Origin of the sequence: Pseudomonas sp. 5Ae-yellow, assembly GCF_014077575.1 — a bacterium.
Taxonomy (GTDB): domain Bacteria; phylum Pseudomonadota; class Gammaproteobacteria; order Pseudomonadales; family Pseudomonadaceae; genus Halopseudomonas; species Halopseudomonas neustonica.
Genome location: NZ_JACGWE010000011.1, coordinates 1 through 57,671, shown reverse-complemented (window position 1 = coordinate 57,671; position 57,671 = coordinate 1). Strand labels below are relative to the sequence as shown.

Annotated in this window: 47 protein-coding genes, 3 tRNA genes and 2 riboswitches (1 of these 52 running past the window's edge); of the genes, 23 read left to right on the top strand and 27 right to left on the bottom strand. The window is 55.3% G+C overall.

Going from position 1 to position 57,671, the window contains the following annotated elements:
• Positions 1-188, top strand: the final stretch of a protein-coding gene (locus H4J77_RS09145) for a translocation/assembly module TamB domain-containing protein (RefSeq protein ID WP_182248025.1). The gene continues 3,517 nt to the left of window position 1, outside the view; only the last 188 of its 3,705 coding nucleotides appear in the window; its start codon lies off the left edge, out of view; it ends in the stop codon at positions 186-188.
• A gap of 99 nt (positions 189-287) precedes the next feature.
• Complete coding sequence (gene tpx, locus H4J77_RS09140) at positions 288-785, top strand: thiol peroxidase (protein ID WP_123889270.1); 498 nt, start codon at positions 288-290, stop codon at positions 783-785.
• Positions 786-824: 39 nt separating this feature from the next.
• Here the strand turns inward: tpx and H4J77_RS09135 are convergent, their stop codons facing one another.
• Both H4J77_RS09135 and H4J77_RS09130 read right to left on the bottom strand, forming a co-directional pair.
• On the bottom strand, positions 825-3,404 hold the full coding sequence (locus H4J77_RS09135; RefSeq protein ID WP_182248023.1) for a CHASE domain-containing protein: 2,580 nt from the start codon (positions 3,402-3,404) through the stop codon (positions 825-827).
• 169 nt (positions 3,405-3,573) lie between these two features.
• The gene (locus H4J77_RS09130; RefSeq protein ID WP_259364791.1) at positions 3,574-4,821 is read right to left on the bottom strand and encodes an amidohydrolase; all 1,248 of its coding nucleotides are present in this window, start codon (positions 4,819-4,821) and stop codon (positions 3,574-3,576) included.
• Between the two features lie 517 nt (positions 4,822-5,338).
• On the opposite strand from H4J77_RS09130, the gene H4J77_RS09125 reads away from it, so the two are divergent.
• Positions 5,339-7,141 (top strand): bifunctional diguanylate cyclase/phosphodiesterase, encoded by a 1,803-nt coding sequence (locus H4J77_RS09125; RefSeq protein ID WP_182248019.1) that lies wholly within the window; start codon positions 5,339-5,341, stop codon positions 7,139-7,141.
• A 166-nt stretch (positions 7,142-7,307) separates the two neighbouring features.
• Here H4J77_RS09125 and H4J77_RS09120 read toward each other — a convergent pair whose 3' ends face one another.
• Both H4J77_RS09120 and zigA read right to left on the bottom strand, forming a co-directional pair.
• Positions 7,308-8,552, bottom strand: a complete 1,245-nt coding sequence (locus tag H4J77_RS09120) for an MgtC/SapB family protein (RefSeq protein WP_182248017.1) — start codon at positions 8,550-8,552, stop codon at positions 7,308-7,310.
• Positions 8,553-8,695: 143 nt separating this feature from the next.
• Positions 8,696-9,907 carry a zinc metallochaperone GTPase ZigA gene (gene zigA, locus H4J77_RS09115; RefSeq protein ID WP_182248015.1) on the bottom strand — a complete coding sequence of 404 codons (1,212 nt, stop codon included), beginning with the start codon at positions 9,905-9,907 and terminating at the stop codon, positions 8,696-8,698.
• A 200-nt stretch (positions 9,908-10,107) separates the two neighbouring features.
• On the opposite strand from zigA, the gene H4J77_RS09110 reads away from it, so the two are divergent.
• The gene (locus H4J77_RS09110; RefSeq protein ID WP_182248013.1) at positions 10,108-11,076 is read left to right on the top strand and encodes an alpha/beta fold hydrolase; all 969 of its coding nucleotides are present in this window, start codon (positions 10,108-10,110) and stop codon (positions 11,074-11,076) included.
• Positions 11,077-11,139: 63 nt separating this feature from the next.
• Here the strand turns inward: H4J77_RS09110 and cyoE are convergent, their stop codons facing one another.
• The 6 genes from cyoE to H4J77_RS09080 form a co-directional block, all read right to left on the bottom strand.
• On the bottom strand, positions 11,140-12,030 hold the full coding sequence (gene cyoE, locus H4J77_RS09105) for a heme o synthase (RefSeq protein ID WP_123889254.1): 891 nt from the start codon (positions 12,028-12,030) through the stop codon (positions 11,140-11,142).
• On the bottom strand, positions 12,027-12,365 hold the full coding sequence (gene cyoD, locus H4J77_RS09100) for a cytochrome o ubiquinol oxidase subunit IV (protein WP_182248011.1): 339 nt from the start codon (positions 12,363-12,365) through the stop codon (positions 12,027-12,029). Before cyoD ends, cyoE begins: the two co-directional genes overlap by 4 nt.
• Positions 12,362-12,994 carry a cytochrome o ubiquinol oxidase subunit III gene (locus tag H4J77_RS09095; protein WP_182248009.1) on the bottom strand — a complete coding sequence of 211 codons (633 nt, stop codon included), beginning with the start codon at positions 12,992-12,994 and terminating at the stop codon, positions 12,362-12,364. The genes cyoD and H4J77_RS09095 overlap by 4 nt, the downstream gene beginning before the upstream one ends.
• Positions 12,995-12,997: 3 nt before the next feature.
• Complete coding sequence (gene cyoB / locus H4J77_RS09090) at positions 12,998-15,010, bottom strand: cytochrome o ubiquinol oxidase subunit I (RefSeq protein ID WP_182248007.1); 2,013 nt, start codon at positions 15,008-15,010, stop codon at positions 12,998-13,000.
• A gap of 1 nt (position 15,011) precedes the next feature.
• Positions 15,012-15,941 (bottom strand): ubiquinol oxidase subunit II, encoded by a 930-nt coding sequence (gene cyoA / locus H4J77_RS09085; protein ID WP_182248005.1) that lies wholly within the window; start codon positions 15,939-15,941, stop codon positions 15,012-15,014.
• A 462-nt stretch (positions 15,942-16,403) separates the two neighbouring features.
• A complete protein-coding gene (locus H4J77_RS09080) occupies positions 16,404-16,544 on the bottom strand; it encodes a hypothetical protein (protein ID WP_158611253.1) in 141 nt (46 codons plus the stop codon).
• 121 nt (positions 16,545-16,665) lie between these two features.
• Between H4J77_RS09080 and H4J77_RS09075 the strand changes: the two genes are divergently transcribed.
• The 6 genes from H4J77_RS09075 to H4J77_RS09050 all read left to right on the top strand — a co-directional run bounded on the left by H4J77_RS09075 (position 16,666) and on the right by H4J77_RS09050 (position 24,935).
• On the top strand, positions 16,666-17,055 hold the full coding sequence (locus H4J77_RS09075; RefSeq protein ID WP_182248003.1) for a hypothetical protein: 390 nt from the start codon (positions 16,666-16,668) through the stop codon (positions 17,053-17,055).
• Between the two features lie 64 nt (positions 17,056-17,119).
• Positions 17,120-19,645, top strand: coding sequence for a protein translocase subunit SecD (gene secD / locus H4J77_RS09070; protein ID WP_182248001.1), 2,526 nt, complete (start codon positions 17,120-17,122; stop codon positions 19,643-19,645).
• A gap of 10 nt (positions 19,646-19,655) precedes the next feature.
• A complete protein-coding gene (locus tag H4J77_RS09065) occupies positions 19,656-20,720 on the top strand; it encodes a calcium/sodium antiporter (RefSeq protein WP_123889247.1) in 1,065 nt (354 codons plus the stop codon).
• A gap of 113 nt (positions 20,721-20,833) precedes the next feature.
• The gene (locus H4J77_RS09060) at positions 20,834-21,268 is read left to right on the top strand and encodes a group II truncated hemoglobin (protein ID WP_123889246.1); all 435 of its coding nucleotides are present in this window, start codon (positions 20,834-20,836) and stop codon (positions 21,266-21,268) included.
• 355 nt (positions 21,269-21,623) lie between these two features.
• The gene (locus tag H4J77_RS09055; RefSeq protein WP_123889245.1) at positions 21,624-22,850 is read left to right on the top strand and encodes an acetyl-CoA carboxylase biotin carboxylase subunit family protein; all 1,227 of its coding nucleotides are present in this window, start codon (positions 21,624-21,626) and stop codon (positions 22,848-22,850) included.
• A 75-nt stretch (positions 22,851-22,925) separates the two neighbouring features.
• Positions 22,926-24,935 (top strand): hypothetical protein, encoded by a 2,010-nt coding sequence (locus H4J77_RS09050; protein ID WP_182248070.1) that lies wholly within the window; start codon positions 22,926-22,928, stop codon positions 24,933-24,935.
• Positions 24,936-24,968: 33 nt separating this feature from the next.
• Here H4J77_RS09050 and H4J77_RS09045 read toward each other — a convergent pair whose 3' ends face one another.
• The 3 genes from H4J77_RS09045 to H4J77_RS09035 are packed head-to-tail and all read right to left on the bottom strand — an operon-like array spanning position 24,969 to position 29,184.
• Positions 24,969-27,308, bottom strand: a complete 2,340-nt coding sequence (locus H4J77_RS09045; protein WP_182247998.1) for an ammonia-forming cytochrome c nitrite reductase subunit c552 — start codon at positions 27,306-27,308, stop codon at positions 24,969-24,971.
• 53 nt (positions 27,309-27,361) lie between these two features.
• On the bottom strand, positions 27,362-28,213 hold the full coding sequence (locus H4J77_RS09040) for a D-hexose-6-phosphate mutarotase (protein WP_182247996.1): 852 nt from the start codon (positions 28,211-28,213) through the stop codon (positions 27,362-27,364).
• Between the two features lie 32 nt (positions 28,214-28,245).
• Positions 28,246-29,184, bottom strand: coding sequence for a GGDEF domain-containing protein (locus tag H4J77_RS09035; RefSeq protein WP_182247994.1), 939 nt, complete (start codon positions 29,182-29,184; stop codon positions 28,246-28,248).
• A gap of 188 nt (positions 29,185-29,372) precedes the next feature.
• A riboswitch (TPP riboswitch) is annotated at positions 29,373-29,502 on the top strand.
• On the opposite strand from H4J77_RS09035, the gene H4J77_RS09030 reads away from it, so the two are divergent.
• Positions 29,492-30,880, top strand: coding sequence for a sodium:solute symporter family transporter (locus H4J77_RS09030; RefSeq protein ID WP_182247992.1), 1,389 nt, complete (start codon positions 29,492-29,494; stop codon positions 30,878-30,880). It overlaps the preceding riboswitch by 11 nt.
• Positions 30,881-30,968: 88 nt before the next feature.
• A complete protein-coding gene (locus H4J77_RS09025) occupies positions 30,969-32,465 on the top strand; it encodes an NAD(P)/FAD-dependent oxidoreductase (protein WP_182247990.1) in 1,497 nt (498 codons plus the stop codon).
• 19 nt (positions 32,466-32,484) lie between these two features.
• On the opposite strand, the gene H4J77_RS09020 is transcribed toward H4J77_RS09025, so the two are convergent.
• The gene (locus tag H4J77_RS09020) at positions 32,485-33,711 is read right to left on the bottom strand and encodes an MFS transporter (RefSeq protein WP_182247988.1); all 1,227 of its coding nucleotides are present in this window, start codon (positions 33,709-33,711) and stop codon (positions 32,485-32,487) included.
• A 389-nt stretch (positions 33,712-34,100) separates the two neighbouring features.
• Entirely contained in the window at positions 34,101-34,547 is a 447-nt protein-coding gene (locus H4J77_RS09015; RefSeq protein WP_182247986.1) for a hypothetical protein, read from the bottom strand.
• Positions 34,548-34,665: 118 nt separating this feature from the next.
• A riboswitch (FMN riboswitch) is annotated at positions 34,666-34,817 on the top strand.
• A gap of 82 nt (positions 34,818-34,899) precedes the next feature.
• Here H4J77_RS09015 and H4J77_RS09010 point away from each other — a divergent pair.
• Complete coding sequence (locus H4J77_RS09010; RefSeq protein WP_123889237.1) at positions 34,900-35,388, top strand: 6,7-dimethyl-8-ribityllumazine synthase; 489 nt, start codon at positions 34,900-34,902, stop codon at positions 35,386-35,388.
• A gap of 15 nt (positions 35,389-35,403) precedes the next feature.
• On the opposite strand, the gene H4J77_RS09005 is transcribed toward H4J77_RS09010, so the two are convergent.
• Entirely contained in the window at positions 35,404-35,616 is a 213-nt protein-coding gene (locus H4J77_RS09005) for a dodecin (protein WP_123889236.1), read from the bottom strand.
• Between the two features lie 182 nt (positions 35,617-35,798).
• Between H4J77_RS09005 and H4J77_RS09000 the strand changes: the two genes are divergently transcribed.
• The 4 genes from H4J77_RS09000 (at position 35,799) to H4J77_RS08985 (ending at position 40,853) form a co-directional block, all read left to right on the top strand.
• Positions 35,799-37,163 carry an imelysin family protein gene (locus tag H4J77_RS09000; protein ID WP_182247984.1) on the top strand — a complete coding sequence of 455 codons (1,365 nt, stop codon included), beginning with the start codon at positions 35,799-35,801 and terminating at the stop codon, positions 37,161-37,163.
• Between the two features lie 115 nt (positions 37,164-37,278).
• Complete coding sequence (locus H4J77_RS08995) at positions 37,279-38,694, top strand: di-heme oxidoredictase family protein (protein WP_123889234.1); 1,416 nt, start codon at positions 37,279-37,281, stop codon at positions 38,692-38,694.
• Between the two features lie 14 nt (positions 38,695-38,708).
• Complete coding sequence (locus tag H4J77_RS08990) at positions 38,709-39,734, top strand: imelysin family protein (protein ID WP_182247982.1); 1,026 nt, start codon at positions 38,709-38,711, stop codon at positions 39,732-39,734.
• A gap of 3 nt (positions 39,735-39,737) precedes the next feature.
• Entirely contained in the window at positions 39,738-40,853 is a 1,116-nt protein-coding gene (locus H4J77_RS08985; protein ID WP_182247980.1) for a DUF1513 domain-containing protein, read from the top strand.
• Positions 40,854-40,942: 89 nt separating this feature from the next.
• On the opposite strand, the gene H4J77_RS08980 is transcribed toward H4J77_RS08985, so the two are convergent.
• On the bottom strand, positions 40,943-41,323 hold the full coding sequence (locus H4J77_RS08980) for a PilZ domain-containing protein (protein ID WP_256671274.1): 381 nt from the start codon (positions 41,321-41,323) through the stop codon (positions 40,943-40,945).
• A 185-nt stretch (positions 41,324-41,508) separates the two neighbouring features.
• Between H4J77_RS08980 and H4J77_RS08975 the strand changes: the two genes are divergently transcribed.
• Positions 41,509-41,988, top strand: a complete 480-nt coding sequence (locus tag H4J77_RS08975; RefSeq protein ID WP_182247978.1) for a copper chaperone PCu(A)C — start codon at positions 41,509-41,511, stop codon at positions 41,986-41,988.
• On the opposite strand, the gene H4J77_RS08970 is transcribed toward H4J77_RS08975, so the two are convergent.
• The 3 genes from H4J77_RS08970 to H4J77_RS08960 all read right to left on the bottom strand — a co-directional run bounded on the left by H4J77_RS08970 (position 41,982) and on the right by H4J77_RS08960 (position 45,593).
• Entirely contained in the window at positions 41,982-42,620 is a 639-nt protein-coding gene (locus H4J77_RS08970; protein WP_182247976.1) for a trimeric intracellular cation channel family protein, read from the bottom strand. The genes H4J77_RS08975 and H4J77_RS08970 overlap by 7 nt on opposite strands.
• 158 nt (positions 42,621-42,778) lie before the next feature.
• A complete protein-coding gene (gene gorA / locus H4J77_RS08965; protein ID WP_182247974.1) occupies positions 42,779-44,143 on the bottom strand; it encodes a glutathione-disulfide reductase in 1,365 nt (454 codons plus the stop codon).
• A gap of 76 nt (positions 44,144-44,219) precedes the next feature.
• Positions 44,220-45,593 carry a UDP-glucose/GDP-mannose dehydrogenase family protein gene (locus H4J77_RS08960; RefSeq protein WP_123889227.1) on the bottom strand — a complete coding sequence of 458 codons (1,374 nt, stop codon included), beginning with the start codon at positions 45,591-45,593 and terminating at the stop codon, positions 44,220-44,222.
• 150 nt (positions 45,594-45,743) lie between these two features.
• On the opposite strand from H4J77_RS08960, the gene H4J77_RS08955 reads away from it, so the two are divergent.
• Both H4J77_RS08955 and H4J77_RS08950 read left to right on the top strand, forming a co-directional pair.
• On the top strand, positions 45,744-46,658 hold the full coding sequence (locus H4J77_RS08955; RefSeq protein ID WP_182247972.1) for an AraC family transcriptional regulator: 915 nt from the start codon (positions 45,744-45,746) through the stop codon (positions 46,656-46,658).
• Positions 46,659-46,799: 141 nt separating this feature from the next.
• Complete coding sequence (locus H4J77_RS08950) at positions 46,800-48,926, top strand: TonB-dependent siderophore receptor (RefSeq protein WP_220469306.1); 2,127 nt, start codon at positions 46,800-46,802, stop codon at positions 48,924-48,926.
• A 72-nt stretch (positions 48,927-48,998) separates the two neighbouring features.
• On the opposite strand, the gene H4J77_RS08945 is transcribed toward H4J77_RS08950, so the two are convergent.
• The 7 genes from H4J77_RS08945 to uvrY form a co-directional block, all read right to left on the bottom strand.
• Entirely contained in the window at positions 48,999-49,175 is a 177-nt protein-coding gene (locus H4J77_RS08945; RefSeq protein ID WP_177412318.1) for a hypothetical protein, read from the bottom strand.
• Between the two features lie 206 nt (positions 49,176-49,381).
• A tRNA-Leu gene (locus tag H4J77_RS08940) sits at positions 49,382-49,468 on the bottom strand.
• A 21-nt stretch (positions 49,469-49,489) separates the two neighbouring features.
• Positions 49,490-49,563, bottom strand: a tRNA-Cys gene (locus H4J77_RS08935).
• Positions 49,564-49,613: 50 nt separating this feature from the next.
• Positions 49,614-49,689: transfer RNA gene (locus H4J77_RS08930), tRNA-Gly, on the bottom strand.
• Positions 49,690-50,059: 370 nt separating this feature from the next.
• A complete protein-coding gene (gene pgsA, locus H4J77_RS08925; protein ID WP_182247970.1) occupies positions 50,060-50,629 on the bottom strand; it encodes a CDP-diacylglycerol--glycerol-3-phosphate 3-phosphatidyltransferase in 570 nt (189 codons plus the stop codon).
• Positions 50,630-50,657: 28 nt separating this feature from the next.
• Positions 50,658-52,487 carry an excinuclease ABC subunit UvrC gene (gene uvrC / locus H4J77_RS08920; protein WP_182247968.1) on the bottom strand — a complete coding sequence of 610 codons (1,830 nt, stop codon included), beginning with the start codon at positions 52,485-52,487 and terminating at the stop codon, positions 50,658-50,660.
• 2 nt (positions 52,488-52,489) lie between these two features.
• Positions 52,490-53,134 (bottom strand): UvrY/SirA/GacA family response regulator transcription factor, encoded by a 645-nt coding sequence (gene uvrY / locus H4J77_RS08915; RefSeq protein ID WP_182247966.1) that lies wholly within the window; start codon positions 53,132-53,134, stop codon positions 52,490-52,492.
• Positions 53,135-53,468: 334 nt separating this feature from the next.
• On the opposite strand from uvrY, the gene H4J77_RS08910 reads away from it, so the two are divergent.
• The 3 genes from H4J77_RS08910 (at position 53,469) to H4J77_RS08900 (ending at position 57,520) form a co-directional block, all read left to right on the top strand.
• Positions 53,469-55,403 carry a putative nucleotidyltransferase substrate binding domain-containing protein gene (locus H4J77_RS08910; RefSeq protein WP_123889221.1) on the top strand — a complete coding sequence of 645 codons (1,935 nt, stop codon included), beginning with the start codon at positions 53,469-53,471 and terminating at the stop codon, positions 55,401-55,403.
• Positions 55,400-56,116 (top strand): PolC-type DNA polymerase III, encoded by a 717-nt coding sequence (locus H4J77_RS08905; protein ID WP_182247964.1) that lies wholly within the window; start codon positions 55,400-55,402, stop codon positions 56,114-56,116. Before H4J77_RS08910 ends, H4J77_RS08905 begins: the two co-directional genes overlap by 4 nt.
• A gap of 156 nt (positions 56,117-56,272) precedes the next feature.
• The gene (locus H4J77_RS08900; protein WP_123889319.1) at positions 56,273-57,520 is read left to right on the top strand and encodes an OmpP1/FadL family transporter; all 1,248 of its coding nucleotides are present in this window, start codon (positions 56,273-56,275) and stop codon (positions 57,518-57,520) included.
• The last annotated feature ends 151 nt before the right edge of the window (positions 57,521-57,671 follow it).

Genomic DNA, 57,671 nt, shown 5'->3' with positions numbered 1-57,671 from the left:
CAGGTACCAGCACCCAAGTCGTTGCCAGTGGCAGCATCACCGACAAACTCAGTGTGCGTTATGGTGTTGGCGTGTTTGAGCCAGCAAACCAGTTGGCATTGCGTTACGACCTGACCAGACGACTCTATCTGGAAGCCATCAGCGGCTTTGCCAGCTCGCTGGATTTCTTCTATCGTATCGACTTCTGAGACAAGCTATTACCAGTCACCATGGCAGCCCTGACGGGTTGCCATTTCACCTGCGGGCTCAGCATTGTGCAAAGCCTGAGGCATCAATAAGGAGTCACCATGTCTAGCGTAACATTGCGCGGTAATCCCATTTCTGTTGGCGGTCAACTCCCGGCCAAGGGCGATAGCGCACCTGCTTTTAGTCTGGTAGCCAAGGACTTGAGCGACGTCAGCCTTTCCAGCCTCAACGGCAAGCGTAAGATTCTGAATATTTTCCCCAGTGTTGATACACCCACCTGTGCGACTTCAGTGCGTACCTTTAACAGCAAGGCCAGCGCTCTGGAAAACACGGTTGTACTCTGCATCTCCGCCGATTTGCCCTTCGCCCAGGCGCGTTTCTGCGGCGCAGAAGGTTTGGAAAATGTGGTCAACCTTTCGACTATGCGCGGCCGTGAGTTCATCCGCGACTATGGCGTTGATATTGAAAATGGCCCCATGGCAGGACTGACTGCGCGAGCAGTGGTTGTGCTGGATGAGAATGACAAAGTGCTGCACAGCGAACTGGTCAGCGAGATTGGCCACGAACCCAACTATGATGCGGCCCTGGCTGCTCTGTAAGTTTTGATTCATGGCGGAGCGCCACCGGCACTCCGCCATTTAGCTCCTGCTTGATGACATCTGCATACGTTTGATCAGGCCCATCAGGAGCGGTACCACCTTGGACTCGTCGACCGGTTTATCCAGCCAGGCAATACCTTTTACGTTGCTATCCAACAGGCGCTGCCCCTCATCACAGTAGGCCGACACCACCAATACCGGTAGGTGATGCGTTTCCTTGCGCTGGCGAAGCTCTCTGATCAGGCTAAGACCATGCCCATCAGGCAAGCGTAAGTCGGTAACCAATGCACAGGGCGTTGACTCCTCCAGCAACTGTTTCGCCTGGCGCAGGTTATTGGCGATAACCGGCTCATAGCCACCGCGGCGCAAGAGCAGGTCCATGAACTGCGCGGCCGTTTCATCATCTTCCAAGACCAGAACGCTAACGTTCAAATCACTGGCAGCTATGCTGTCATCCGTGCTCGGATCAGCGGCCAATGGCAACTCAAACCAAAATGTAGCCCCTTGGCCAGGGGGCGAGTCAAAACCGACCGCACCGTCCATTTGCAACATGAGTTCACGGCAAATAGCCAACCCGAGTCCAGCACCCGGTTTCTGTCTGTTATCCGCACCGTCTGCCTGGGCAAATTTACCGAAAATACGTGCTTGAAATGCTTCTGGAATACCGCTGCCCTGGTCAGTAACGCTCACACGCAATTGATCCTTTCGGATCTGCATTTGCACCGTTACTTGCCCGGATGGAGGTGAGAACTTAATCGCATTGGATAAGAAGTTACTTATGACCTGCTGTAATCGGTTGCCGTCGACGTTGCCCCAGTAAGGCTCCGCATCACTATGGTTCAGCTCGACTCCATGAACTTCTGCATAGGCCTGATTTGCGGTAATGGCCTCATCTACCAGTGTGTCTATCCGCTGCACGCGCATATCCAGCGACATTTTTCCCGCTGCGAGCTTTTCCATATCGAGCAGGTCGTTAATCAGATGGTTAAGACGCAGACTATTGGCGTGAGCGATCTCCAGCATTTTCTGTATTTTGTCCGGCACCGGACCAAGAGAACCACTATTGACTATGCCGAGCGCCCCGGAAATAGATGTCAGTGGTGTGCGCAGTTCGTGACTAACAGTAGAGACAAACTCGCTTTTCATTGCCTCGACGCGCTTCTGCTCAGTCAGATCCAACATAGTTCCGCTTGCTCTGACTGCCTTACCCTGAGCATCACGTTGGATAGCTCCGCGCAGTAACAGCGGCACGTCTTCACCATTTTTGTGAGTAAAACGGGTTTCCAGAGCAAAGGACACCGCATCAGACTCAATTATTTCCTTCAACTCGGTGAGCAAGGCATGGCGAGCTGTGGGAGCAATAACCGATTGCCATCGATGTAGTGCCTGGAAACCACGCTGCTGCGGATAACCCAGCATTTCCAGCGACCTGGCAGACGCGATGAAACGCCACTCTTCAACATTGACGTCCCACCAACCATCATTGCTGCCCTTAAGCACCAAGCGCTGACGCTCCTCACTTTGTTGCAAGGCTTCGTTACTGGCGCGCAGCTTTTGCGTCATGCGCGAAGCCAATGCTTCAGCCTGATCACGCCTCAGTGTCAGCAAGGACGCCAATAAGAAAACCATCAACGAGATGCAGGTACCCGCTGCCAGCATCAAGGCGTGCCCAGGCAAACTGGAATCAAACTCGGCCGTGCTGTTGAAGTCGATCTGCCATTTACGACCATACAGATCCAACACGAGCTCACGAGTAAATAATGGCTCGCTGGCGTTTTCGTCGTCGTAGGATTGGAACAGTAACTGCGACTCATCAGCCGTGGTTATATCCGTTAGGCGGTAGTCAATCCGAACGCTTTCCTCCCCGAGTATGCCATCGAGCAAATCCCCCATGCGATAGGGGCTGTAAACGAACCCTTTAAGCGCCGAGTTGCGCAAAGAATCCGTTGCCAAGGAGCGCTCTGACGTATAGACAGGTACGTACATAAGAATGCCTGCCTGAACCTCACCATGGGTCTCTTGCAGCAGTTTGACGGCATCTGTTACTCGAGTTTGGCCGCTACTTGCAGCCGCTTGCATTGCTTGGCGTCGGGTTGGCTCCGAGTACATATCAAAGCCGAAAGCGGCAAGGTTTCGCCCAGAAAAGGGCTCAAGAAACAGGATTGAAGTGTAAAGAGCGCGTTCTCCCTCAGGGTGAACGCGGAAACCGGGGAAGCCTTCAGCCTGCACATCGGCTTCAAATGCAGCGAGATTTTCGGGGGCAATTACGGCCGCGTACCCAACACCCATGATGCCGGGATAATGTTCAGTCAAACGCAGGCGCTCTATTTGTCGCTTCCACTCTTGCCTGGTGACTTCCTCACTGGCGTCAATCAGCCCTGTGGCACCAAGCAGAATCTGCTCGTGATCGACCATCCGCTTGCGTATTGATGAGGCAATATCGCTTGTGAGTATCTCAAATTGACGCTGGGCCGATGCCTGTTCCCGCGTGTGTAGATATTGCCAGGCCAGCAACGTAGTCAAAAGGGCAACTGCGAGCACGAACCACGCCAAGGTATTCTTTTTGCTGAATATGGCGTGGCCCAAATTGAACGGCGACTCGCTTGGGCGGTTGAGCATAGTCTGACTACTTATAATGGCAATATGGAATGTCCCCTGTTGCCTATGATAGTTCGCTAATACGGTTGTTGCAGCGCTATATTGCAGATGAGCTAACTTCTGCTGTGGTGTGAGTAATGTGAAGCAATGCAGACTGTGCCTGGCCCGCCTGCATGCCGCACGAATAATCCTACTGGGACTGAGCCACGTGTTCCAAGTAGTCAGTTGTGAGCGTCGTCATCGCCTTGATACCCGTCACCAACGCTTGGTCATCCACCAAAAAACCAGGTGAATGGTTTGGTGCTGCCTTGCCTAGATTATCGGTGGGGGTGACACCGAGGAAAAAGAACATCCCTGGTACTTCCTTGGCGTAGTAGGAGAAATCTTCAGACCCGGTCACCAGGGGCGTTTCGGCAATATTCCAAGCCGCACGCCGCAGGGTAGGCAGCATTTGCGCAGTCAGCTCTGGGTCGTTCACCGTTGTCGCGTAGTTTTGTACGATATTGACCTCAGCAGTCGCGCCTGAGGCGGCAGCAACATGCTCGGCCGTGTTTTTGATGCGCTCATTGACCTGTGACTGCACCGCGTCATTGAACGTGCGCACGGTGCCGCTCATGGTCACCTCATCAGGGATGATATTGTGCCGAGTACCGCCATTGATTGTACCTATGCTGACCACAGCGGGCGCCTGCATGATATCCGTCTGACGGCTTACCACGCCCTGTAGTGCCGTGACTATCTGCGCGCTGGCGAGTACAGGATCAACCCCGTCCCATGGCTGGGCGCCATGGGTTTGTTTGCCCCTGACCCTGATATGCAAGTCGCCGGAGCTGGCCATAGTCGGACCGCTGCGGTACGCGATCATGCCGGTCGGAAGGGCGGCGGTCACATGCAGACCAAAAATGACATCCACAGCGGGATCGTGCAAAACGCCTTCAGCAACCAGCTGCCGCGCGCCAAAGTAACGCTCACCATCGTAAACATAATCGCTGGGGCCTTCTTCAGCTGGCTGGAAGATAAACTTCACGCTCCCAGGCAGACTTTCACGCATCCCTGCTAGCGCTTCTGCAGTAGCCATTAGAATCGCCACATGCGCATCATGCCCGCAGGCATGCATCACATCCTGCTCATTCCCGAGATACATTTGCCGTGTATTCGACGCATAGGGCAGGGCGGTTGCCTCTTTAACTGGCAGCGCATCCATATCTGCACGCAAGGCTACCACCGGTCCGGGCTTGCCGCCCTTTAGCCATGCGACTACTCCAGTTGTACCTACGTTAGTCTCGACTTCCATACCCAGAGAGCTCAAATGCGCGGCAACCAGTGCCGCGGTGCGCGTCTCTTGATTACCCAGCTCTGGATGCTGATGAATGTCATGGCGCCAGGCAATGGCTTTGTCGCTGAGCTGCTCGGCTGCCGCCAAGGCGCGATCATTCAAAGAGATCGCTTCTGCGGAAGCTGAAAAAGCCGGCAATAAGCTTAGTGATATAAATAGCGCCAATCGGGACCGTAATCTGTACATTCTTGATTCTCTTATTCTTGTATTTATTCGACGTTGAACCTGTGTCTTCGCGCGTAACGTAGCCCTAATCTTCCGCAGCTTTGTGCAAATCCGCAACCGGTAAAAGCAAATCTGCTAACCAGCCACTGCTAACGAATGGTTTGCTAGCAAACGGGTTGCTAGTAACTTTATTTTGACGCCCATTATTTGGCGCAAAGCCGCATTCTATATGGGTTTGCTCTGCATAGACCATTTGCCGCCCAAGAAAGGGGCTTGCGCACTTTATATGCTATTGGTTAGCGTTCGCGGTTTGGATGTACTTCGATCCACCAAGCGTCGTCATCAAGGAAGCCTTCGCTGTATGCCTGAGGTGCAATTAGAAAAGGATTTGGAGTCACTGCTAGCCAGCAAGATACAATCGCAAAAAGCTGAGCGATTACGGTTCATTGCAAATATGCAGGCAGTCATTCTGGTCGTCATCGCTTTGCGTACAATCAGCATTGGCCAGTGGTTTGACACGGCTTTAGTGCTAACAGCCATCGCTGTCATCATGCTCGCGCCACGGCTGACGAGATTCGGCTTGGTTGATTTGCCGGTAGCCATGGTGCTGTTGTCCATTACTGCTGTCGTTAGCCTGTCGATGTGGCACAGTCAGGGGCTCTATAGCGGCGCGTTGCTGGCGTTCCCTGTAATACTGGCCGTTGCAGGGTCAGTTGCTTCTCAACGCTTGTTCCTGTTGCTCACCGGCATAATGCTGAGCGTTGTAGCGATTATCACTTACGCATCAATGACAGGGCTTAAAGTCTATGAGCCAGTCGCGATAGGCGTCGGCCGACTTGTGGTGGTCAGCAGCATTCTAATAGGTACTGCTGTTGCAATTGCTTTACTCCTGCGTGATTTACGTTGCACCCGTACCCAGCTGCATCAGGAGATGGTGCGCTACCGCAGTTCACAAGCACGTATCTCGCACATGACTGACCATGATCCGTTGACCGACCTGCCTAACCGGCAGGCAATCGAGATACAGGTACAGCAAGCCATTGATCGCGCCAAGGGGCAGGGTGGTCAGCTTGCTCTGCTGTTTGTCGACATCGACAACTTCAAGACGATCAATGATTCACTTGGCTATGCCGCCGGTAACGAGCTGATCAGAGAGGTGGCCAGCAGGCTCGAGCTTACCGTTCGCGGTATTGACTCAGTTAGCCGCCAGGGCGGTGACGAATTTCTTATAATCCTCTCCGACCTGGATTGCGAAGAAACGGCGATAGCGGTTGCGCGGCGCATACAGCATGCTGCTAGCCAGCCTATTTTCTTGAGCGATATGCAGCTGTGCACGTCGCTGTCCATTGGCATCGCGTTCTATCCAGGCGACGGTGATGACTTTGCTGTCTTACTGCAAAAGGCAGAGCTGGCCACCCAGCAGGCTAAGTTAATGGGCCGAGATACATTCTGCTTGTACGACGAGCGCATGAACACCAATACCCACGAACGTCTCGGCCTTGAGCAGGATCTGCGACAAGCGTTAGCGCGTGGTGAATTCGTTTTACACTTTCAACCGATAGTGCAATTGCAGAACAACGCACTGATTGGCGCAGAAGCATTACTGCGATGGCAGCATCCGCAACGAGGCCTGCTGGGGCCAGATGTTTTTATTACAGTTGCTGAACAGTCAGGGTTGATTGCCGGGATCGGCGAGTGGGTTCTGGATGAGGCGTGCCAGGAAGCAGCCAAGTGGCATAACGGCGGCTGCGATGCCTTGGTGGTGTCGGTCAACCTTTCCGCAGTGCAATTTCAGCGTGGCAGCCTCGAGAGCATTATCCATAAAGCGCTTGAGAGTACCGGTTTAGCGCCATCGATGCTGGAGCTCGAATTAACTGAATCCATGCTTCTGGAGCAGTCCGACAGTTTTCAGCAAAGGCTGAAAAGCCTAAAGCGGTTAGGGGTGAAACTCGCAATTGATGATTTTGGTACCGGGTACTCGAACCTGTCTTATCTGCAGCGCTTTCAGGTCGACAAGTTGAAGATCGACAAATCCTTTGTCCTCAACCTCAACGAGAACGAACAAAACCTCGCTATCGTCAAAGCAGTGATTCAAATGGCGCACAGCTTGAACCTGGAGACTATTGCTGAAGGCATTGAGGACCAACAGACCCTGGACATACTCAGATCGCTGGGCAGCGACTATGGGCAGGGTTACTATTTTGCCAAGCCAATGCCAGCAGCAGATTTCTTGCGTTATGCACAAGTCGCTTCCTGATCTCTGGATAGCAGCCAATCCTGCAAGGAGATTGGCCACTATGGCATCGCCAGACTAAACGCATTACTTCGCATAATATATATTATGTTAAATAGGGTATCAAAGGACGTCAGTCAAGGTAACTCTGTTTATGCTCCATCTCATGGCTGGCCTCTTGCCTCTTGCTTCAAGACCATAATACCCCCAGCCACATCGCCAGCGTGAGCAACACCTGACCTGGGATCACGTACATCGCAAACTGGCGTCCGCCGCTTATCCAGGCAACTACGCATTTGCTTACTGAGTTGCTGCTCACAGCGATAAGCGCTGGCGCTACGATGGCAGTAATCGGTAATTGACCTGACTTGGCGAGCGCTGCAATGGAGGCAGTCGATGAATGAGCATCGGCAAAGCCAGTCAATGTTGCGGTTATCATCACTCCGGCCTGGCCGAACTGGTCGAGCATGACGGCGGAAAGAAACGTAATGCCGGTCATGGTAAGCGTCACGATCAAGGCCAATTTGAGACTGAAGGCGCCTTCAGCCTTGACGGGCTCATCATTAACCTCGCCAGCGCGCGGCGAACGCATCAGACACAGGCCGTAGATCGCGGTAGCTACAGCCCCGCATAGCAGCGGAATCCAGATTGGTCGCAACAGGCTGATATCGACGGCGCCAAGGATCAGGGCGACCTGCGCCATGGTGGCCAGATTGGAAAAAATGCCCGCCGCCGCTAACGTTCTGATGTTGCCTGGCTGGCTGGCTACAAAGTTACCCATCGCCGCTATGGTCGCTGTGCTGGAGGCAAACCCTGAGGCAATTGCGCTGATGACATAACCATAACGGGTGCCCAGAATGCGTACGGCAATATGCCCAACTGCGCCGAGCGTTAATAGCAGAACAGTCAGGGTCCATATTGTGTGGGGATTGATCGAGGTGTATGGATCGATATAGCGGTCAGGAGCCAGGGGCAACAATACAAGCGCAGCGATTAGCAAGATCAGCCCGTCGCGAATCTCTCCTTCGGTCAACTGGCCAAGCGCAATATCGTGCAGCTTTTGTCGATAAGCCAGCAACCCGGCAACTATTACCCCCAGTGCGATGGCTAGCCGCGGCTCGGTACTGCATAGAGCCCCCAGCACTAGCACGGTTATTAGCGCAACTTCACTAGTCAGGCCTGGATCTTTGCTCTGACTACGCCAGTAAGCGACGGCAACCAGCAACGCCAGGCCGCCTGCTGCGATGGCCAAAAGTAAAGCGCCACCAACCTTGATCGCCACATAACCTAGTAATGCGCTTATGGTGAAAGTGCGCAATCCTGCGCTGGCGCGGCTCTCACCCTGCCCTTTGCGCCGCTCCCGTTCGAAGCCTACCAGCATGCCTATGCCAAGCGCCGCTGCAACGCCGGTCATACTATTGAAGCTCTCACTCATGATTTACCTAGTCTGCCTTTGTAAGACATTGGCCGGAATACGCAGATTGCTAGAGTATACGCCCAGACCAGAGAAATCACCGCGCCGTGCGCCCGTCCATAATCAGATCCGGGCGCGTTCGAGCAGTTGTAGCACGAGTAGACTTAGCGCGCGGCAGCTTGCTGCGTCCAATCACCAAAAGGATCAGCATGCGTTAGCCAGTATTCACGGCTACGTTGTTCTTCTTCATCTGTCAGCAAACAGGCATCCAGGTCCGCATTTAACCTGGCAACGTCCAGGCCCTGCCCAATAAACACCAGCTCCTGCCGACAGTCACCGGTCTCCGGGCGCCAGTGCTTCATGATCTCCTGCAGGGTGTCGGCATCTTGCGGCCAGTGCTTGCGATCGACAAAGCGCCACCAGCGACCCGCTAAGCCATAGCGCATGAGGCTTCCAGCCTGAGACCAGCTCCCCGCTTCGTGCCACTTGCTCGCCAGCCAGAAAAAACCTTTGGAGCGCAGCAAGCGCCCGTTCTTCCATTCACTGCTGATAAAGTCGTAAAAGCGTTGCGGGTGGAAGGGTTTGTGCGCGCGGTAAACGGTCGAAGCGATGCCGTACTCCTCGGTTTCCGGTACGTGCTCGCCGCGCAGCTCCTGCAGCCAGCCGGGTGCTTGTGCGGCGCGATCAAAGTCAAAACGGCCGGTGTTGAGTATCTCCTTCAGGGGCACTTGGCCCATGACCATGGGAATGATTTTCGCGTGACGATTGAGCCCGCGCAGGATGGCGGCCAGCTCTTCACGCGCGGCCTGGGAAATCAGGTCTGCTTTGCTGATCAGTAGCACATCGGCAAACTCGACCTGCTCCACCAGCAGGTCAGTAATCGAGCGCTCGTCATCCTCGCCCAGCGTCTCTCCCCTGCTCTGCAGGCTCTCGGATTGTTGGTAATCCTCAAGAAAGCTCAGCCCATCTACCACGGTCACCATGGTATCGAGCCGCGCGATATCCGCCAGCGCGGTGTCGTTTTCGTCGCGGAAGGTAAAGGTCTCGGCAACCGGGAGTGGCTCAGAAATGCCGGTTGATTCAATCAGCAGATAATCAAAGCGTCCCTCTTTTGCCAGGCGCCCTACTTCCTCCAGCAGGTCTTCGCGCAGCGTGCAGCAGATGCACCCGTTACTCATCTCCACCAGCTTTTCTTCAGCGCGATTGAGACTGACGTCGCGCTGTACTTCGCCGCCATCGATGTTGATCTCGCTCATATCATTAACGATAACCGCGACCTTGAGCCCTTCGCGATTCTTCAGTATCTGGTTCAGCAGTGTGCTCTTACCGGCACCTAGAAAGCCGGAGAGCACGGTTACGGGGAGTCGATCAGGCATCAGTGAATAGTCCAGTCAGGTAGTTGAAGTCAAAAAGATGAGCACAATTATAGTTATAACATAACATTTAACAAGCCCTGCTCTGACCTCAGTGATTTCCATAACGCGATATTCAACAGGGATGTAGGTCTTGACCCAGCCGCGAGCGCTGCGGTACTCAGATACCTTCGCCAATAGGCAACTGAAAATAAGGAACCCTGATGTACAGCGTCAATGACATCGCTTTGGAAACCTGGCAGGTCACAGGTCTGCAAACGCGCGTGGCGACACTAGGAGAAGGCCCGGTCGCCCTCTTTATTCATGGTTGGCCGGAATGCTGGTACTGCTGGCGCGAGCAGATGGTTGCCTTGGCGAACGCCGGTTATCGGGCCGTAGCACCGGATATGCCGGGCTTTGGCGAGACCGCGTCTTTGCCCGAGATCAGTGACTACAACGTGGTGCGCATCTGCGCCTTTATGCAGGAGCTGGTAGAGCAAGCCAACGCGGGTGAGCCGGTGTTGCTGATCGGTCACGACTGGGGCGCGATCAACTGCTGGCAGTTCGTCCAGCGTCATCCAGAGCGGGTATCGCGGCTGATCAATATGAGTGTGCCGCTGCGGCCCATGGCCGATATCCCGCCGATTGAGTTTTTGCGTGGGTATTTTGGCGAGAACTTTTTCTACCAGATTTACTTTCAGCAGCCTGGGGTCGCTGAAGCCGAGTTCGATGCCGATCCTGAGGGCATTCTGCGTGCGCTTTACTGCTCACCGGATACACCGCGCGACCCTCCCCTGTTGGGCCGTTCTACCAAGGAAGGAGGCGGCTGGATTGGTCGCCTGGGCAAGCCCACCGAGCAGCCGGACTGGGTGACCGATGAGGCGTTGAATTACTACATTGATGCTTACCGCCACAGCGGCTTCGCCGGCGGCATCAATTACTACCGCAATTTAGATAAAAACTGGCGACTGATGCTGCCTTGGCGCGATAGCCCGATTACCTGCCCGGTATTGTTCATTGTTGGCAGCGCCGATATGACCATTCAGGGCGCAAGTGAAAACAAGCTACGGGAGATGATGAGTGATCGCTTACCCCATGTGCAGATTAAAATGCTGCAGGGCAAGGGACACTGGATTCAAAGCGAGGCGACCGCCGATGTTAATGCGGCCATGCTGGCTTTTCTAGCGGGCTGACTGGAGAGCTAAAAACAACAACCCCCGCACGTGGCGAGGGTTGTTGTAATGCCAGACACAGAATCAGAGCGCAGCGAACAGTGCCTGCGTGGGCAACACCCGAAAGTCGATCGACATCATCAGACTCAGCGCGGTAATGGCGATAATCGAGAAGCCGAACAACTTGCGCGCCCACACCTTATCGTCCACTTCCTGCTTGTAGCCCGACAGCGCGATAACCAGCCACCAAATGCTGACCAGCAGCGCAATCACCAGATAGCCGTAACCGGCAAAGCCGGAGAGCGACAGCATCAGTGCTGCGCCAGCAAACGCCACTATGTACCAGACGATATGCTGTTTGGCGACCTTGATGCCTTCTTTTACCGGCAACACCGGTATCCCCGCGGCGCTGTAATCGTCAAAGCGGAAAATCGCGATCGCGTAGGAATGCGGCATTTGCCACAGGCAAAAGATCAGCAGCAACAAGGCGGCGCCGGTATCAAATTGACCGGTAACGGCGCAGTAGCCTACTACCGGTGGCATCGCGCCGGAGAGACTGCCCACCAGCGTGCCGTAGACCGAGGTGCGCTTTAGCCAAAGGCTGTAGAAGCCCACATAGATAATGTAACCAAAGGCCGCCAGCAAGGTAGCGATGGGGGTAGTGAACCACCACAGCAGGCCAAAGCCGGCCACACCCAGCACTAGGCCATGGGTCATGGCCGCGAGCAAGGAAATCTGCCCGGTGACCAGAACCCGCTCGCGGGTGCGCTGCATATGGCCGTCGATATCGCGGTCGATGCAATTGTTCATCACGCAGCCACTGGCAACCACCAACGACAAACCAACCACGGTGGCCAGCAGCAGGGTCAGATCAATCTGCCCCTGCGCTGCGAGGAAGTATCCCCCGGCCACCGCGATCAGGTTGCCGAAGATGATCCCCGGCTTGGTGATCAACAGATAGCGTTTTAGCTTCACTTGAACATCCAGGGCATCATCAACATGTCGGCGTTGACCATGATCCAGATGGCCAGGCCCACCAGCATGACGATAATCAGTACGGTGAACAGGAAGGCCAACAGATTCCACCGGCCTTCCGAGGAGGTGTTCATGTGCAGGAAGCACACCAGATGCACCACGATCTGTACAACACCCATGACCAGCATGCTGATCAGTGCCGTCTCACGGCTGAAATCACCACTCATGACCATGCCGAACGGGATCACCGTGAGGATCACCGACAGCACAAAACCAATCGCGTAAGACCCGTAGCTGCCGTGCCCTGCGCCGGCCTCAGTAGATGCGTGACTCATGCGGCAACTCCCATCAGATAGACAATGGTAAACACGCAGATCCAGACGATATCCAGGAAGTGCCAGAACAGACTCAGGCACATCAGGCGCGTGTTGTTTTGACTGGTCAGGCCACGGGTCTTGATCTGCGCCATCAGTACCAGCATCCAGACCAGACCTGCGGTGACGTGCAGACCATGCATGCCGACCAGGGTAAAGAACGACGACAGGAAGGCGCTGCGATCAGGGCCAAAACCTTCAACGATCAAATGATGAAACTCGTTGATCTCCATGCCGATGAATCCGGCGCCAAGCAGGAAGGTCGCGCCCAGCCAGGCCAGCGCCTGGCTCTTGGCGCCACGATGGGCTGCCAGCATGGAGAAGCCGTAGGTGCAGCTACTGATCAACAGCAGGAAGGTTTCGCCCAGTACATAGGGCAATTCAAAAATGTCCTTGCCGCTGGGGCCACCGGCGGTGTGGTTGACCAATACCGCGTAGGTAGCAAACACACTGGCAAAGAGCACGCAGTCGGTCATCAGGTACAACCAGAAACCGAATACCGTGTTTTCGCCGCTGTCGTGGTCATGACCGTGATCATGCGCTTGTTCATGACCAGCGGCGTGATGGGAACTCATTACATCCGTCGACATGGGTTAAACCTGCTCTGCAAATGAGGTGGTGTTCAGCGTCTGACCGTGCGCTTCAAAGCGCGCGTGATGCTGGCTTTCGATGCGCTCGATCTCATCGGGCTGGACGTAATAATCAACGTCCTGGTTGTAGCTGCGAGCGATGAAGGTGGCGATCATGCCAATAAAGCTCAAACCGGCCAGCCACCAGATATGCCAGATCATGGCAAAACCAAAGACCGCACCCAGTAGACCAATAACTACGCCTGCGGCGGTGTTTTTCGGCATATGGATCGGGCTATAGCTAGCTGGGCGCTGATAAGCGGTACCCTTCTCTTTCATGTCCTGGAAGGCATCAATCTTGTGCACGGTAGGCAGCTCCGCAAAGTTGTAGAACGGCGGTGGTGAACTGGTTGACCATTCCAATGTGCGGCCGCCCCACGGATCGCCCGTCAGGTCGCGCAATTGCTCGCGATTCTTGATGCTGACGATCAACTGCGCGATCTGGAACAGAATGCCGCACAGAATCAGACCCGCACCGCAGAAGGCGACGATCAGGTAGGGCTGCCACATGGGATTATCGTAGTGGTTCAGACGGCGTGTCATACCCATGAAGCCCAATACGTAGAGCGGCATGAAGGCGACAAAGAAACCGCTGATCCAGCACCAGAATGCTCCCTTACCCAAACCTTCATGGAGCTTGAAACCAAAGGCTTTCGGGAACCAGAAGGTGAAACCAGCCAGGTAACCGAACACCGCACCACCGATGATGGTGTTGTGGAAGTGCGCGATCAAAAACAGGCTGTTGTGCAGTACATAGTCGGCACCCGGTACGGCCAGCAGTACGCCGGTCATGCCGCCGATGGTGAAGGTCACCATGAAGCCGAGCGTCCAGAGTACCGGGGTGGTGAAACGGATCCGGCCGCGGAACATGGTGAACAGCCAACTGAAGAGTTTTACACCGGTGGGCACCGAGATAATCATGGTCGCCACACCGAAGAAAGCGTTGACGTTGGCACCCGAGCCCATGGTAAAGAAGTGGTGCAACCAAACCACAAAGCCCAGCAAGGTAATGGCACCACTCGCCCAGACCATGGAGGTGTAGCCGAACAACTTCTTACCGGAGAAGGTGGAAATCACCTCAGAGAAAATACCGAACGCTGGCAGGATCAGGATGTACACCTCGGGATGACCCCAGGCCCAGAACAGGTTGATGTACATCATGGCGTTGCCGCCAAGCTCGTTGGTGAAAAAATGCATATCCAGATAGCGATCCAACGTCAGCAGACCCAGGGTCGCGGTGAGGATCGGGAAAGAGGCGACAATCAGGATATTGGTAAAGGTACAGGCCCAGGTAAAGATCGGCATCTTCATCAGGGTCATGCCTGGGGTACGCATCTTGAACACGGTGACCAGGAAGTTGACCCCCGTCAGTAGCGTCCCCAGCCCCGATAACTGTAGTGCCCAGATGTAGTAATCGACCCCTACCCCCGGACTGTAACCAAGCTCGGCCAGCGGCGGGTAAGCCACCCAACCGGTGCGGGCGAACTCCCCTACCCCCAGCGAAATATTGACCAGAATCGCACCGGCAACAAACAGCCAGAAGCTCAGCGAGTTGAGGAACGGAAAGGCTACGTCGCGGGCACCAATCTGCAGCGGCACGGCGATGTTCATCAAGCCGACCATGAACGGCATGGCCATGAAGATGATCATGATCACACCGTGGGCGGTGAAGATCTGGTCGTAGTGCTCGGGTGGCAGGAAGCCCTCGGCGCCACCTTGGGCGACAGCCAACTGGGCACGCATCATGATCGCGTCGGCAAAGCCACGCAGCAGCATGATGAGTGCCACCAGGATATACATCACGCCAATTTTCTTGTGGTCGACCGAGGTCAGCCATTCGGACCAGAGGTAGCCCCACTTGCGGTAATAGGTTAGTGCAGCGAATACGCCGAAACCGAGCAGCGCCACCACAGCCAGCGTGACCATGATGATGGGCTCGTGATACGGCACGGCCTCAAGGGTAAGTTTGCCGAACATCTTAGTTAGACTCCTCGATACGGGCGTTCATGTGCATGCCGGCCATGTCGGCATCTGCGTGCTCAGCGCTGTTCATCGCGTGGTGACCACCGTGGGCGTACTGCATAAGAATGTGCTGATAGAGCGTGGGGCTTACGGCGCCGAAGTAGCGCACCGGATCGGCCTTACTGGGCTCGACCAGCGCAGGGTAGCTATTCAGATCGAGGGTTTCCGGGTTGGCCTTGACCTTGGCGACCCAGTCCTTGAAACCGTCTTGCGAAGTAGATATGGCCTGAAATTTCATGTCCGAGAAGCCCTCACCACTGAGGTTCGCAGAGATACCATCAAAGCTACCTTCATGGTTGGCAATCAGGTGCAGCTTGGTCTGCATGCCCGCCATGGAATAGATCTGACTACCCAGCTGCGGGATAAAGAAAGAGTTCATCGCCGATTGGGAGGTGATCTTGAAGTTCACTGGCGTATCTTTCGGAAAGGCAATTTCGTTTACCGTGGCAATCCCCTGCTCCGGATAGATAAACAGCCATTTCCAGTCGAGCGATACCACCTGAATCTCGATCGGTTTAACGTCGGAATCCAGCGGGCGGTAGGGGTCCAGCTCATGGGTACTGGTCCAGGTGATGGTGCCCAGAATGGCAACGATCACACAGGGAACCAGCCACACAACCAGCTCAATGCGGTTGGAGTGTGACCAATTGGGCCGATAGGTGGCTTTCGTGTTACTGGCGCGGTATTTCCAGGCGAATGCCAGGGTCATCACGATCACCGGCACCACCACAATCAGCATCAACAGCGTCGCAGTGATGATCAGCGACTTTTCGTCCATGCCGACCTGACCCTTGGGGTCCAGCAGCGCCATCTTGCAACCGCCCAGCATCAGCAGGGGCAGCCAGACCAGGTGTTTCAAATATCCAGAGAACTGCTCTATTTTCATGTTGCGGCCTTGTTGGATGAACTGGCTCCGCGCCGTGAGCCGGACGACGGTGCCGACATATCTCCCGCATACATCGGATGATGCTTAAATGGATCAAGCCGCAGAACACCCGCGCGAGAACACGCGAATATCGCCATGGCGAAATCGATTTATCTGCTGTTGGAGTATTTTTTAGTCAGCATGGGTAGCGCTAGGCGCCGTCCTGCCGGGCGCTTGCCGGTGATGGTTGCTGGTGCGAAGAGATCGCCAAGCAGCGGACCTATCGGCCTGCAGCCAAGTGTTGATGACTTGGCAAGGTCAGTAATCCATGTGGCTGAAAACCAGCCTCACTGACTCAGGAGGCAAATATTACAAGATATTTCAAAGAAGACTGCAAACCCGCAGGTTGGCTGGGGCAGGGGTTTATACTCGCTCGCAGCGCAAATCTGCGAGCTAAGCTGGTTTTTTTATCAACCTGGTAACTCAGGCGGAATGCCCATTTTTACTGGGGCTGTAGCCTGTTTTTTCCGCCGATGGCGCGACTATCTTTAACCTGCGCAGCGCTGCGACCATGTGTCGCGTCAGCTTTATGGCAAAACCGGACAAATCCTTGATCTGTGTCATGCCTTTTCACCCGTGAAGCTGCTAGTGCTGCGCTGACAGCCGTTTGGCGGCACCCTCTGTGACCTCGTTGACTAATTCACCGGCGCAACGCAGAATCGTGCTTCACAGCCAAGACAGAACCATGCTTACAGCAACCCCCCCTCCCAGCCTGCAACAGCGCGCGTTATCAGCGATGAAGCTCTCATTGCTGGTGCTCATGCTGCTGTTTCTGTCTGCCATGGCCCAACAGAAGTCAGTCGCGCCCTTCTCTGCCGAGCGCGGCTTTGTTGGTCAGCTAGAGCAACTGGTTGTTGCTGCCCACAGCGGATCGTTAAAGCTTCAGAAAGACAGCTCCTCCAGGAGCGGTGCCCCTGAGCCAGGCCCAAGCCTGCACTGGGCCACAACCAGTAACTTCGATCTTGTATTGGCAGGGTTCGATAATGCCTCCACGCGAAACAGCCGCCAGCGCGATAGCTCGCCGCTAACCCCTGCCTATCTTTTACCTCCGCTCCGCGCGCCTCCTGTGGCGTAATTCTCAACGCTATCACCGGTTGTTATCGCAACAACTACTCTCATTTATAGTTTGAGTATTACCCATGAAATCGCTACGTTCACGAGCCCTGACTTACGGCTTGGTGATTGCGCTCGGACTGCTGAGCGCGTTACCCAGCCTGTTACCTAACTCTGTGTCTACCAGACTGCCGGCCTGGTATACCCAGCACACCATTACCCTTGGCCTCGACCTGCAAGGCGGCTCGCATTTATTGCTGGAGGCCGATACCCAGACGCTGTTTACCGATCAGCTTGAAGCCTTTTCCCGTGAGTTGACTGTCGCCATGCGCAAGTCAGCTATCGCCTACCAAAGCCCCTCCTTCAGCGGTGTGCACGCGGCATTGAAAGTTCATAACCCCGCGCAATTGACTCAGGCCCTGAAGCTCGCCAAAGAACTCGCGCATAACCAGGTTGACGGACATCAGCGCTTCGATATTCAGGCCGAGGACGGACAATTACTGATCCGCCTGAACAAGCAATGGCAGCAGGCGTTATCAAAGGATGCGGTAGAGCGCAGCCTGGAAGTCGTGCGGCGTCGTCTGAATGAAACCGGCCTGGTTGAGCCAAGTATTACGCGTCAGGGTGAAGACGGCATTCTGGTGCAAATGCCAGGCGTGGCCGATCCCCACGAGATTCGCACGCTGCTGGGCACAACGGCCAAGATGCTGTTTCACTGGCAGGCTCTGCCTGACGCGGGTAATAACGCAGATACCCAAATAGTTGCCGGTGCCAATGGCGAGCAGAGCTACCGACTCGAACGCCGCGTAGCCATGGCTGGTGAGCGTATCAGTGATGCGCAGATGGCCTTCAGCCCCGACACTGGCCAGCCGGTGGTCACCTTCAAGCTCGATAGCCAGGGAGCCAAGCTGTTTGGTGAGATAACCCGGGACAACATCGGCCGACCCCTGGCCATCGTTCTCGACAATAAGGTGATTACCGCGCCAGTGATTCGCAGCGTCATTGCTGGCGGCAGCGGCGAAATCAGCGGCAGTTTTTCTACTCAAGAGGCCAGCAACCTGGCGCTGCTGTTGCGCGCCGGCGCTTTGCCGGTGCCGCTGCATGTGATTGAGGAGCGCACGGTCGGCCCGGATCTGGGCAGCGATGCGATTGCCATGGGGCTCACCACGGGGCTCATCGGCGCAGCCATGGTGATCGCCTTTATGCTGGGTATCTACGGTACCTGGGGCCTGATCGCCTGCATTGGCCTATCGGTCAACATCGGACTGGTATTCGGTGTGCTTGGCGCTTTGGGTGCCACCCTCACGCTACCGGGCATTGCCGGTATCATACTGACCGTGGGTATGGCGGTGGACGCCAATATCCTGATCAACGAGCGGATTCGCGAAGAGGCGCGCCGCGGAAAGTCGGCTGCCATGGCCCTTAAAGAAGGCTTTGATCGCGCCTACAGCACCATTTTGGACTCCAACCTGACCACCCTGATTGCCATTAGCTTGCTGTTTCTGTTTGGCAGCGGGCCGGTAAAGGGGTTTGCCGTCACCATCGGCATTGGCTTGCTAACCTCAATGTTTACCGCCATTGCGGTGACGCGCCTGATGATGGAAAAAAGCATCAAGGGGAAAGAACGCCAGCCGCTGAAAATATCCGGTATCACCTGGCTGGATAAAACCAGTGGGCGTGGGATTGATTTTCTGCGCGGACGATTTATTGGACTGGCTGCCTCTGCGCTTCTGTCGATTGCATCGATCGCCCTGTTTGTGCAGCCGGGGCTGCACTATGGCGTCGATTTTACCGGCGGTACCGTGATCGAAGTGCAAGCTCAGTCGGTCACGGTTGATCAACTGAGACAGTCGCTGGAAACACAAAGCCTGGGGGCGGCCAGCATTCAGGAATTTGGCGATGATGGTCACTTTTTGATTCGATTGGCGGCGCCAGCCGGTCATTCAGGCCAGACAGCCACGCAGGTCGACGAGATCAAATCAGCGGTAACCCAGCTGCAGGCCACAGCGGAATTTCCGCGTGTCGATATGGTGGGCCCCAAGGTCAGCGGTGACTTCAGTGATCTCACCATACTGGCGATTCTTGCAGCCGGGGCCGGCATGCTGCTTTACCTCTGGGTGCGCTTCGAGTCGCATTTTGCCCTGGCTGCTACCTTGACGATTGCACTGGACCTGACCAAAACCATTGGCTTTTTTGCGCTCACCGGCGTCGAGTTCAACCTCACCGCTGTGGCTGCCCTGCTCGCCTTGATTGGCTACTCTGTCAACGACAAGGTAGTGGTATTTGACCGTATTCGCGAGAACCTGCGGCTCACCCCGGACAAACCCATGTTGCAGCTATTGAACGAGAGCATCTCGTCTACCTTAACGCGGACCATCTTTACCTCGGTGACCAGTTTTCTCGCCTTGCTACCGATGGGCATCGCCGGTGGCGCTGCGGTGGCCAGTTTCGCTCTGCCTATGCTGTTTGGCATCGTGATCGGCACCAGTTCGTCAATCTTCATCGCTTCCCCGATTCTGTACTACCTTAGCCAACGACGGAAACGTAAGGGGTTAGCGCAATTACGGCCCACGGCTGAAGAAATACAAAAACAACTGAACGCTATTCCCTGAGGAATTCGATATGTCCTGGATAATGCTTATTGTCGGCCTGGTGCTATTGATTTTTGGTGCCGACCTACTGGTGAAAGGTGCGGCCAGACTGGCCGCGAGTTTCGGCGTGCCAGCACTGGTAGTTGGCTTAACGGTAGTGGCCTTCGGTACCAGCGCGCCTGAGTTGGCGGTCAGCGTCAAGTCGGCCTGGTCAGGGCAAGCCGAATTGGCTGTGGCCAATGTGGTCGGCAGTAACATATTCAATATCCTGTGTATTCTCGGGCTAGCGGCGCTCATTTCTCCGCTGGTTGTGTCGGCCCAACTCATCCGGCAGGACGTTCCCATCATGATCCTGGTGTCCGCGGCGGCCACGGCCATGGCCTGGGACGGCAGTATCGTGAAATGGGAGGCGGCGTTGCTGTTTATCGGATTGCTCGCCTATACCGGATTTCTGTTCCTGCAGGGCCGCAAGCAGGGTCTGGAGACGGCTGACGCAGACACCGCCGGGCTTTTGCAGCAGAAGGCGCCACTCTGGCAAAACCTCGCGTTACTGGTTGTTGGCTTGGTCCTGCTGGTGTTGGGCGCGCGTTTTCTGGTGCAGAGCGCAGTGCAGATAGCCTCGTCCTTTGGTGTCAGCGATGCGGTGATAGGTCTCACGATAGTAGCTATCGGCACCTCGCTGCCGGAGGTCATGACGTCTGTAGTGGCTACCCTGAAGGGCCAGCGCGACATCGCTATCGGCAACGTAGTTGGCAGCAATATATTCAATATTCTCTGCGTACTCGGGTTGTCAGGTCTGGTCTCGCCGGAGCCTTTGCTGGCCAATATGCAAATGGCATCGCTGGATATGCCGGTGATGTTGGCTGTAGCGCTGCTGTGTTTGCCCCTGTTCTTCGTGGGTGCAAGTTTATCGCGGTTGGAAGGCGGGCTATTTCTCGTGCTTTACGCCGCGTATGTCTGGTACCTGATCGCACTCACACTCAACCTGGGGTATCTGAGCGACCTGCGAACAGGCATTATTTTCGTGCTGGTTCCCCTGGTGGCGGTCTACGTCACTACGCTATTAGGTGTCGACCTAAGGCGGCGCCTCAGATAACGCATGCGCGACGCTGTGCCACCTTGCTCAGCAGGCCGCCAGGCACGATGATGTCTTTGGTCCAGCCACAGTCGGCTTTCCCTGCAGGTAGCGATGAAGGAGTTAAAGCGTAGATGAACGACACTACAAAGCCGCTGTTTGGCACAGCAGACGCCTCTTATCAGGCGGCCGGCGAACTGGCGGGAATTCAACAGTTAGTGACTGATTTCTATCAGATTATGGACACCTGGAGCGGTGCAACCAAGATCCGGGCCATGCACAAATCCGATCTTAGTCAGTCTGCTGACAAGTTGACCTGTTTTCTGTCTGGCTGGCTGGGCGGGCCGCGGTTGTATCAGGAGCGCTATGGCTCGATCAGCATTCCCGGCTTTCATGCTCAGTGGCCGATAGATGCTCAGGCTCGAGATGCCTGGCTAGGCTGCATGCAGCAGGCCATCGAACGCCAGCCGTTCAGTGCGGACTTCAAAGGGTATCTATTGGCTCAGCTTAGCGTTCCGGCCAATCGCGTCGTACAGGCCAGTCAGGCCCGCCTGCAAGCCAGTCAGTAAGCCCGCTGCAGCTCGCAGACGCAGCATTTACATCAACTAGCTCCGCTGGCTCGAATCAAGAGCCAGCTTTACCAGCAGCACGCGCTCATTGCCAGCCGATGGCAGGCCCCACACGTCGGTAGAGGGTAGCCCCTGAAACGGAATACCCACCCATTTTTGCTTTGTACTCAAACAACTTTAAATCACCTTCCATATCGGGATTTCAACAAAAAACGCCGTAGTTACTAAGCGCTCAGATTAGCCGCAGCCTTCCAAGCCATGTATGGTAGTTACATATATAAGCGATCTGGCCCGGCTTGGTAATGTCCAATGACGTAGCCAGATCTTCTCTTCAAACGCTCTCAGGAGGCTACATATGAAGAAGGATCCCACTAAAGGTTTCATTGCACTACTCGGTTGGGCACCCAATGCCGTCGAAGCAGCAGCTACCTTCGACCGCCGCTATGTTGTTGTGGCACCTGAATGGGCGGAAGAGTATTGCAAAACCCATAACATCCCCTATCTACCCTGGAACTTCGAGCGTTTAAATGATCGCTCAGTGGAAATTGCACAAACCCTGAAAGACATGGGTGTCGATGTTGCTATTCCGCTATTCGAAGAAACCGTAGAGTGGGCTGGTGCGATCAACTCGGTGCTGCTCGACAACCCTCGTTTGTTTGGTCAAGCCATGCTGATGCGTGACAAATCGCTGATGAAGCGTCGAGCGCAGCTGGGCGGCATCCGCGTAGGTATCTTTGAAGAAGCCCATGACCGCGAGGACGTTATCCGCTTCCTCAAGCGCGTCAACCAGACCCTGCTAAAGCTGGACGGTGACCCGAACGATCCAATCCACTTCAAGGCCTTCGATAAGGCTGGCTGCCTTGGGCACCGCGTTATTCGTACGCCTGATGATGTTGATGCCATTCCGGATGATGAGTTTCCGTCACTGATGGAGTCGCACCTGGACGGCTGGGAGTTCGCGGTAGAGGCATGGATTCACAACGGCAAGATTCGCTTCCTGAACATTTCCGAGTACGTGCGCCTGGGTTATTCAGTGCATGTGCCTGCGTCACCTAGCCTGGAAGCCTACCGCCCGCAAATCGTCCAGCAGATCGAAAAGCTGATCAAGACCTTTGATATCGAGTTCGGCATGATTCACCCCGAGTACTTTGTTACCAGCGATGGTGAAATGTACTTCGGCGAGGTCGCTTACAGACCGCCAGGCTTCAAGGTTTTCGAGCTTCTTGAGCGCGTTTACAAGGGCTTCAATGCGTATCACGCAACCATGCTGGTATTTGATCCCAAAACGACTGAAGAAGAGGTCAAGGCTTACTTCCCGCGCGAAGTTGAAGACGCGACTGGCTACGCCGGCTGCTTTGGTGTTTACCCACGCCGCCGCGTTGTGAGCAAGCTGGAGATGCCTGAAGAGACAGAAGATCACCCTTACTTCGAGTCCCATGAGTTAACCACTCCGCTGGAAGAAATGGTAACCAAGCGCACGGCGTTCGGCACGCATTGGGGTCTGCTCTACTTTGTCGGTGAGGACTCTCAGGTGATGCACGACCTGCTAAAGCGTCAGGAAGAACTCGACTTCTACGTGTAGCGCTTCAACGACTGGCCCCCTATTATGGGTCGCAACAGTTTGAGCAAGGGGAAGTGTGTGGTGAACAGCGATACCATGAATCAGGTTGATGACAGCAAGCTGCAAATGTTGTTGTCGCGATTCGATGACGCCGTTCAGGCGATGGCAAGTGCACCTGCGTTTGCCAAGATCGGCAAACTCGACCGGGTATTTGATACCGGGCGTCGTGTTCTGCTGCAAGAAGGTGGCTGTGCCGCCGTCGCTGCTCGCGCCCAAATAATAGAGGCCGCAGGGGTCTTTATGGGCTCAGACTGGGATAGCCCACAAACCCTGGTTCCGGGACTGACCGGCCTCACCTTGCGCAGCCCGGATGCCAACACGCTGGTGATCGAAGCATTCAGCCAGCTGCGGCTGCTGGCTGTCTCGCGCGGGGACTACGCCCACCCGACCATTAGTGCCGAACAGGCGCATCATTTCCTCACCCAGGTTTTGGCCAGCAACCTTGTGCTGTTATTCAGCCCGCCCAGCGAAGCTGAGCGTGAGACTCAGGGCAAGCTGGTAGCGCTACCGCGCAACCTTCTCGAACATTTAGCAAGTTGTATTGGCTATGAATACATCATTGATCAACTGATTGATGAGATTTGGCGTATTCAACAGCAGCGGCCCATTCAAGTCAGCTCTGTGCGACGTATGATTACCCAGATAGCCATCTGCCAAGCCAATCCTGATATCGATCTTGGCACCAGCGGCCAAGGGGCGGATCGTCTAGTCAGCAGCCTTTTTGGCCCGACCCATGCGTGCCGTGAAGACCCCGGCGTAGAGGTCTATCAAGAACGGCTTGAGTATATGGACAACACCGCATTGCAGAGTGAGGCCACCGGCTTCGCTCGGGCAATGCACGACACCGGCCTGGTGTCTGCCTACCACACGGTCCTGGTCAGACACCTGCTCAACGAAGGTGAGCATCTGCTTTCAGAGGCTTTAGGGTTGTCATCCACCGGCCGCGATTGCCTGATGTGCTATCGCGAGCTGGCGCTCAGTCTAATTGATGCCTGCGTGTTTCCGGCAACGCCACAGGCCATTTACGGTTTATCGTTGATGCTGGAGCGCGGCATTCTGTATCAACCTCCCGTGGCTCCGGCGATGTGGCGACAGCTAGGGTTGCCGCTGAGCACCTACGCTCGTGATCGTCTAGCGATGGCGTTTGGTGATCAGGCTACGCCTGAGGCCTTCTTGCTTGAAGGCGTACTTTGCATGCTCGGCCTGCCGCTGGGCGTGGGTCAAGGCAACAACCCGACCTGTCAGTCGGCGCGCGCCCTGTCCATGTGGGCCTACAACGACCCGGACTACATGCTGCAAATGGTCACCTGGGCCGCGCGTGATAACGAAATCATCATGCACTTCGAAGGTCAGCCGGTCTCCTCCCAGGAAAGCCTGTCGGGTGTTGCAACCAGCCTGCCAATCGATCTCGATCCGGTCTCACTGATTGTCGTACCGCATCTCGACCGTATTTATGCCGAGATGGGGCGGCGTTGCATTGGCCGCGAAGGCGATCCGCACCGCTGGGTCAATCCGGAGTTTCATGGCTGGTGGTCTGGCCGAGGGTTTCGGCTGAATGTTGATGTGCCGACGGGCAAGTTAGTTGATCTTGATAATTTTTTACGCCACTTTTATGCGGCTTATCACCCTTTTCACAATGGCAACCAGCCCCTGATCCATCCACAACCCGCAGGTATCGCGGTGACTGATAGCGCTGCGCGCTTTATTGGCTGGCATGCGATTACCATTTTGCGCGTGACGCTAGACCCAAAGGATGTGATGCGCGTTTACTTCTTCAATCCCAACAACGATAGCGGCCAGAACTGGGGCGACGGTTTAACCGTGAGCACTGCCGGTAATGGCGAACGCTTCGGGGAAGCCTCACTACCCTTCGAGCAGTTTCTCTCACGTCTGTATATCTTCCATTATGATCCTCTTGAGCACGGTGAGATGGCGAGCGTCACCCGTGGCGAGTTGGATGAAATTATTGGCTATATACAGCGAAGCTGGGGCGCCGATCGGCTGCCTGCTGGCGAACTGCAAGGTGATAGCGGACCAGCAGCCTGATCAGCTTTCTGGCTGATCTTCTGCTGCTGATAGCTAATTCTCCCCTTCCTGAAGCAGCTGCAATTTCAGGGTGCCCAGTTGCTGGTTACCGGGCGTCAACGCAAGGCCGACATCAATAACGTCAAGCGCTTCCTTGCGACGCCCAATAGAGTTAAGCGCTACCGCGTAACCATAGCGGTAGCGTACGGTCGTTGGCGAAAACTCAAGTGCATCGGCTAAAGGTTCAAGCGCCTGCGCTAGGCGCTTCTGTCGGACCTGCAATAACCCCAAACTGAAATGCAAAGACGCTGCCTTCGGCAAGCGCTGCAACCCATCCTTTAACAAGCGCTCACCATCAGGGTCGCGCAACGAGCCGCGGTAAAGATCCGCAAGATTCACGTAGGCAGCTTCAAAGTATGGGTCTAGCAGCAGAGCACGCTCGTAAGCCTGCTCTGCCAGCGCCAGTTGGTTGCGTGCCTGATAATAGAGGGCTAGATTCACCTGTGCTGAGGGGCTATCTGCATTAGCTTGTTGTACCGCAACATACTCATCCAGCGCATTTTGTAGATCACTTCGCTGCTCTGCTGGCACCTGCTCTGGCGTAATATCCAACAGTTGTTCAACGGCGCTAATACGAACCGTGCGGATAGAGTCCGTTAGCAACGGCGCCGCCAACTGCCAGCGTATGAAGGGTGCGCGCCCCGCCAGCGCACGCAATGCACCAAGCCGCAACTGTGAATCAGGATCGCCCAGAGCCAGGCGGACATCGTCCAGCACCTCTGGCTCAGGCCAGTCTTGCAATAAGCTGGCGGCGGTCGCTCGGGCAATCATCGGTTGTGTTTGGTTACTCAGCAGCGCTAACAGTGCCTCGGGTGACTGCTGCTTACCGTTGCGCGCCTCATGCAGGGTTTGCGCATAGTCTTGATGGCCTTGTGGGATATGGCCATACCATTGCTCGACCTGATCCGCAGCCCATTGTGCGCTCTGCTGCTGGTGGCAACCGTTACAGGCATTAGGCACGCCAAGACTAAGAGTCTGGTCAGGGCGCGGAATGCGCAAACTGTGGTCACGGCGTGGATCGACGCCCATATAAGTGGTCGCTGGCATATGACAATCAACACACTGTGAACCGGCAACGTCTTGATGAAAATGATGCTTGGGTGTTTGGTATTCATCGGATAGGTGGCATTGCAGGCATACGCCATTGCCGGGCGCACGCAGTTCCAGGCTGTGAGGATCGTGACAGTCGCTGCAGGTCACGCCAGCGTCATACATTTTGCTTTGCACAAAAGAGCCGTGTACGAAGACCTCATCCTGAACCTGGCCGTCAGCGTGATAAAGCCCTTCATCCAGGTTGGCCAACAGAAAGCTCTCGACCAGTTGCTGCGCGGGGGTATTGTCATCAAAGAGTTGGGCGCGGCGGGAGTGGCAAGCGGCGCAGACCTGAATCTCGGTTTCAGTCGTTTTGACCAGGCTACGTTCTGGCCGGCCGCTTTCTGGGTTGTGCTGCCAGATGGCGTTGTGGCGTTCATCAAACTTCAACGTCAGCCCTTTCTGGCTGACTTGCTGAGCGCTCAGTTGTTGCGGCGCCGCTGCCCACTGCAGATGCAGCGAGCCTGGGCCGTGGCAGGATTCACAGGCTACATCAATATCGGACCAACTAGTCTTGTAAGCATTACGGACCGGGTCATAGTTACGTTGCAGGTTGGTGGAATGGCATTCAGCACAGGTCAGATTCCAATTGAAGTTGCGCCCGGTCCAGTGGAAGGCCTTGTCCGAGTCATCGCCATTAAACTCAGGATTGAGCTGGAACCAGCGCTGACCGCCCTGCTCTTTTAGCCGCGCATCCCAGGCTACGCTGAACGCCTGATAGCGACCGCCGGGTAGTTCCAGCAAGTATTGCTGCAAGGGATAGATACCGAAGGTGTAACGAGCCAGGTAATCCTGATACTCACCCTGTTCATTAGCGGTGTTAATGACGAATTCAGCGCCCCGGCGAGAAAAGCGCGTCGTTATGCCGCCGAACTCAAAAACCGCATCATTGAAGTCGCCCAATACGCTTGTGTCAGTGCTTTTTTGCATTGCCAGATCATGGTGCGAATCAGCAAAGCGCTCAGCCTGCTCCGCATGACAACCCACACAGGCTTCCATCCCAACAAACTCTGCGACCAATGCAGACTGGCCAGCAGGTTGAATGTCTATGATGGCAGGATGCACACTGGGCTTTTGCACCTCTGTGTGCTGAGCCCACCAGGCCGCTACAGCCAATAGCAAGACTAATATCGCCAACAGCAGAATCAGACTCTTTTTGCGGTCGCCAGCGGAGATAGTAGGTGCAGTGCTGCTGTCTTCTTTGCTTACTGGCGCTTTCTTTTTATTTTGCGTGCTGCGCATCGTTTTGGCCTTGTTCGCTCCTGAGCCGAGCCTTCGTAGCCTCGCCGCCTTCGCTAGTCTGCGTGTTGAATACGCGTACCCAAGGTATGCTGCTCACCGGGCTGCAACACGCGAGCATCAGGCCCGGCGTTAGCTGCCTCGATACAAAGCATGCGCAGATAGCCTTCGGCAGGAAACTCACTTAACCGCAGGCTTTTATCCACCCACGGGTTCCACACCACGACTGACTCACTGCCTTGACGCTCAACCACGACCGAGTTGTCGCCTGCATGCAAGCACAGGTTATCGCCATGACCATAATAGATGCGGTCCAGCTCTGCCTTGAACTGCACATCGCCTGCTTGGGTTTTGTGTGTCCAGCCATCCAGCGCATCGATATAACACGAGGCATCCAGCCCGCTGATGCGCGCCTGGTGAATACTGCCAACGGGTAAATAGGTATGTAACGCCTGACTCAACTTCATGGGTTCCGCGCCCATATTGGTGGTGGTGAGCTGCACATCAAGGCCTGCGCCCAGACGAAACTCGACATACACCTGCCAGGGCTCGCCCGGCAACTGTTCACTGATACAGGCGGCGGGCAGGTCAAAGCGCAGATATACACCCTGGCTATCTTCCGTGGCGGTGCTAAGCACCCACTTGGCACGCCGCGCTATGCCGTGTGCCGCCGCTGGGCGATCACCACCAAACCAGGGCCAGCATAGCGGGATACCGCCGCGCAGTGATTTTCCCGGCAGCTGCGGATCATCGGGGCTGACCCACAGCAATGGCAGCTGTCCCTTTGGCGTGCATTGCAGAAGATGAGCCCCTTCCAGCGCGATCCTGGCTGACACTTGCGGGTGATCTATAACAACAAAGGTCTTGCCGGCGGGGTTATCTATAAGTTGAATGCAGTCTGGCAGCATCAGCGAAAATCCATCGTGAAAATTCAAGGTTATCACGCAGGAAGCGTAAGTACCGCGACACAATTACGCTGACGAGCTTTTGCTATATAGGTCGCTTTATCGGCAAACTGCATAAGCTGTTCAAGGCTGGCATTACCGTCGCTCGATGCCGTCACACCAAAACTGCAGGTCAGCTTAATCAGCTTGCCTGCATAGTCAACGGTCATCGCCTCAACTGCCTTACGCAGTCGTTCCGCCATATCGCAGGCCACTGCAATATCGGCGCCGGGGAGCAGCAGAGCGAACTCTTCACCGCCGACACGGGCCAGCACATCGCCAGCGCGTATTTGACTACGTACCGTGTCGGCGAGCGACTTTAGTACCTGATCGCCAGCAGCATGCCCATAGCAATCGTTGACCTGTTTGAAATGGTCCGCATCAAATCCGATCAACGCTAATGGCTGGCCCGAGCGTCTGGCTTGATCAATAGTCGGTTGGCTCAAGGCAGCAAAAGCTCGGCGATTGTTCAGTCCAGTAAGCTCATCCTGATAAGCCAGTTCTTCAGCGCGCAACTTGGCTGCACCAAGCTCAGCCTGCATGTCCTTCAGCTCGGTTATATCCGTGGCAATCTCGATGCGCACCAAGCGTCCGTCAGGCCACAAAATCGCTTGATCACGACACTGATACCAACGCTGGGTAACCGTGTTGCGAAACTCCCATATATGAACCTCTCTGGGTTCACCATTGCTATCAAGCAGGCGGCCATTAGTGCAAAAGCTGCAAGGCCCCGATTGCCCCTGCTGCAGCACCTGCCAGCATTTGCGATTACCGGCTTCACCCCAACGTTTTCTGCTGTAGGCGTTTAAAAAGAGCAGATCGTAGCTTTGCATATCAGCTACATAGATCGCTGCATCAATACTATCGAGAACGGTCTCAAAGGCACGCTGACTTACGGTTTTTGACTGCTGATCCTGCGCTTTAGTGTCTGGCATATAGCTACCTGCTTACGTGCTGTGCTGCTGAAAGCCGTTATTCAGTTGTTGCTACCGAGCCTCGGCACATAAGGCCATTATCGGCGAAAGACCACGCCAACCCCAAGGAAATATTAAATAGCCATCAACCTACGCTGACAAGTCGATGTATGACATCATATTGCCGCTGTAAGCCCCATAACAATTCAACTCGTCGCCAGGGGAGTTCAAGCAGAGCCAAGGCCTGCTTTAGCTGAGAACCCGTTGGTCAACTGACCAACCAAACCCTGGAACCTGATCCGGATAATACCGGCGGAGGAAGCGCGACATGTCGTATCTGAGTCTGGCTGCCGTAACGGCTGCCTTGTTGTTATTTATATGGATTGGCCTCAGGGCCCGCCAACCCGACACCGGGCTGGACGACTACATTACCGCACGTAACAGTCAGGGCGCTCAAGCACTGGGGCTGTCATTTCTGGCATCTGGCATGGGCGGCTGGATTCTGTTTGCCCCGCCAGAAGTGGGCGCACTGGTCGGCCCGGTGGCATTAGCAGGCTACGCTGTCGGCGCCGCCCTGCCCTTTATCGTACTTGCCTTTTGTGGACCCGCTATCCGCCGTGCACTGCCTGAAGGTAGAAGCATAGGCGAGTTCGCTCAGGCCTGCTTCGGCGGCGGCGTGCGTCGCTGGGTCGCTTTAATCTCGCTGTTGTATATGAGCTGCTTTCTAATTGCCGAACTGACTGCAATCGGCGCCATCACCGGCATGCTCTCCGATGTTAATCCGGCACTGGTGATTGTCGGCGTTGCGCTGGCGACCCTGGTTTACACGGTTTGGGGAGGTTTGCGCGCAAGCCTGATGACTGACCGCTGGCAAGCGTGGATGCTGCTTGGCCTGCTGCTGGTTGTAGGCTATGTCGCGCTACAGCGTTTACCGCACATTGACACCAGCGCGCCTATGCCAGGCATTCCTGCAGGCGCTGCACTGGGTGTGGCGCTGACGCTAGTGATCGCTGTGACCGCCGCCAATCTGTTTCATCAGGGCTATTGGCAACGCGTATGGGCGGCAGAAGATGCGACCGCTCTGGGTAAAGGCGCACTGCTGGGTGGTATCACCACGGTTCTGGTGGTGGCGCTGGTCGGCGGCATGGCCATACTGACGGTTATGAGTGGCGCTGATATCGGCTCACCCCCAATCCCCTTCTTCGCTATGCTCAGCGACGCACCGGCTTGGCTAAGCCTGCTGGCGCTACTGCTGGCGTTAAGCCTGGTTGCCTCGTCGGTCGATACCTTGCAGAACGCCATCGCTTCGTTAGCCGTGACCGAAAAGAAAGGACTTTCTATCGTCGCTGCACGCTGGTTTACCGTGGTGCTGATGGTGCCGGTTGTGCTGATTGCCCTGCAGGGCATCTCGGTATTGCGATTGTTTCTGATAGCTGACCTGTTGTGCGCGACTGCGGTAGTCCCTGTCCTGCTGGGACTGTGGTCGCGGATGACACCCCTGGCTGCCATAGCCGGCTCTGTTGCAGGTTTGATCGGGGCAGTTCTGCCCGGCTGGGTCGCCAGTGCAAGCCTGACTCAAGGCATTCTCATTGCCAGCTTTCCCGGCGGCGTACCCAGCCTTGGCCCCTTCGTTGGCGCGCTACTCGCCTCCACTCTGGTCAGTCTGCTGGTTGCCTCTCTCGCTCCCCGTAGCGCTTCGACAGAGCTGCATCGATAAACGAGAATATCTCGATCACAGCGAATTCCGCGTAGACCATCTATAGTCATCTAAGCCAAAAAACAAAAAACAGAAGGCTGCGTTGACTATGGAACATCATGATGTGATCATCATCGGTGCTGGCCTGTCCGGCATCGGCACTGCTTGCCACCTCTCCCGCGAATGCCCTGAGCACAGTTACCTGATACTTGAGCGCCGAGACGCTATCGGCGGTACCTGGGACCTGTTCCGCTACCCAGGCATTCGCTCAGACTCCGATATGTTCAGCTTTGGCTACGCTTTCCGTCCCTGGAATGCACTGCGCACACTGGCTGACGGCCCAGCCATCCGCCAGTACATTACCGATACCGCCGAGGAGCATGGCGTCCTGCCGCACATCAGCTTTGGTCAGGAGACGCAGCACGCCAACTGGGATTCCAAGACACAGAGCTGGACTGTCAGCACGCTCGATAGCAAGGGTGCAAGACACCTGTTCAGTTGCGACTTTCTGATCAGTTGCACCGGTTATTACGATCACAAACAGGGCTACCTGCCCCATTTTCCGGGGGTTGATACATTTAAGGGACGCTGTATTCACCCACAGCACTGGCCGGAGGATCTAGACTATCGCGGCAAGCGGGTGGTGGTCATTGGTAGTGGCGCAACGGCGGTAACCCTGGTCCCAGCCATGGCTCAAGAGGTTGCTCATATCACCATGCTGCAACGCTCGCCCTCCTACATCATGTCCGTTCCCGCGCAAGATACCTTGACCTCCGTACTCAGCCATCTAATGCCAAAAAGCTGGGCCTACCGATTAGCTAGACGTCGCAACATTGCCATTCAACGCTGGATTTACAAAGCCGCTAAACGTTGGCCAGATAAGACCCGCCAGTTTTTACTCAAGGGCGTGAGTGACAAGCTGCATGATCAAAGTCTGATGCGCCACTTTACCCCTGACTATATGCCCTGGGATCAGCGGCTGTGTGCAGTGCCCGATGCAGACTTGTTTGCCGCCATCAACAGCGGCCAGGCATCGGTTGTCACCGATCAAATCAGCACATTTACCGAGGATGGGATACGTCTGGCCTCGGGGCGGGAGCTTAAGGCGGATATCGTCATAACGGCAACCGGCCTGCAACTCCAAGTGCTCGGTGGTACCCAGCTGACAATAGACCGCAAGCCATGCGACATCAGCCAACGTATGACCTACAAAGGAGTACTCCTTGAAAAAGTACCCAATATGGCGTGGGTATTCGGCTACACCAACGCGCCCTGGACATTGAAAGCCGATCTGGCGGCAGCTTATATCTGTCGCCTGCTGAATCACTTAAAGGCCAGCGGACTGGCCGTAGCCCAGGCCGCTGATCGTGGTGATAACCGGCAAACTGATTCAATGATGGGCGCCCTGCAATCAGGCTATGTGGCGCGCGCCAACGGAATATTGCCACGCCAGGGCGCTGCACTGCCTTGGCAACTGCTGAACGCCTACGAGCTGGACTCAGTCATGCTGCTGGACGACCCCATAGAGGACGCGATTCTAGAGTTGATACCGCACGAGAGCGGGAAAAAGGTGCCAGATCCAGGGGCAAGCAAAGCTACCGCCTGACTATAACAACCGCAGGCAGTTAATCAGCCGACGCCGACAGCGACTCAGCCGCATCGTTTTTTGGCTCGACCAAAAAGAGCGTCAGCAACGCCAATGCAGGCATGCCGCCCCCCAGTATGGCTGCCATCGGCCAGCCGCCGTGGGCATATCCCCAAACGCCAATCGCACTGCCCACGGCCCCGCCAACAAAAAACGTGGCCATATAGAGCCCATTCAAGCGGCTGCGCAGATCGGCGCTGAGGCCATAGATAGCGCGCTGCCCCAGAACTACGTTGCCTGAAACGCCAAAATCCAGGAGGACGGCGGCCATCACCAACAGCGCCAAAGAGCTGGCTGAGCCCAATGGCAGCAGCAGCGTGATCGCAAAGGATATTATGGCAAACAGCATAGCCGCGATAGTGGCTTGCCTGGTGAGGCCTGCATCCGCGACACGGCCAGCCAATGGCGCAGACACCGCACCGGCTACACCTGCTAATGCGAATAGCGCGATACCGGACTGCGACATATTGAATGCGGGACCGGCCAACAGCAGCGGCGTGGTCGTCCAGAACAAACTGAAAGCACCGAACATCATGGCCTGATAAAAGGCGCGACGTTGCAGAATCGGGGTTTTAAGAGCCAGACCACCCATGGAAGCCAACAACCCGCCATAGCTGATAGCCGCCTTGGGTAAGCGCGGTGGCAACACCAGCCGAATGGTAATCCCCAGCACCAACATCACCAGTGCAGAAAACACGAAAACCGCATGCCAGCCATAAAGATCGGTAATGAAACTGGCTACCGGGCGAGCCAACATGATGCCGAACATCAAGCCGCTCATCACATTGCCAACCACCTGACCACGACGCTCTTCGCTCGCCAGATGCGCAGCTAGCGGTACGATCACCTGAACCGCCACCGCACCCACACCAATCAGTAACGAGGCGATGAGAAATAGCGCTGCGTTATCAGCAAAGGCGGCGCCGATAACGGCCAGCATCGACAAGCCAACCATAGCCAAAATCAACTTGCGATTTTCTACCAGGTCAGCCAGCGGCACGACCAGCAACAAGCCGATCACATAACCAATCTGGGTCAGGGTGACGATCAAACCAGCAGATTCCGGCGACATGCTCAACGCACGACTAATAGGTCCGGCCAGCGGTTGCGAGTAGTACAGGTTGGCGACAATCAAGCCACAACATAGAGCCAGGAAAAACGTCATTCGGGCTGAGATGTGACGATCAGAATGCGACGGCGCGGTCATGCAAACTCCGGTGCAGGATAATGAAGCGGAGCATTAACGCACACTTGTTCGAGTTTTGTCGAAGTAAACTACGTCGAATAAAACAAAAGACTGTTTCACTCTAGGATACCTGCCTGTGCTACCAGCTATTGATCATCTCTTGCCGGGCTGCGCGGCGAACTTTTTCAGGGTAATCGTCGGACAGATACCAGATGCCCTCCAGCTCGGAGAAGTCCAGACCACGTCGCTCTGGTCGTGAGCCCGTGAGTCCGTGAGCTCGTGAGCTCGTGAGCGACAGAAAAAGTATGTCGCCACTTATCCAGGTATGGCACTACCAGTAGTGGTGAACGCTTTTATATAAGCTACGCGCTTGCTCACCCTAACGGGGAAACGCTAGGCACTACCTGACGTCAAGCCATACTGAGGCTCATCGCCTGCTGCTTCTGCTCATCGCTCAGAGAGTCACCGTCCATTGCCTGGGCCAGGCTCGCGTAAGCAGTGGTCAAGGCTGAATTAAGGCTGCTCAGCTGTTGCTGTGCCGCTTTAATCTGTTCCGGATCAGCACCGGCGCGCTGCAGTTCAGACAACTGCGCCTGTTGTTCGGCGATCTGCGCTTTCAGCTCGCGGATTCGCTTGAGTAAACTCTTGATAGTGTCTGGAAGATTGCTCTCTTCGACTGCCTGATCGGCTTTGCTCGCCGAGGCCCTGGCCTGCGCACGTTCCGACAGCGTCACTTTGATCCCTTGGCCCAACTCACGCACCGAGGTTGAAGGTGCTTCAGCGTCCTGATTAGTTACCTCTGGAGTACGAGCCGGCGAAGCCGAGGCAGCTGCAGCTGGAATGGAGTCAATACGCATGGTCACCTCTAAATTATCATGCAGCTATATCGGCCGCCATTGGCAAAGCTTTATCTCTGACTTGCATTTTGACGACTTTGGCCAGAAGCCTTATATTGCTGCCCGCTGTGTAAAACAGCGTCGTTCTCGGGGCGGGGTGCAATTCCCCACCGGCGGTAATGGAGTTAACTCCTCAGCCCGCGAGCGCTCTACCAGTGTTATCGGTCGAGGTCAGCAGATCTGGTGTAATTCCAGAGCCGACGGTGATAGTCCGGATAAGAGAGAACGTGCCAGTCGCCTGCGCCGCCGCTTTCCAGCGCCCGGCCTTGCCCTGCCCGTTCGCCCTGATTCACCTTGATCCAGGAAGTAACTGATGAATCAGAGCTCAACGAATTTCACTTTTGATCGCCGCAGCCAGCGCGTTGCTTTCATTCACGCCTCATGGCATGCCGACATTGTTTTGCGTTGCTTGGAAGGGTTTAAAAGCCAATGGCAGGAACGCGGTTATGATCCTGAACTGATCGACGTAATCGCCGTTCCAGGTGCCTACGAGATTCCACTGCAGGCCAAACTGCTAGCCAAAACCGGACGTTACGCCGCAATTGCCTGTAGTGGTTTGGTAGTAGATGGCGGGATTTACCGCCATGATTTTGTTGCCAACGCAGTCATTTCAGGCCTGATGCAGGTCCAGCTTGAAACTGAAGTACCGGTGTTGACCGCTGTACTCACCCCGCACCATTTCCATGAGCATGATGAGCACAAGCAGTACTTCAGTCGTCATTTCGTTAGCAAGGGGGAAGAGCTGGCCAGCGCAGCAGATGGCGCGATAACGCTAACGTTCGCAGCGAAGGCCAGCCAGTAAAAAATCCATACCGAATTAATTGGTATCGAGACGGAAGCCCACTTTAATCACAACCTGATAGTGGGCGACCTTGCCATCGGTCACGTGGCCACGGGTTTCCATGACTTCAAACCACTCGACATTCTTGATGGTTTTGCTGCACTCAGCGATCGCGCTTTCAATGGCTTCTTCAATGCTTTTGGTAGAGGAACCTGCGACTTCTACTTTCTTGTAAACGTGGCTAGACATCGTTTTCTCCATCTATGGATTGAATATTCTCACTGTAAGATGACAGCCAGATCCACTCAGGGTTCAGGTTGATTTGCCGATGCAAGGCACTCATGCGTTGCAATATGTCATCCCCTCCTTATAATTAGTAATGCAAATCACTATCATTATTTAGTTAATAGCTATAAGACAGGGAGTACTCCATGGCTGTGCGTTTTCCTCTACAGGCGCTTGCGCTGGCAATATCCACCTCTTTTTTACTGACCGCGTGCAGTGACGAAGACCAGACTGCACAGACCACTGCTACTGAACCGGCGGCAACAGCCCCCAGCGAGCAAAGTCAACAAACCGATAAAGCAGCTAACGAAAGCACTGCTAGCGCCAATGAGGTGGTTACTCATTACGCCGACCTCGCACATGCGACCTATGAAGATGCTCTGATCACGGCAAAAGCATTGGATGCTGCGACTGATGCCTTGATCGAAAACCCTACCGCCGAAAACCTCGCTGCGGCGAAGGAAGCATGGTTAGCCGCCAGGGTGCCCTACCAGCAATCCGAGGTTTTCCGCTTTGGTAACGCTGTGGTTGACGACTGGGAGGGCCAACTGAACGCCTGGCCGCTTGACGAAGGTCTGATCGACTATGTTAAGACCGAAGGCTATCAGCACGCGCTGGGCAACGACGGTGCCAACGCGAACATCATCGCCAATACCGAACTGAATATTGGTGGTGAGACGATGGACCTGTCCACGCTTACACCTGACCTACTCGCCAGCCTGAACGAAGTGGGCGGTTCCGAGGCCAACGTCGCGACCGGTTATCATGCGATCGAGTTCCTGCTATGGGGCCAGGACATGCATGGCTTTGCAGCAGGTGCTGGCGAACGTCCTGCCAGCGACTATGCCAAGGGCGATGATTGCACCAATGGTCACTGTGATCGCCGGGCAGCTTACCTCGATGCGGTAACCGACCTACTGGTGACCGATCTGCAGTGGATGGTGGGTCAGTGGTCTGCCGATACCGAGGGCAACTACCGCGCAGAGTTTGTTGCCATCGAGCCGCAAGTTGCTTACCAGAAAATGCTCTTCGGCATGGGCTCGTTGTCGCTCGGTGAACTGGCCGGCGAACGCATGAAGGTGGCACTGGAAGCTAACTCATACGAAGACGAGCACGACTGCTTCAGCGACAACACGCACAACTCGCACTATTACAACGGCAAAGGCATTCAAAACGTCTATACCGGGACTTATCTGCGCGTTGACGGCACCGAGTTAACCGGCGCTTCGCTGTCTGACCTGGTTGCCAATAACGATGCCCAGTTGGACCAGAAACTGACTGCAGAACTGGACTCCACCATGGCTGCTTTGGGTGAAATGAAAACACGTGCCGAGGCATCAGAGAATCCGGTCAAGTTCGACATGATGATTGCGCCCGACAACGCTGAAGGCGCCAAAGTTATAAACGACGCAATCGCGGCGCTGGTTGAGCAAACCGGATCAATCGAGAAAGTTGCCGCCATTGTAGGTGTTGATTCACTCCAGCCCGACGATGCAGGCCATAGCTTCTAATACCCAACGTTGTAACAGTAAAACCGGTGATGCAGCTACTTACGCTACCACCGGTTTTTTTGATTGCGTATCATCAGCAATCGCAACTACTTCTGATAAACGGTAGGTACGTTTTATGACTCGCCCTCATTACCGACTTAATAGACTCCTGGCTCCCTTAGTACTTGTGTCCAGCGCAGCACTTGGGTCGCAGTCCACCTACCCTATTCAAGACACGCCTTTGACCGGTGGCGAAGGCAGTGTAGAGCAGCACGATCACAACGCTTTTTCTTTACCGCAAAGCAACCTGTCGATCACCAAGCGTCTTGATTTCAGCGTTGGTAACAGCTTTTTCCGTAACCCCTGGGTCGTCGCCCCTGCCAGCACCGACGCACGTGACGGGCTTGGTCCCCTGTTCAACACGAACTCATGCCAGGGCTGCCATATCAAAGACGGTCGCGGCCATGCACCGGCATCCATTGATGAGCCGTCGGTATCACTTTTTTTACGGCTGGCAGTGCCGGCCGATCCTGAACGCGATGCAGAAATACTCAAGCGCCACGGATTTTTGCCTGCGCCAGTTTACGGCAGCCAGTTACAAACATCGGCTATCCCTGGCATGAAGCCAGAGGCCAACATGGTCGTGGAGTGGCAAGCAATTGAGCAAAAACTGGCCGATGGTACTGTAGTCACGCTGCGTCAACCGATTTACCACATTGAGTCACCCAACTACGGCCCGATGCCAGATAACCTGCTGATTTCGCCGCGGGCTGCGCCACCCATGACCGGTTTGGGCTTGCTCGAATCTATTGCCGAAGCTGACATTCTGAGCCGAGAAGATCCTGAAGATGAGAATGGCGACGGCATTTCCGGACGCGCCAACCGCGTCTGGGACAAGGCAAGTGAAACCACGGTGCTCGGTCGTTTCGGCTGGAAGGCAGCAGAGCCCAATATTCTGCAACAGTCGATGGGCGCTTTTGCCGGAGACATGGGACTGACCTCCACTCTAAGCCCGCAAACCGACTGTACGCCGGAGCAACAATGCGGTGCCTTCCCTAATGGTGGAGACAAGGAAGTCAGTGACAAAGTCGCCAACTTCATTGCCTTCTATTCCGCCAGTCTGGCCGTGCCGACCCGTCGCGAGATGGATGATCCTGAAGTTCAACAGGGTGCCGAACTATTCAACCAGCTCAATTGCGCGGGCTGCCACACGCCGACCTACACCACGGCTAAGGTGGAGCGCGAAGATTTGAGCGGACAGGTCATCTGGCCCTACACCGATATGCTACTGCACGATATGGGGCCTGGCTTGGCTGACGGCCGTGATGAATTCCTGGCTGATGGCAATGAGTGGCGCACGCCGCCACTCTGGGGCTTGGGCCTGGCACAGCAAGTCAACGCCAACGCAGGCTTTCTGCACGACGGCCGTGCACGCACGCCGGAAGAGGCCATTCTTTGGCATGCAGGCGAAGCCACAGCCTCAGCGGATCAGTATCGGCTACTGCCCGCGGCTGAGCGCAGGGCTTTACAGCGTTTTCTTAACTCCCTCTGAGCGAGATACTTTCCATGAAGCTTCTTTATCGTATTGGCTGCGCCTCGTTGCTGTCTCTGGGCTTGATCAGCAGCGCACAGGCAGAAACACCCCGCGCAGCCTGGCACGCGCAGATTGGTCACGGCTACAGCCAGTTGGCAGCCGCGACCAGCGAACTGGAAAAAACCGCTGACAGCTATTGCGCAGCCCCCTCTCCCGCCAGCATGCAAGCACTTAAAGAGCAATGGCTGTCCGCGTTCAGCGCCTGGCAGGCAGTACGTTTTGTTGGCTTTGGCCCGATTGAAGAGAATACCCGTGCCTGGAAGTTTCAGTTCTGGCCAGACCCCAAGAACCTGACAGCCAGCAAGGTGGATTATTGGTTGAACGGTGACAAAGACATCACTGCCGATGCCATTAGCCGTGACAGCGTTGCCATTCAGGGCTTTCCTGCGGTCGAATACCTGCTGTACGACGAGCGTATCATCGATACAGACAAGGCTCTGCCAGCAGAACGCAGCTGCAACCTGCTGACTGCAATCAGCAGTAATCTGGACGCCAACGCCAACGCCTTGAACACTGACTGGACCGCGCTTGAAGAGCGTTACCTGAGCGTTGAGGATTACGACAACGGCACCTTGCAATCGGCCATGCAGTCCCTGGAACTATTAGCAGACTGGCGTCTGGCTGCACCTATCGGTGAACGCGGCAATGGCAAACCCAATCCCTACGTTGCCGATGCCTGGCGCAGTGGACAGTCGCTCAACACAGTGCATGCATCCCTGCAGGGCCTGTCTGATTATTTCGTACCTGGTCTCACGCTCTTACTGGCAGAGAACGATCAAATGACGCTGGCCGGGCAGTTCAATCAACAGTTGAACAAGACTCTGGATCACTTTGAGCAGTTGCCCGCGGATATCGCCCCCCTAATGGAGACAGAAGAAGGACGGAAAAGCCTCAAGGCACTGCTGGAGGATGTGAATACCACTAAAACCATGCTGACTGGCCCTGTTTCCGCAGCCCTGAGTGTGGTGCGTGGCTTCAACTCCAGCGATGGCGACTGATCCATGTTAAGTCGTCGTCAAGTCTTGCGTGCTGGCTTGGCTAGCGCAACCTTGCTTAGCCTCAGCGGCTGCGCGGCATCACACCTGGGTCGCCGTAATGCATCTCTGCAGCTTCTCAGCGCGGTCGATGATGATAAGGGGCAACACTTCATCACCGCGGTAAGCCAAACCGGTGAACAAGCCTTTATGGTGCCTGTGAGCGAGCGCTGTCACGGCGGCTGCCCGCAACCTTTTGGTGATCACGTGGTGATCTTTGCACGCCGCCCGGGACGGCAGATGCATGTTATCAATACACGCAGCGGTGCCCTGCAACAAAGCATTCATGCCGGCGATGGCTATCACTACTACGGCCACGGCGTGTATAGCCCGGATGCACGTTATTTGTATGTAACCATGAATAACTATACCAACGCCGAGGGCCTGATTCGGGTCTACGATGCTATGGATGGTTATCGTGCTGTAACCGATTATCCGTTGGACGGCATAGGTCCGCACGAGCTGCGTTTGCACCCCGACGGTGAAACGCTGATTATTGCGCTAGGCGGTATTGAAACCCATCCGGACTACGACCGTATGAAACTCAATATCGCCAGCATGCGTCCGGCGTTGCTGCTGATGGATCGTCGTAATGGACAGATCACGCAGCGTTTTGCGCCGTCGCACCACCAGCTCAGCTGTCGCCACCTTGATGTCAGTCCGCAAGGCGTGGTCATCGCAGGCTATCAGTACGAAGGCCCAGACATGGATACCCCGCCGCTGATCGCCAGACTAGACACCAACAGCATGCGCTTTAGCGAGTTGGAACTGCCGTACGAAGAGGTAAAGGGGCTAAAAAACTATACCGCCAGCATCGCTATCAGCCCATCCAGTCCTTTTACGGTCATTACCGCACCGCGTGGTCACCGTGCAATCATCATTGATCATCACAGTGGTGAGCTTGTGCAACGTGTACCCGTCCCGGATGTGGCAGGCGCCCTACCCTATGGCGAAGATGGTTTTCTGGTTTCCTCGGGCTTGGGAGGCCTGTTTCTGCTATCTCCCGAGAGTAATCAAGCGCAACCGCATGGCGACTACGCGGTGCATTGGGACAATCACCTGACACCGGGCGTCTTTTCCTAGGTCGGCAAAGACAGGACAACTGCAACGCGCATAAAAAAGGCAGCCAACGCTGCCTTTTTCTGTTTTTGTTTGTTACTTGGCTATGGCAATCAGCGACTAGCGACCATTCGCTCTATGCATTGGCGCGACTCATCCGGCAGGTGGGTAAAATGCAGCCCGGTCCAGTACTGCTGGCCACTGATGCTCTCACGATTCCACAGGCTCTCCGCATCAAGCAGAAACTCGGTCATACCGTTCAGGGTCATGGGCAGGTTTATCTGCAACGCAAAAGAACGAAACAGATCCAGTGGACGCTCACTCAGCAACATAAAACCTTCTGAATGCAAATCAACGACGCGACCAAGATGATCGCCAGTGTCCAGATCAAAAACCTCAAGGCTTGTACTCACTGAATGCCGCTCCAATCTTCTTCGCTCTGCTAATTTTATCTCATCTACCACGGCAGGCTTCCTCGTCCACCAGACTGACATCATCTAAACCTGAGTGTGGCTCAATTATATGATAGCTAATAGCCATCTTTGGTTTTATTTTGTATAGCAATCGACATTTTTGGCTTTTTTAACATGCCAGTTGTCCGGCAAACGCTGTGATCGATATTATCTAACTCGGCCTATTAAGGTTAGGCTTGTTTCACTCAGAACCACAAGGACCTGCCATGTCATTTAACAAAGTAGTATCTGCGCTCTTTCTTTGCTGCCTTGCGCCATTAACGCTCGCCCACGAGTTTGATGCAGGCTCGCTGCATATTGATCATCCGTGGTCTCGTGCCCTGCCCCCGGTCGCGCCAACCGGCGCTGCCTATCTGTCTATCGCCAATCACGGGGAGCAGGCAGATGAACTGCTTGGTGCAGACACACCGGCAGCTGACAAGGTAGAGATCCACGAACATAAACACGTTGATGGGCTGATGAAAATGCAACAAGTGCAGACACTGCCCATTGCTCCCGGTGAAACACTGGTGTTCCAGCCAGGTGGCTATCATCTGATGCTGTTCAACCTTAAGCAGCCGCTGGTGGCTGGAGAGCATTTTCCGCTAACCTTGCACTTCAGCAAGGCGGGAGACGTTGAGGTCGTCGTGAATGTGCAAGCTGAGGCACCACCGGCACATACCGATGACGCCCACAGCCATCACTGATCTGAATCCTTGGACTCACGATCCAACAGATGAAATCGTGGCAGTTCGAGATGCCAGCGAATGGCAGCAAGGCGAATACTCAGCACGGCGAGCATCGCCATGACCGACGCCAGGTCGTCAGACCACTTGAACTGCTGCAGCACAATGTAAATTAACGCGCCCGCAATACAGGCAGTCGCATAGATTTCCTTGTGGAATATCAGCGGTATTTCGTTACAGATGATATCGCGCATGACGCCACCAGCAACGCCGGTCATCACGCCCATGATGACCGCGGCACTAATCGGAACTTGCTGTTCCAGGGCAACCTGGGTACCCACGACGGTAAAGACAGCCAAGCCAAAAGCATCGGCTATCAACAGACCACGCTCGTTAATTGGCCGGGTAAAGCGCACCCAGAGTACGGTACCTAGTGCCGCCAGCGTTGCCACCAGAATATAGAGATCGTTGCGGATCCAACTGACCGGATAGTGACTCAATATGACGTCGCGCAAGGTACCGCCGCCCAGCGAGGTAACGATAGCAATCACCAGCACACCGAACAGGTCCATTGATTTTCGGCCAGCCATCAGCGCACCGGTAATGGCAAATACCGCTACGCCAAACAAATCACAGGCATAAAACCAGCTCATTCACACACTCCACTGGCAGGTAATCAACGATAACCTGCGTTGTAATCCGCGCTTTGAAAGTGCCTGGTAGCTCATAGCTTAGACAGCTACGACAACGCCCCGATGGAACCCGGAGCGAAAAACCCAGTGCACGTTTACAACATTGCAGGCATCCGCGCTCAGTCCTCGCGGGTTGGGGTGCGCATGGTAACAAACTCTTCTGCCGCCGTGGGATGAATGCCCAGGGTGGCATCAAACACCGCCTTGGTAGCGCCAGCTTTTACCGCTACAGCCAGTCCCTGCAGCATCTCTCCGGCGTCCGGCCCTATCATGTGTATGCCGAGTATGCGGTCATCATGCTTATCAACCACCAGCTTCATAAGGCTCTGATCACTGCGCCCTGCCAGCGTATTGCGCATGGCGCGGAATCGACTTTCAAACACCCGCAGTTTATGACCTTTTGCGCGGGCGTCCTCTTCGCTTAGGCCCAGCGTGGCAATATTGGGAATGCAGAACACGGCCGTCGGAATATCCTTGTAATCGACCGGAACGTATTCCTCCGGCTGGTATAACCGTCGGGCAAGCGCCATGCCCTCAGCCAACGCTACCGGGGTTAACTGCAAGGTGTCGGTAACATCGCCGATAGCATAAATGGAAGGTTCCGTGGTTTGGTAATGCTCATCAACTGCAACAAACCCCTTCTTGTCCAGCGTGACCCTGGTGTTTTCCAGTCCCAGACCTTCCAGGTGGGGGCGACGCCCGGTGGCGTAGAGCACCAGATCAGTTTCAATGGTGTCGCCATTGTTCAGGCTCACCAGTAAACTGCCATCGCTTTGCTTGTCGATACGCTGAACATCGGCGTTAAAAGTCAGCTCCAGCCCTTTGCTGTTAAGCGTCTGCGCCATGTGTTCGCGCACGCTCATATCAAAGCCCCGCAGGAACAAGTCACCTCGGTACAAGAGACGCGACTCGCAGCCAAGGCCTTCAAATATGCAGGCGAATTCGACAGCAATATAACCACCGCCTACTACCAGCGTTCGCTTGGGCAGTTCTTCAATGAAGAAAGCTTCGTTGGAGCTGATCACATGCTCACGCCCGGGAAACTCGGGAATAAACGGCCACCCACCAGTGGCAATCACAATCCGCTCGGCGCTGTAAGTAGTATCGCCAACAACGACGTGATGCGCATCCTTGAGGCGCGCGCGCCCGTTTATCAGGGTGACACCCGCGGATGTCAGCAGGTTGTGGTAAATGCCATTGAGGCGGGTAATTTCCTGGTTTTTATTTTCCAGCAACCGCGACCAGGTGAACTCAGGTTTGGTGATATCCCAACCAAAACCTGCGGCATCGACAATATCTTCGGCAAAATGCGCGGCGTAGGCAAAGAGCTTCTTTGGTACGCAACCGACATTGACGCAGGTGCCTCCCAGGTAACGATCTTCAGCGACCGCTACCCGCGCACCAAAGCCAGCAGCCATACGACTTGCGCGCACGCCGCCGGAACCTGCACCAATGACAAAGAGATCAAAATCGTAGTCAGACATACGGGCCTTTTCTTGCGTCGAGGGGGGCTTGATATCATACCGCAAAGCCCCTCTCTTATGGCACCCGTGCGTGTACTCAGACTACTGCGCGCAAAGCAGCGGCAACTGGCTGTGTTGATGGTCGCCCAACCCCCACATAGACAAAGCCTTCACGCTCGACCAGCGCCGGCTCGTACTGATTACGCCCGTCCAGCAATAAAGGATTACGCATCAAACTGCGCATCAGGGAAAAGTTGGGTTGCCGAAATTGCTTCCACTCGGTCACCAACACCAGGGCGTCGGCACCCTGCAGGGCGTCGTAGGGCTCATCCACTAGTTGCAACTGCCCGGTCTTCACTGCGTGCGGATAACAACGCTTGATGTTGTCTGCGGCTATCGGATCGAAGGCCTTGATCTGCGCACCCGCTATCAGCAGTGACTCAATCAATGTCCGGCTTGGGGCATCGCGGATATCGTCAGTTCCGGGTTTGAAAGACAACCCCCAGATAGTCACCGTGAGACCACTGAGATCTTCACCCAACTGGTCTTGCAGAGCGCGAAAAGGCCAGGTTTTCTGCTCCTGATTGCGTGCCTCTACTGCCTCAAGAATAGGCATACGCCTATTGTGCTCGCCTGCCATATGCAGAATGGCGCGAATATCCTTGGGGAAACAGGAGCCACCGTAGCCGCAACCAGCGTAAATGAAGTGATGGCCAATACGTTGGTCTGCACCTATACCCTTGCGTACCTGCTCGACATCAACCGCAAACTCATCACAGAAAGCCGCCATTTCATTGATGAACGAGATCTTGGTGGCGAGAAAGGCATTGGCCGCGTATTTGGTCATTTCTGCAGCGCGCCGCGACATGAACAAGATGCGATCATGGTTACGCACGAAAGGCTCATACAACTGATGCATGACTTGCTGTGCCTGATTATCGTCGGTCCCTATAACAATGCGATCCGGTCGCATAAAATCGTTCAAGGCAGCACCTTCCTTCAGAAACTCCGGGTTGCTCACGACCCGGTGCAGGCCAATCCGCTGAAGACTAGCGCAATGCTGATCAAGGATATTCTGAACGCGGCAAGCGGTACCCACCGGGGCGGTTGATTTGCACACCACAATAGCGGGCTGAGTCAGCTTATGTGCCAGCTCGTTCGCCACCGAGAGTATTTGCGATATGTCTGCTGAGCCATCTTCCGCTGACGGCGTACCAACAGCGATAAAGACAACCTCGGCCCCGCGCAGAGCACCGTCATCCAGCGTGGCGCTGAAACACAGCCTGCCCCCTCTGATATTGCTACTCAACAACACTTCAATACCGGGCTCAAATATGGGAGAGCGACCCTCTTGCAGCATACTTATGCGCTCTACATTGCTGTCGATACAGGTGACACTGTTACCCATTTCGGCAAAACAGACGGCCGTGACCAATCCAACGTACCCACAGCCTATGACGCATATCTGCATGTTGTGTCCTCCTTTGACTATCAACCCGATTTCGCCATCATCGCATGACAGTTCCATTAATCAGAGATGAAAGCTTAATGAACGCCATTGCAAATAGGAATTACTTGCATCTGTTTTGATATCAGGTATGGTGCTGACTACGTGGAATGTATGAGCGGTCACGCCTTGGAAACCTCGCCTGAGCATCACTTGACCCGCATTGAGCGGGCTCTCAGCTATATTCATTGCCATCTTGATGATCCGTTATCCGTGCAGCTTCTAGCTGCCCAGAGTTGCTGGTCGCGATGGCAATTCCAGCGTGTATTTACTGCAGCCACCGGCTTTACCGTCGCTCAGTACATACGCGAGCTTCGCCTCAGCCATGCCGCCGAGTTATTGATCAGCACCCAGAAACGACAGCTGGACATCGCGCTAAGTTGCGGTTTTGATTCTGAAATCAGCTTTAGCCGCAGCTTTCGGCACATGTTTGGCTGCGCGCCCGGCGCCTATCGCCGGCGCGGCCAGCGCACCCGCATGCTCGCCGCCATCAACCTGCAGGAAATGCCCCGTCTGCCGTCGGCTATGCACAAATCCATGCTGTCTATCCGTGTAGAGCACCAGGAGGCCATCACGGTAAGCGGTATCAGTGCACCGATCAAAGGCCTGTTTTCACAAACACCAGACTTCACTACCAGCGTACCGGACGTCTGGAAGCGCTTGATGAGAACCATACAAGATCACGCCCTGGAACCAGCCCCGTCTAACTTGATTGGCGTACTGGACCTGACCCAGACAGACAATAGCCAAGAGAGCTTCCCCTACTGGGCATGTTTCCAGACTGACCTGAGCCCATCTTGCGTAGGACTGAAAACACTGACCATACCCGCTCAGGATTACGCGGTCATCCCCCACCATGGGGACATCAGCAGTCTGCAGAAGGCACTGGAATGCTTCATCGTGCACTGGCTGCCGGAATCCGGCTATTGCGGCGTCAACGGCTTTGACCTGGAGATGTATGACCAGCGCTTCCGCCCCGGCAGTGCTGATTGTTATATGGAATATTGGGTCCCCGTCAAACCACGTTGAGTCAGACGCGAAGCCACAGCAGACCTCATCTGGCCAGCGTGTCATGCACCAAATGGTTAAGTGACAGCCCCCGAACAGATATAAAATAGAATCATTACCATTTGATAATGAATCCACTACCTGTCTGGAGTCGTCATTACCGTGCGCCCCTTCTTTCGCTTAAGCCTTATCGCCGCCGCCGTTGCGGCCGCCCACCCTGGCCTCCACCTGCACGCACAAGAGCAGGACGAATATGTGCTGGACAGTCTCACGGTGTACAGCAGCACCTACCGCAATACCGCGACCAAGACTCAGTTGAGTCCGCAGGAAACGCCACAAGGCATCTCGGTCATCGACGAATACACGCTGGAGTCGCGCAACGCCGATACCGTGGCGCAGGCGCTACGCTACGTACCCGGCGTTAATACCGAACTGCGCGGCGGCGCAGTCACCCGATCAGATCTATTCAATATTCGTGGCTTCATCAATTACCAGAACTTCTATGACGGACTGCAGCTGCTGTACAACGATTGGAACCTGCAGCCACAGATAGACATGCAGGCAGTGCAGCAAGTCGAGGTATTCAAGGGCCCTACTTCGACTCTCTACGGCTCTATGCCACCTGGAGGCATGGTCAACCTCATAAGCAAGAAACCCTTGAGAGACGCGTATAACAGCATGGAGCTAAGTGTCGGCAGTAACAATCTCAAGGAGATCACATTCGACTCTGCCGGGCAGTTGGGCGACTCAGACTTGACCTACCGCTTCAACGGCCTGGCCAACAGCAGTGACGGCCAAGCCGACACCTCTGAAAACGAACGCATCATGCTCGCGCCCTCAGTGGACTGGCAGATCAGCGACGCGACGCTGATCAATCTCAACGCCTACTATCAGAAAGATCCCGATATGGGCATCTACACTACCCTGCCCGCTCAGGGGCTGTTTCAGCACAACGCCAACGGGGATCTGGACGTAAACACCTACAGCGGTGACGCCAACTGGAATAAATACGAACGGGAAATGCTGCTGATCGGCTACAAGATTGACCATCAGCTCAGCGACAACTGGAATTTCCTGCAGAGCTTTCGCTACCAGCATGGCGATGCCTATCAGGAAAACACTTACTCATCAGGTCTCGCAGCTGATCAGAGCACCTTGTCGCGCCGAGCGTATCTGACGGACGAAACCGGCAAGGGCGTTACCATCGACAACCAGCTATCAGGCATTGTTATAACTGGCGCGATCGAGCATAACTTGCTACTGGGCATCGACTATTTGAAATTCAAAAGCGACATCGGCTATGAAGATGCCGCTGCACCGGCGATCGACTTATTCGATCCTCACCATCATCTGATTGACGGTAGCCAACTGGATTTCGCGGCGTCCGGTTTGAGTAGTCAGTTTTCTATCGATACCGAACAAACCGGGGTTTATTTCCAGGACCAAATGCGCATTGGTCGCTGGGTGCTGCTCGCGGGTGGGCGTTATGACACCTTTGAATCACGAGAAAAGGGTATCCAGTACGGCCAACCGGTCGATGGCAAGGTCAAGCAGCACAACACCTCCTGGCGGGCGGGCGCGCTCTATGAGTTCGACAGTGGCTTTGCCCCCTTTATCAGCTACGCCGAAAGCTTCGAGCCCGTAGGTGGCCTGGATAGGCTAGGTTCGACTTACGAGCCTTCTACTGCAACGCAGTGGGAAACCGGTATCAAATACAGCACCGCTGACAAACAGACAACGGGCTCGCTAGCGCTATACCGTATCGAGAAAGAGAACGTACTGACACGCGATCCTAACGGCACTGCCTACGACAAGATTCAGGCCGGTGAAGTGCGTTCACAGGGCATTGAGCTGGAGGCCCGCACTCAGGTCAATCGCAACCTGAATCTGATGGGCAGCTACACTTATCAAGACGTAGAGGTAACCAAGGACAACAGTGGCCTGCAAGGCAAAACGCCGGTATGGGTCCCAGATCAGTCGGCCACGGCCTGGGCCAGTTATGATGTGTTCAACGGCCCGCTGGCGGGTATCACCCTGGGCGGTGGCGTGCGCTATATCGGTGAGGCCGAAGTAGATGCCACCAACTCCGATACAGTGCCCTCCGCCACCCTGGTTGATCTAAGTTTGGGGTATGACCTGGGCAGCGTCGACCGAGCGATGGATGGCGCAAGCGTTACGTTATCGGCCAACAACCTGTTCAACGAGCGCTATTACAGTTGCTTTGACACTCTGAACTGCTGGTTCGGCGCCGAACGCAGCCTGGAGGCCAGCGTTCGCTACGATTTCTAATAACATCCCACAGCGTGGCTCAGAGGTGACTTTGCCCGCCTCTGAGCCGGTTACCGACAGCACCCGCCAACCTCAGGTCAGATGCAGCATTTTGGGGATGTGGTAGAACACCAAGCCGAGCATACAGGCAGCCCCCAGCCACAGCAGAGCGATACCCCAGCCGCTGTCCCGGCGAGAAAATCCTGCACTTATCAATAAAACCCCGACAGAAAAAATGGCCAGACTGGCCCAAAAAAGCTCCTTCCCCATACGCTAACTCCCCCACATCACGAGATCCTGCCAAATTTGCGGCTATACCTAAGTATAGAGTTAAATCCGGCGATGGAATCAAATGTTCAAAACAGGCAAGTGTAAAACACCCGTGGCAGAGCAAGCGGCCAAGTGTTATTTGAGATTCTTAAAGGGGGATGGATCTAAAAAAGGCTTCGCTTATCAGCTCAAACCCGCATGAAAATTGGTGCCCGGAGCCGGGGTCGAACCGGCACGATCTTACGATCGAGGGATTTTAAGTCCCTTGCGTCTACCAATTTCGCCATCCGGGCTAGCGAAAGAAAACATAAAGATGGAGGCCGAGGTCGGAATCGAACCGGCGTACACGGATTTGCAATCCGCTGCATGACCACTCTGCCACCCGGCCTCAAAAGGGGGCTACCACGCTGAAAGCAGTACATCAGCGCAATATAAAACTGGAGCGGGAAACGAGACTCGAACTCGCGACCCCGACCTTGGCAAGGTCGTGCTCTACCAACTGAGCTATTCCCGCGTTACATCTACTACATTTGACCCTAGGGTCCCGAGAACTCGCGAGGCTATGCGCCCCACCCCGACCTCGTAAGGTCGTGCTCTACCAACTGAGCTATTCCCGCGTTACATCTACTACATTTGACCCTAAGGTCTCGAGAACTCGCGAGGCTATGCGCCCCACCCCGACCTCGTAAGGTCGTGCTCTAGCAACTGAGCTATTCCCGCGTACATCTAATGCTATTAGACCTTGATCTGCGAAACCTTGCAAAGCAATGCTGCTTGGCAAACCTCGCTGAGGCCCTGTTCACTTGCGTGAACTGTTCCTGTGTTGGAACGGCGCTAATTCTATCTTTCTACGCCATTGTGTCAAGTCATTGATTCAAAAAAAGTTATTTGTTGCTATTTTGATCAGTGTCGGGACGCAAATGTGGCCAGGCCGCCTTTAGGTAAACCACCATTGACCACAGGGTCAACACCGCTGACATGGCCAGCAAAACGTAGCCAAACACGACCCAGCCAGTCGGCTGTGGTGGATTAGCCAGCAAAACGACCAAAGCAACCATCTGCAGGGTCGTCTTGTATTTACCCAGGTTGGATACAGCGACATGCGCCCGCGCGCCCAGCTCTGCCATCCATTCGCGTAACGCTGAGATAACCAGCTCGCGGCCAATAATAATGGCTGCCGGTGCGGTAACCCAAAAATTAGCGTGATGCTGCACCAGCAACACCAGGGCGATAACCACCATGAGCTTGTCGGCGACCGGATCAAGAAAAGCACCAAAAGGCGTGCTCTGCTGCAGCTTGCGCGCCAAGTAGCCATCCAGCCAGTCAGTGACTGCCGCCAGGGTAAACACCAACGCAGCAGCAACATAGCTCCAATGGTACGGCATGTAAAACAGCAGGATAAAAATGGGGATCAGCCCGACCCGCATCAGGGTCAGGATATTCGGAATATTCATATTTTACAGCCTCGGTTGAGCCAGCATTCTAATCGCTATGCACGGCGGCATAAATCTGTTCCGCAAGTTTTTTGCTGACACCCGGGACTTTTGCCATTTCTGCCGCACTGGCGCGCTTCAATTCCTGCAAGCCACCAAAGTGCTTCAGTAGCTCGCGACGCCGCTTTGGACCCACACCAGCGATACCCTCAAGTGATGAGGTCGTACGTGCTTTACCGCGACGCTGGCGGTGACCGGTAATGGCAAATCGATGCGCCTCATCGCGAATATGCTGAATCAGATGCAATGCCGGCGAGTGGCCTGGCAGCACCAGCTCATTATGCGGATCATTCAAATACAGACTCTCCATACCGGCTTTGCGTGTGACGCCTTTGGCCACACCCAGCAAGGTCAGATCATGGATGGCCAGCTCTTGCATGACCTCCATCGCCATTTTCATCTGCCCTTTGCCGCCATCGACCAGCAATATGTCCGGCATTTTGCCCTCGCCGTCCTGAATACGGCTGAAGCGGCGAATCAACGCCTGACGCATGGCGGCGTAATCGTCCCCTGCGGTGACGCCTTCAATATTAAAGCGTCGATAATCGCTCTTCAGCGGCCCCTCCGGGCCAAAGACTACGCAAGAGGCAACCGTGGCCTCACCGCTGGAATGACTGATGTCGTAGCACTCAAGGCGCGTTGGCAACTCATCCAGATTCAATGCCTTCTGTAATGCCTCAAAGCGCGCCTGAATGTGTTGCTTGTTGGCCAACAGGCTCGCCAGCGATTGCGTGGCGTTACTCTGGGCCAGATCGAGCCAGCGTTTACGGTTACCGCGTACGTTATGCGTAATACTGAGATTGCAGCCACGCGCCTGACTGAGCGCCTGGGCAATGATCGGCAAGTCTTCATGGTCCGCATTGACGATAATTTCCGGCGGCACTTCGCGTTCGGCCGTGCCCAGGTAATATTGCGGTAGAAACGCCGACAACACCTCACCTGCGCTCTGTTCGATCGGAACCCTGGGGAAGTGGTTTTTGCTCCCCAGCACCCTACCCTGGCGCACCATGACCACATGAACACAGGCGCCACCGGGGGTAACATCAGCGGCGACAATATCAACATCGCCCTGCTCAGTGTCCATGCTTTGCTGGTCTTGTACGCGGCGCAGCAGCGCAATCTGATCACGTAGCTCAGCAGCCCGCTCAAAATTGAGTTCCACCGAGGCTTGTTCCATGGCCTCATGCAGCTCGTTGGACAGCGAGTTGCTGCGACCTTCAAGAAACATCACTGAGTGGCGTACGTCCTGCGCATACTCGGTCTTATCAACCAGGCCCACACAGGGCGCCTTGCAACGCTTGATCTGATACTGCAGACAAGGCCGCGTGCGATTGCGGTAATAGCTGTCTTCGCATTGGCGCACCAAAAAGGTCTTCTGCAACAGATTGAGACTTTCACGAATCGCGCCGGCGCTGGGATACGGCCCAAAATAACGCCCTTTGGCGCGCTTGGTGCCGCGGTGCAAACCAAGACGCGGAAACTCGTCATTACTCGACAGGAATACGTAGGGATAAGACTTATCGTCGCGCAACAGTATGTTATACGGCGGGCGACTGGCCTTGATCAGGCTCTGTTCCAGCAGCAGCGCTTCGGTTTCGTTGGCCGTGATGGTGGTATCAATCTGCGCTATGCGCGCGACCAGTGCTTCGGTTTTGGGACTCAAACCGGTCTTGCGGAAGTAGCTGGCAAGGCGCTTCTTCAAGCTCTTTGCTTTACCTACATAAAGCAAAGCGCCCTGCGCATCGAACATGCGATAGACACCGGGCTTATTGCTAGCGCTGGCCAGAAAGGCCTGAGGGTCAAAAACGATGTCGGTCATACTCACTGGTGGGATGTATCAACCATGCCGTTGCGCACGGCCAGTAATGTGAGTTCAACGTCACTGGTCACGCCCAACTTTTCAAAAATACGGTAACGATAAGTATTGACCGTTTTGGGGCTAAGGCAGAGTTTGTCGGAGATGCTGTTCACCTTTTCACAGCCGACAATCATCAGCGCGATTTGGATCTCACGGTCAGACAGGCAGTCAAAGGGCGATTCGCCACCCGGATTCAAGTGCTTGAGCACCAGCAACTGGGCAATATTTGGACTGATGTAACGTTGGCCCGCATGCACCTGCTTGATAGCGGCGACCATCTCCTCCAGTGCAGCGCCCTTGGTCACATAACCAGCGGCACCGGCCTGCATCAGACGCGAAGGAAAAGGCTCTTCATTACAGACAGTGACGGCAATAACCTTCATATGTTTGTCGAGCTGCGCCAGTTTGCGGGTGGCTTCCAGGCCGCCGATACCAGGCATGCGTACATCCATCAAGACGACGTCGGGGCGCAGAGCTCGAGCTTGGGTGACCGCGGATTCGCCACTGTCAGCTTCGCCAACAACCGTCAGGCCAGCAACATCTTCCAACATACGACTGATACCCATGCGAACCAGGTCATGGTCATCAACCACCAGCACCTTGATCAAATACCACCCCTTACGCAGAAGACCGTACGTTAGTTATTATTCCATCACTTGATCGCGATGGCGGCATCCTAGCTCATTGCCTTTTCTATACTCAGTCGGCGTCCAAAATGGGTACTTTTCGTAGAGTAAATCTAAAAAGCTGTCCGAACGCTGCTGCAGCCGCCACAATAGCAAAATGAGCACGCAGATGAAACGCCTAGTCAGTGCAATAATGCGGCATAGCGCTGCTGCAGATTGGCTTTTTTCCAGCACGGCTGCGCTACCCATACTTAGGTAGAATGGGAGCGCGTGCTCACTGTCGGCACACTGCTGCAAGACAACAAGGTTAGCCAAAATGACACGAGAAGACCGCTACGAACAGGCGGGCAAAACCGCCGTCATGCAGAACGTACACGGCACCATCAGTTTTCTGTTGGCTTATCCGCCATTCAACCAGATGGAGCATGCCCACCTGGCCTGGCTGGTAGAGCACGCTCAGCTGCGCTTCTATGCCGCCGGCGAGCATATACTTGACCCACAAGATGGCCCCGTAGAGCAGTTTTTCATCGTTAAACAGGGCCTTATTCGCGGCGAGCGTCTACTTGCCGGACAGCAAGAAACCGATACCACCTTTGAAATCAGCACCGGGGAATGCTTTCCGTTAGCCGCGCTATTGGGCGAGCGTGAAACCCGCACCCTCCACCTCGCGGGTGAAGATACCTTCTGCTTTACCATCAGCCGCGCCGACTTCGTCAGCCTGTTTCGCCGCTCTCTACCCTTCCGCGACTTTGCGCTACGCGGCGTCAGCAGCCTGCTTGACCAGGTAAACCTGCAGGCTCAACAGCAGGCCAGCGAAAGCCTGGGATCACATTACTCGCTGGATACCGGCTTGGCCGAGCTAACCGACCGCAAACCCGTGACCTGCGAACTCGACACGCCAATAAGAGCCGCCGTGAGGCTGATGCATGAGGCCAGTGTCGGCAGTATTGTTATTACCGATGCAGCGCAGCGGCCGCTAGGCATTTTCACCCTGCGCGACCTGCGTGGGTTGATTGCCGATGCAGCAACCGATCTGGAGCAGCCGATTAGCCAGGTGATGACTGCCAACCCAAGCCATCTACCCTCTTGCGCCACCGCATTCGATGCGGCGATCGCGATGACCAGCAAGCACATAGCGCATATCTGCCTGGTCGATAACGGGCGCCTTACCGGCGTTGTATCCGAGCGAGATCTATTTTCACTGCAGCGCGTTGATCTGGTGCACATTGCGCGCACCCTGCGCGAGGCGCCTAACCTGGAAACCCTGATCGCGCTGCGTAGCGGTATTCGTCGGCTGGTAGACAGTATGCTGGCCCATGGTGCCTCCTCCACCCAGGTTACGCGAATCATCACACTGCTTAATGACCACAGCGTATGCCGGGTCATAGAGCTCTGCCTGCAGCAGGAAGGTGATCCGGGTATCGAGTTCAGCTGGCTCTGTTTTGGCAGTGAGGGCCGGCAGGAGCAGACCCTGCATACCGATCAGGACAACGGCATTCTATTTACCTGCCATGATAACTCGGCGACCGAGCAAACCCGGCAACGCCTGCTGCCGCTGGCCAAGCGCATCAATCAGGCACTGGCGGACTGCGGCTTCACCCTGTGCAAGGGTAATATTATGGCCGGCAATCCCGAACTGTGTCTTTCGGCACCTGAATGGGCTGAGCGCTTTGGCCGCATCATTAACAGCACCACACCAAAGAATTTACTAGCGTCATCCATCTACTTTGACTTCCGCGTGGTGTGGGGCGACGCGGGTGCGGCGGAGCGGATGTTCCAGTCTGTACTCAAACGTATTGCCGGCAACAGCCTGTTTCAACATCAGATGGCGCAAAACGCGCTGATGCATCGCCCGCCTATCGGTCGTCTGCGCGAGTTCATTCTGGCCCGCAGTGGGAGCGAAAAAGACACCCTGGATCTCAAGGTGCAAGGCTTGGGGCCCTTTGTTGATGGCGCCCGCTTATTGGCGCTGGCCAACGGCATCGCCAACAGCAACACCCTGGTGCGCTTGCAGGCACTGCGTGAAGCAGGCGTAATAGAGCCATTGGATGCGGATGCTTATGTGGAGGCGTATCACTTTATCCAGCTAACACGCATGCAGCAGCACCAACAGCAGGATCGTGACGGGCGCGCACTAAGTAATCGTATAGACCCAGACAGCCTCAACCATCTGGACCGCCGCATACTGCGCGAGTCTTTCCGCCAGGCCAAACGTCTGCAAGCCAGTATCGCACTCAGGTATAACCTGTGAACCCGCTGCAATGGCTTAACAAACGCAGGCAAGACTCGCTTAGCCACGAGCAACGCCAGCGCTGCGAGCAACTACCTAACTCGCAGGCGCTGGATGGCACTGAGCTGAAAGATACCCGCCTGGTTGTCGTTGACCTGGAAACCAGCGGTCTGAACGTGCACCGCGACCTTATATTGTCTGTTGGCGCGGTGGTTATCGAGGATCAGTGCGTCGATCTCGGCAGCCAGTACGAATGTACCCTGTATCGAGAAAACCACCAGGTGACCGAATCCATCCTCATTCACGGCATAGCGCCTAGCGCCATCGCCCAGGGCGTGGATGCAGCCGATGCGTTGCTGGATTTCATGACGTTTTCTGGCGAGTGTGTTTTCGTTGCTTTCCATGCAGCATTCGATCAACGCATGCTACTGCGCGGTTTGCGCCTGGATCTGGGCTACAAGCTACGCCACAAATTTCTCGATGCCGCCGAGATAGCGCCTATGCTCTACCCGGAAGCCAACCTGCCCAAGGGCAGCCTGGACGAGTGGCAGGCTTATTTTGGCTTGCTTAACAGCCAGCGACACAATGCCGCGGCGGACGCGTTAGCTACCGCGGAGATCATGCTGATACTGTTAGCCCGTGCCCGTACCAGCGGCATCAGAACGCTGGGAGAACTGAATGGTAAACTGCGCCACTGGCGGCGCTTACGCCAAGCCCGCATCGGCAGCATCTAACAATCCATATCTGCAGCAAGTTGCTGCACATTCCCGGCCTTTCGAGTCATTGTCCGACCAAATGCAGCAATTTCGTCGCACGAACTCTGGCCAGCCCGATTGAATCCTGATAGTTTGCGCCCCCTTCATCATCGATCAATCTGGAGTTTACCCATGATCAGACACGCTTGGCTAAAATCGTCCTTGGCGTTAGCCATTACCGTAGCCGCCACGTCTGCCAGCGCCAATGGCATCGCTATCAACGAACAGAGCGCCAGTGGCATGGGCACAGGCTTTGCGGGCCGTTCTTCTTCAGCTGAAGATGCCAGCACCCTGTTTGGTAACCCAGCCGGCATGTCGCGCCTGGATCGTACCGAAGTGAGCGGTGGTGCTGCACTTATCATGGCCAAGACCGACATCGACAATGCCAGCGGCTCAGCTACCGGTACCAACGATGGCGACATGGTGCCTACCTCCGTCATCCCCTTTGGCTACCTGGTAACGCCGCTGAATGATCGCTGGCACGCGGGCATCGGTGTTTACGCCCCTTTCGGTGTCATCAGTGATTACGAAGATAGCTTCCAGGGCGGAGGCCACGGCAGGTACAGCAAGGTACAGGTAGTGACGCTACAGCCCACCCTGAGCTTTCAAGTCAACGATCGGATCTCTGTCGGCTTTGGCCCGACCATCAACCATATCAGCGGCAAGCTAACCAGTGCTTTTGGTAACGGCGAAGTAAACATCAAAGGTGATGACGTCGGCTACGGCTTCAACGCCGGTGTACTGGTAGATGTAACCGATCAGTTGGCATGGGGCCTGACCTACCACTCCAAGGTCGATTACACCCTGGACGGCCGCACGCGCCTAAACAATCTGCCTGGACCCGCAGCAGGCGCCAATGGTGAGTACGATGCCAACCTGGACTTCACTACACCTGAGTCGGTTGATACCTCATTGACCTTTGAGCTTGATCCGCAATGGACGCTGTACGCCGGGGCCACCTGGACCCGCTGGAGTCGACTAGACAAGATCGTGGTTGAAAACGACGGCGTTGCGGCACCATTTCAACCAAATTTCAGCGAGATTGAAGAACCGCTGAACTGGGAAGATACCTGGGCCTTTGCCGTTGGCGCGGCTTACCAGATTGCTCCACAGTGGACGCTGCGCACCGGTTTCACCGTCGATCAGTCTCCCGTGGGCGACAGCGACCGTACCGTGCGTATCCCCGTATCCAACCGCAAGGTGTTTTCTCTGGGTGCTGGTTGGGATGTCAGCCAGGATATGACTATCGATGTGGCCTACTCCTACCTGCATGAGAGCAAAGGTAAGATTGAGCAAGCGGCAAAGTCTAGCACCGGATCTTACAACGCCGATTACCGCAACAGCGCGCACGGCCTGTCGTCCCAGGTAACATACCGCTTCTAATCAGCGGTAAAAGCACAACGCAATAAAAAAGGTTCTTCACGGAAGTCCGGGGCAACCCGGACTTTTCGTTTCTGGAATGAGGTGAGGCGGTGACATCTCGGTCATGATGGTTGTGCGACCAACACCATAATCCGAGAGCACCGCCTCATGC

Excerpts from the sequence above, each read along its gene's own strand:
- H4J77_RS09020 (WP_182247988.1), bottom strand. The coding sequence starts at position 33,711 with ATGACCGCGCCGTCGCATTCTGATCGTCACATCTCAGCCCGAATGACG.
- H4J77_RS09010 (WP_123889237.1), top strand. The coding sequence starts at position 34,900 with ATGAATCAGAGCTCAACGAATTTCACTTTTGATCGCCGCAGCCAGCGC.
- H4J77_RS09025 (WP_182247990.1), top strand. The coding sequence starts at position 30,969 with ATGGAACATCATGATGTGATCATCATCGGTGCTGGCCTGTCCGGCATC.
- zigA (WP_182248015.1), bottom strand. The coding sequence starts at position 9,907 with ATGCCTGATCGACTCCCCGTAACCGTGCTCTCCGGCTTTCTAGGTGCC.
- cyoD (WP_182248011.1), bottom strand. The coding sequence starts at position 12,365 with ATGAGTCACGCATCTACTGAGGCCGGCGCAGGGCACGGCAGCTACGGG.
- H4J77_RS09040 (WP_182247996.1), bottom strand. The coding sequence starts at position 28,213 with ATGCTGCCAGACTGCATTCAACTTATAGATAACCCCGCCGGCAAGACC.
- H4J77_RS08945 (WP_177412318.1), bottom strand. The coding sequence starts at position 49,175 with ATGGGGAAGGAGCTTTTTTGGGCCAGTCTGGCCATTTTTTCTGTCGGG.
- H4J77_RS08955 (WP_182247972.1), top strand. The coding sequence starts at position 45,744 with ATGAGCGGTCACGCCTTGGAAACCTCGCCTGAGCATCACTTGACCCGC.
- H4J77_RS09055 (WP_123889245.1), top strand. The coding sequence starts at position 21,624 with ATGAAGAAGGATCCCACTAAAGGTTTCATTGCACTACTCGGTTGGGCA.
- H4J77_RS09120 (WP_182248017.1), bottom strand. The coding sequence starts at position 8,552 with ATGAGTGAGAGCTTCAATAGTATGACCGGCGTTGCAGCGGCGCTTGGC.
- H4J77_RS09060 (WP_123889246.1), top strand. The coding sequence starts at position 20,834 with ATGAACGACACTACAAAGCCGCTGTTTGGCACAGCAGACGCCTCTTAT.
- gorA (WP_182247974.1), bottom strand. The coding sequence starts at position 44,143 with ATGTCTGACTACGATTTTGATCTCTTTGTCATTGGTGCAGGTTCCGGC.
- cyoB (WP_182248007.1), bottom strand. The coding sequence starts at position 15,010 with ATGTTCGGCAAACTTACCCTTGAGGCCGTGCCGTATCACGAGCCCATC.
- H4J77_RS08910 (WP_123889221.1), top strand. The coding sequence starts at position 53,469 with ATGACACGAGAAGACCGCTACGAACAGGCGGGCAAAACCGCCGTCATG.
- cyoA (WP_182248005.1), bottom strand. The coding sequence starts at position 15,941 with ATGAAAATAGAGCAGTTCTCTGGATATTTGAAACACCTGGTCTGGCTG.
- H4J77_RS09065 (WP_123889247.1), top strand. The coding sequence starts at position 19,656 with ATGTCCTGGATAATGCTTATTGTCGGCCTGGTGCTATTGATTTTTGGT.
- H4J77_RS08975 (WP_182247978.1), top strand. The coding sequence starts at position 41,509 with ATGTCATTTAACAAAGTAGTATCTGCGCTCTTTCTTTGCTGCCTTGCG.
- uvrC (WP_182247968.1), bottom strand. The coding sequence starts at position 52,487 with ATGACCGACATCGTTTTTGACCCTCAGGCCTTTCTGGCCAGCGCTAGC.
- H4J77_RS08985 (WP_182247980.1), top strand. The coding sequence starts at position 39,738 with ATGTTAAGTCGTCGTCAAGTCTTGCGTGCTGGCTTGGCTAGCGCAACC.
- H4J77_RS09075 (WP_182248003.1), top strand. The coding sequence starts at position 16,666 with ATGCTTACAGCAACCCCCCCTCCCAGCCTGCAACAGCGCGCGTTATCA.
- H4J77_RS09080 (WP_158611253.1), bottom strand. The coding sequence starts at position 16,544 with ATGACACAGATCAAGGATTTGTCCGGTTTTGCCATAAAGCTGACGCGA.
- H4J77_RS09000 (WP_182247984.1), top strand. The coding sequence starts at position 35,799 with ATGGCTGTGCGTTTTCCTCTACAGGCGCTTGCGCTGGCAATATCCACC.
- pgsA (WP_182247970.1), bottom strand. The coding sequence starts at position 50,629 with ATGAATATTCCGAATATCCTGACCCTGATGCGGGTCGGGCTGATCCCC.
- H4J77_RS08990 (WP_182247982.1), top strand. The coding sequence starts at position 38,709 with ATGAAGCTTCTTTATCGTATTGGCTGCGCCTCGTTGCTGTCTCTGGGC.
- H4J77_RS09110 (WP_182248013.1), top strand. The coding sequence starts at position 10,108 with ATGTACAGCGTCAATGACATCGCTTTGGAAACCTGGCAGGTCACAGGT.
- H4J77_RS08970 (WP_182247976.1), bottom strand. The coding sequence starts at position 42,620 with ATGAGCTGGTTTTATGCCTGTGATTTGTTTGGCGTAGCGGTATTTGCC.
- H4J77_RS09135 (WP_182248023.1), bottom strand. The coding sequence starts at position 3,404 with ATGCTCAACCGCCCAAGCGAGTCGCCGTTCAATTTGGGCCACGCCATA.
- H4J77_RS09015 (WP_182247986.1), bottom strand. The coding sequence starts at position 34,547 with ATGCGTATTGACTCCATTCCAGCTGCAGCTGCCTCGGCTTCGCCGGCT.
- H4J77_RS08960 (WP_123889227.1), bottom strand. The coding sequence starts at position 45,593 with ATGCAGATATGCGTCATAGGCTGTGGGTACGTTGGATTGGTCACGGCC.
- H4J77_RS08995 (WP_123889234.1), top strand. The coding sequence starts at position 37,279 with ATGACTCGCCCTCATTACCGACTTAATAGACTCCTGGCTCCCTTAGTA.
- H4J77_RS09030 (WP_182247992.1), top strand. The coding sequence starts at position 29,492 with ATGTCGTATCTGAGTCTGGCTGCCGTAACGGCTGCCTTGTTGTTATTT.
- H4J77_RS08980 (WP_256671274.1), bottom strand. The coding sequence starts at position 41,323 with ATGTCAGTCTGGTGGACGAGGAAGCCTGCCGTGGTAGATGAGATAAAA.
- H4J77_RS09125 (WP_182248019.1), top strand. The coding sequence starts at position 5,339 with ATGCAGGCAGTCATTCTGGTCGTCATCGCTTTGCGTACAATCAGCATT.
- secD (WP_182248001.1), top strand. The coding sequence starts at position 17,120 with ATGAAATCGCTACGTTCACGAGCCCTGACTTACGGCTTGGTGATTGCG.
- H4J77_RS09005 (WP_123889236.1), bottom strand. The coding sequence starts at position 35,616 with ATGTCTAGCCACGTTTACAAGAAAGTAGAAGTCGCAGGTTCCTCTACC.
- H4J77_RS09095 (WP_182248009.1), bottom strand. The coding sequence starts at position 12,994 with ATGTCGACGGATGTAATGAGTTCCCATCACGCCGCTGGTCATGAACAA.
- tpx (WP_123889270.1), top strand. The coding sequence starts at position 288 with ATGTCTAGCGTAACATTGCGCGGTAATCCCATTTCTGTTGGCGGTCAA.
- H4J77_RS09050 (WP_182248070.1), top strand. The coding sequence starts at position 22,926 with ATGAATCAGGTTGATGACAGCAAGCTGCAAATGTTGTTGTCGCGATTC.
- H4J77_RS09045 (WP_182247998.1), bottom strand. The coding sequence starts at position 27,308 with ATGCGCAGCACGCAAAATAAAAAGAAAGCGCCAGTAAGCAAAGAAGAC.
- H4J77_RS09035 (WP_182247994.1), bottom strand. The coding sequence starts at position 29,184 with ATGCCAGACACTAAAGCGCAGGATCAGCAGTCAAAAACCGTAAGTCAG.